This is a genomic window from Stutzerimonas nitrititolerans, assembly GCF_003696285.1.
Classification (GTDB): domain Bacteria; phylum Pseudomonadota; class Gammaproteobacteria; order Pseudomonadales; family Pseudomonadaceae; genus Stutzerimonas; species Stutzerimonas nitrititolerans.
The window spans coordinates 1-56702 of sequence record NZ_RFFL01000013.1; the positions used below are offsets into that span (position 1 = coordinate 1).

53 protein-coding genes and 3 tRNA genes (1 of these 56 running past the window's edge) are annotated in these 56702 nt (G+C 63.1%); 28 read left to right on the forward strand and 28 right to left on the reverse strand.

The features are described 5' to 3' along the window. Positions 1–162: 162 nt before the first annotated feature. The 4 genes from ahpC to secA all read right to left on the reverse strand — a co-directional run bounded on the left by ahpC (position 163) and on the right by secA (position 6182). Positions 163–726, reverse strand: a complete 564-nt coding sequence (gene ahpC, locus EA795_RS15875; RefSeq protein ID WP_014853783.1) for an alkyl hydroperoxide reductase subunit C — start codon at positions 724–726, stop codon at positions 163–165. Between the two features lie 174 nt (positions 727–900). Continuing rightward, positions 901–1851, reverse strand: a complete 951-nt coding sequence (locus tag EA795_RS15880) for a Nudix family hydrolase (RefSeq protein WP_122078330.1) — start codon at positions 1849–1851, stop codon at positions 901–903. Between the two features lie 60 nt (positions 1852–1911). After that, positions 1912–3129: a bifunctional glutamate N-acetyltransferase/amino-acid acetyltransferase ArgJ gene (gene argJ, locus EA795_RS15885; protein ID WP_122078332.1), complete on the reverse strand. Its 1218-nt coding sequence runs from the start codon at positions 3127–3129 to the stop codon at positions 1912–1914. A gap of 314 nt (positions 3130–3443) precedes the next feature. Next, positions 3444–6182 carry a preprotein translocase subunit SecA gene (secA, locus tag EA795_RS15890; protein ID WP_122078334.1) on the reverse strand — a complete coding sequence of 913 codons (2739 nt, stop codon included), beginning with the start codon at positions 6180–6182 and terminating at the stop codon, positions 3444–3446. A gap of 276 nt (positions 6183–6458) precedes the next feature. Here secA and EA795_RS15895 point away from each other — a divergent pair, with 276 nt between their 5' ends. The 4 genes from EA795_RS15895 (at position 6459) to EA795_RS15910 (ending at position 8186) form a co-directional block, all read left to right on the forward strand. Further along, entirely contained in the window at positions 6459–6923 is a 465-nt protein-coding gene (locus EA795_RS15895) for a DUF721 domain-containing protein (RefSeq protein ID WP_058074223.1), read from the forward strand. A gap of 77 nt (positions 6924–7000) precedes the next feature. After that, on the forward strand, positions 7001–7465 hold the full coding sequence (locus tag EA795_RS15900) for a multidrug transporter (protein ID WP_122078336.1): 465 nt from the start codon (positions 7001–7003) through the stop codon (positions 7463–7465). Between the two features lie 101 nt (positions 7466–7566). After that, the gene (locus EA795_RS15905; protein WP_014853789.1) at positions 7567–7833 is read left to right on the forward strand and encodes a YebG family protein; all 267 of its coding nucleotides are present in this window, start codon (positions 7567–7569) and stop codon (positions 7831–7833) included. An 86-nt stretch (positions 7834–7919) separates the two neighbouring features. Continuing rightward, positions 7920–8186: a DUF3509 domain-containing protein gene (locus EA795_RS15910; protein ID WP_014853790.1), complete on the forward strand. Its 267-nt coding sequence runs from the start codon at positions 7920–7922 to the stop codon at positions 8184–8186. 131 nt (positions 8187–8317) lie between these two features. Here EA795_RS15910 and EA795_RS15915 read toward each other — a convergent pair whose 3' ends face one another. The 4 genes from EA795_RS15915 to EA795_RS15930 all read right to left on the reverse strand — a co-directional run bounded on the left by EA795_RS15915 (position 8318) and on the right by EA795_RS15930 (position 15664). Then, positions 8318–10939, reverse strand: coding sequence for a LuxR C-terminal-related transcriptional regulator (locus EA795_RS15915; protein ID WP_014853791.1), 2622 nt, complete (start codon positions 10937–10939; stop codon positions 8318–8320). A 309-nt stretch (positions 10940–11248) separates the two neighbouring features. Further along, positions 11249–12610 (reverse strand): DUF1329 domain-containing protein, encoded by a 1362-nt coding sequence (locus EA795_RS15920; RefSeq protein ID WP_014853792.1) that lies wholly within the window; start codon positions 12608–12610, stop codon positions 11249–11251. A 102-nt stretch (positions 12611–12712) separates the two neighbouring features. After that, positions 12713–14554, reverse strand: coding sequence for a DUF1302 domain-containing protein (locus EA795_RS15925; RefSeq protein WP_122078338.1), 1842 nt, complete (start codon positions 14552–14554; stop codon positions 12713–12715). Positions 14555–15106: 552 nt separating this feature from the next. Beyond that, complete coding sequence (locus EA795_RS15930) at positions 15107–15664, reverse strand: hypoxanthine-guanine phosphoribosyltransferase (protein ID WP_014853794.1); 558 nt, start codon at positions 15662–15664, stop codon at positions 15107–15109. A 181-nt stretch (positions 15665–15845) separates the two neighbouring features. Between EA795_RS15930 and upp the strand changes: the two genes are divergently transcribed. Beyond that, positions 15846–16484, forward strand: a complete 639-nt coding sequence (upp, locus tag EA795_RS15935; protein ID WP_014853795.1) for a uracil phosphoribosyltransferase — start codon at positions 15846–15848, stop codon at positions 16482–16484. A 2-nt stretch (positions 16485–16486) separates the two neighbouring features. Continuing rightward, entirely contained in the window at positions 16487–17749 is a 1263-nt protein-coding gene (locus EA795_RS15940) for a uracil-xanthine permease family protein (protein ID WP_014853796.1), read from the forward strand. A gap of 87 nt (positions 17750–17836) precedes the next feature. On the opposite strand, the gene EA795_RS15945 is transcribed toward EA795_RS15940, so the two are convergent. From EA795_RS15945 to hemA, 6 genes are all read right to left on the reverse strand, one after another. Then, positions 17837–18355: an acyloxyacyl hydrolase gene (locus EA795_RS15945; RefSeq protein ID WP_058074138.1), complete on the reverse strand. Its 519-nt coding sequence runs from the start codon at positions 18353–18355 to the stop codon at positions 17837–17839. An 84-nt stretch (positions 18356–18439) separates the two neighbouring features. Continuing rightward, a complete protein-coding gene (murI, locus tag EA795_RS15950) occupies positions 18440–19234 on the reverse strand; it encodes a glutamate racemase (RefSeq protein ID WP_014853798.1) in 795 nt (264 codons plus the stop codon). Next, the gene (locus tag EA795_RS15955) at positions 19227–19982 is read right to left on the reverse strand and encodes a molybdopterin-synthase adenylyltransferase MoeB (protein ID WP_122078340.1); all 756 of its coding nucleotides are present in this window, start codon (positions 19980–19982) and stop codon (positions 19227–19229) included. Before EA795_RS15955 ends, murI begins: the two co-directional genes overlap by 8 nt. Positions 19983–20009: 27 nt before the next feature. Beyond that, positions 20010–20837, reverse strand: coding sequence for a peptide chain release factor N(5)-glutamine methyltransferase (gene prmC / locus EA795_RS15960; protein WP_058077684.1), 828 nt, complete (start codon positions 20835–20837; stop codon positions 20010–20012). A gap of 149 nt (positions 20838–20986) precedes the next feature. Continuing rightward, positions 20987–22069, reverse strand: coding sequence for a peptide chain release factor 1 (prfA, locus tag EA795_RS15965; protein ID WP_122078342.1), 1083 nt, complete (start codon positions 22067–22069; stop codon positions 20987–20989). Further along, positions 22066–23334 carry a glutamyl-tRNA reductase gene (hemA, locus tag EA795_RS15970; RefSeq protein ID WP_014853802.1) on the reverse strand — a complete coding sequence of 423 codons (1269 nt, stop codon included), beginning with the start codon at positions 23332–23334 and terminating at the stop codon, positions 22066–22068. Before hemA ends, prfA begins: the two co-directional genes overlap by 4 nt. A gap of 171 nt (positions 23335–23505) precedes the next feature. Here hemA and EA795_RS15975 point away from each other — a divergent pair, with 171 nt between their 5' ends. The 10 genes from EA795_RS15975 to EA795_RS16020 all read left to right on the forward strand — a co-directional run bounded on the left by EA795_RS15975 (position 23506) and on the right by EA795_RS16020 (position 31311). Next, the gene (locus EA795_RS15975; protein WP_122078344.1) at positions 23506–25233 is read left to right on the forward strand and encodes a tetratricopeptide repeat protein; all 1728 of its coding nucleotides are present in this window, start codon (positions 23506–23508) and stop codon (positions 25231–25233) included. Positions 25234–25236: 3 nt separating this feature from the next. Further along, positions 25237–25854, forward strand: coding sequence for a lipoprotein insertase outer membrane protein LolB (gene lolB, locus EA795_RS15980; protein WP_122078346.1), 618 nt, complete (start codon positions 25237–25239; stop codon positions 25852–25854). Beyond that, positions 25854–26714: a 4-(cytidine 5'-diphospho)-2-C-methyl-D-erythritol kinase gene (gene ispE / locus EA795_RS15985; protein WP_122078453.1), complete on the forward strand. Its 861-nt coding sequence runs from the start codon at positions 25854–25856 to the stop codon at positions 26712–26714. The genes lolB and ispE overlap by 1 nt, the downstream gene beginning before the upstream one ends. Before the next feature lie 18 nt (positions 26715–26732). Further along, positions 26733–26807: transfer RNA gene (locus EA795_RS15990), tRNA-Gln, on the forward strand. A gap of 49 nt (positions 26808–26856) precedes the next feature. Continuing rightward, positions 26857–26931: transfer RNA gene (locus EA795_RS15995), tRNA-Gln, on the forward strand. Positions 26932–27013: 82 nt separating this feature from the next. Further along, positions 27014–27955 carry a ribose-phosphate pyrophosphokinase gene (locus tag EA795_RS16000; protein ID WP_122078348.1) on the forward strand — a complete coding sequence of 314 codons (942 nt, stop codon included), beginning with the start codon at positions 27014–27016 and terminating at the stop codon, positions 27953–27955. 122 nt (positions 27956–28077) lie between these two features. Continuing rightward, complete coding sequence (locus tag EA795_RS16005) at positions 28078–28695, forward strand: 50S ribosomal protein L25/general stress protein Ctc (protein WP_122078350.1); 618 nt, start codon at positions 28078–28080, stop codon at positions 28693–28695. A gap of 34 nt (positions 28696–28729) precedes the next feature. Then, on the forward strand, positions 28730–29314 hold the full coding sequence (gene pth / locus EA795_RS16010) for an aminoacyl-tRNA hydrolase (RefSeq protein WP_058074130.1): 585 nt from the start codon (positions 28730–28732) through the stop codon (positions 29312–29314). 39 nt (positions 29315–29353) lie between these two features. Then, complete coding sequence (ychF, locus tag EA795_RS16015) at positions 29354–30454, forward strand: redox-regulated ATPase YchF (protein WP_122078352.1); 1101 nt, start codon at positions 29354–29356, stop codon at positions 30452–30454. A 158-nt stretch (positions 30455–30612) separates the two neighbouring features. Next, on the forward strand, positions 30613–31311 hold the full coding sequence (locus EA795_RS16020) for a DNA-3-methyladenine glycosylase (RefSeq protein ID WP_122078354.1): 699 nt from the start codon (positions 30613–30615) through the stop codon (positions 31309–31311). On the opposite strand, the gene EA795_RS16025 is transcribed toward EA795_RS16020, so the two are convergent. The 3 genes from EA795_RS16025 to EA795_RS16035 all read right to left on the reverse strand — a co-directional run bounded on the left by EA795_RS16025 (position 31308) and on the right by EA795_RS16035 (position 33847). Further along, positions 31308–32435, reverse strand: coding sequence for a metallophosphoesterase (locus tag EA795_RS16025; protein ID WP_122078356.1), 1128 nt, complete (start codon positions 32433–32435; stop codon positions 31308–31310). The two genes, EA795_RS16020 and EA795_RS16025, sit on opposite strands and share 4 nt — an antisense overlap. A gap of 249 nt (positions 32436–32684) precedes the next feature. After that, positions 32685–32876 (reverse strand): hypothetical protein, encoded by a 192-nt coding sequence (locus tag EA795_RS16030; RefSeq protein ID WP_014853812.1) that lies wholly within the window; start codon positions 32874–32876, stop codon positions 32685–32687. 62 nt (positions 32877–32938) lie between these two features. Then, complete coding sequence (locus EA795_RS16035) at positions 32939–33847, reverse strand: LysR substrate-binding domain-containing protein (RefSeq protein ID WP_122078358.1); 909 nt, start codon at positions 33845–33847, stop codon at positions 32939–32941. Positions 33848–33948: 101 nt separating this feature from the next. Here EA795_RS16035 and EA795_RS16040 point away from each other — a divergent pair, with 101 nt between their 5' ends. The 4 genes from EA795_RS16040 to EA795_RS16055 all read left to right on the forward strand — a co-directional run bounded on the left by EA795_RS16040 (position 33949) and on the right by EA795_RS16055 (position 36471). Next, the gene (locus EA795_RS16040; RefSeq protein ID WP_122078360.1) at positions 33949–35169 is read left to right on the forward strand and encodes an MFS transporter; all 1221 of its coding nucleotides are present in this window, start codon (positions 33949–33951) and stop codon (positions 35167–35169) included. A gap of 22 nt (positions 35170–35191) precedes the next feature. After that, positions 35192–35992, forward strand: coding sequence for a 2,5-didehydrogluconate reductase DkgB (dkgB, locus tag EA795_RS16045; protein ID WP_122078362.1), 801 nt, complete (start codon positions 35192–35194; stop codon positions 35990–35992). 117 nt (positions 35993–36109) lie between these two features. Next, a tRNA-Met gene (locus EA795_RS16050) sits at positions 36110–36186 on the forward strand. 78 nt (positions 36187–36264) lie between these two features. After that, positions 36265–36471: a hypothetical protein gene (locus EA795_RS16055; protein ID WP_122078364.1), complete on the forward strand. Its 207-nt coding sequence runs from the start codon at positions 36265–36267 to the stop codon at positions 36469–36471. A 26-nt stretch (positions 36472–36497) separates the two neighbouring features. Here EA795_RS16055 and EA795_RS16060 read toward each other — a convergent pair whose 3' ends face one another. Then, positions 36498–36902, reverse strand: a complete 405-nt coding sequence (locus EA795_RS16060; RefSeq protein ID WP_014853833.1) for a VOC family protein — start codon at positions 36900–36902, stop codon at positions 36498–36500. Between the two features lie 56 nt (positions 36903–36958). Between EA795_RS16060 and EA795_RS16065 the strand changes: the two genes are divergently transcribed. From EA795_RS16065 to EA795_RS16075, 3 genes are all read left to right on the forward strand, one after another. Next, on the forward strand, positions 36959–37261 hold the full coding sequence (locus EA795_RS16065) for a putative quinol monooxygenase (protein WP_014853834.1): 303 nt from the start codon (positions 36959–36961) through the stop codon (positions 37259–37261). A gap of 158 nt (positions 37262–37419) precedes the next feature. After that, positions 37420–38661, forward strand: a complete 1242-nt coding sequence (locus EA795_RS16070) for an OprD family porin (RefSeq protein WP_058078782.1) — start codon at positions 37420–37422, stop codon at positions 38659–38661. A 62-nt stretch (positions 38662–38723) separates the two neighbouring features. Then, complete coding sequence (locus EA795_RS16075) at positions 38724–40319, forward strand: argininosuccinate lyase (protein WP_122078366.1); 1596 nt, start codon at positions 38724–38726, stop codon at positions 40317–40319. A gap of 3 nt (positions 40320–40322) precedes the next feature. Here the strand turns inward: EA795_RS16075 and EA795_RS16080 are convergent, their stop codons facing one another. Then, positions 40323–41573, reverse strand: coding sequence for a cation:dicarboxylate symporter family transporter (locus EA795_RS16080; RefSeq protein ID WP_122078367.1), 1251 nt, complete (start codon positions 41571–41573; stop codon positions 40323–40325). Positions 41574–41680: 107 nt separating this feature from the next. Between EA795_RS16080 and EA795_RS16085 the strand changes: the two genes are divergently transcribed. Next, a complete protein-coding gene (locus EA795_RS16085) occupies positions 41681–42613 on the forward strand; it encodes a LysR substrate-binding domain-containing protein (protein WP_122078369.1) in 933 nt (310 codons plus the stop codon). Between the two features lie 12 nt (positions 42614–42625). On the opposite strand, the gene EA795_RS16090 is transcribed toward EA795_RS16085, so the two are convergent. From EA795_RS16090 to otsB, 4 genes are all read right to left on the reverse strand, one after another. Then, a complete protein-coding gene (locus EA795_RS16090; RefSeq protein WP_122078371.1) occupies positions 42626–43531 on the reverse strand; it encodes a DMT family transporter in 906 nt (301 codons plus the stop codon). Beyond that, a complete protein-coding gene (gene can / locus EA795_RS16095) occupies positions 43532–44176 on the reverse strand; it encodes a carbonate dehydratase (protein WP_014853840.1) in 645 nt (214 codons plus the stop codon). A gap of 86 nt (positions 44177–44262) precedes the next feature. Then, complete coding sequence (gene otsA / locus EA795_RS16100; protein ID WP_122078373.1) at positions 44263–45669, reverse strand: alpha,alpha-trehalose-phosphate synthase (UDP-forming); 1407 nt, start codon at positions 45667–45669, stop codon at positions 44263–44265. A 12-nt stretch (positions 45670–45681) separates the two neighbouring features. Further along, on the reverse strand, positions 45682–46449 hold the full coding sequence (gene otsB, locus EA795_RS16105; RefSeq protein ID WP_122078376.1) for a trehalose-phosphatase: 768 nt from the start codon (positions 46447–46449) through the stop codon (positions 45682–45684). 136 nt (positions 46450–46585) lie between these two features. On the opposite strand from otsB, the gene EA795_RS16110 reads away from it, so the two are divergent. Further along, on the forward strand, positions 46586–47128 hold the full coding sequence (locus EA795_RS16110) for a hypothetical protein (RefSeq protein WP_058074115.1): 543 nt from the start codon (positions 46586–46588) through the stop codon (positions 47126–47128). A gap of 61 nt (positions 47129–47189) precedes the next feature. Here EA795_RS16110 and rimI read toward each other — a convergent pair whose 3' ends face one another. From rimI to EA795_RS16135, 5 genes are all read right to left on the reverse strand, one after another. Beyond that, entirely contained in the window at positions 47190–47642 is a 453-nt protein-coding gene (gene rimI, locus EA795_RS16115; RefSeq protein WP_014853844.1) for a ribosomal protein S18-alanine N-acetyltransferase, read from the reverse strand. Continuing rightward, on the reverse strand, positions 47639–48463 hold the full coding sequence (locus EA795_RS16120; RefSeq protein ID WP_122078378.1) for an energy transducer TonB: 825 nt from the start codon (positions 48461–48463) through the stop codon (positions 47639–47641). The genes rimI and EA795_RS16120 overlap by 4 nt, the downstream gene beginning before the upstream one ends. Next, positions 48460–50004 (reverse strand): 2-isopropylmalate synthase, encoded by a 1545-nt coding sequence (locus tag EA795_RS16125; RefSeq protein WP_122078380.1) that lies wholly within the window; start codon positions 50002–50004, stop codon positions 48460–48462. Before EA795_RS16125 ends, EA795_RS16120 begins: the two co-directional genes overlap by 4 nt. Positions 50005–50345: 341 nt before the next feature. Continuing rightward, entirely contained in the window at positions 50346–51584 is a 1239-nt protein-coding gene (locus EA795_RS16130; protein WP_122078382.1) for a saccharopine dehydrogenase family protein, read from the reverse strand. A gap of 33 nt (positions 51585–51617) precedes the next feature. After that, a complete protein-coding gene (locus EA795_RS16135) occupies positions 51618–52715 on the reverse strand; it encodes a carboxynorspermidine decarboxylase (protein WP_014853848.1) in 1098 nt (365 codons plus the stop codon). A gap of 342 nt (positions 52716–53057) precedes the next feature. Between EA795_RS16135 and mksB the strand changes: the two genes are divergently transcribed. The 3 genes from mksB to mksF form a co-directional block, all read left to right on the forward strand. Then, on the forward strand, positions 53058–54299 hold the full coding sequence (gene mksB, locus EA795_RS16140) for an Mks condensin complex protein MksB (RefSeq protein WP_122078384.1): 1242 nt from the start codon (positions 53058–53060) through the stop codon (positions 54297–54299). Between the two features lie 207 nt (positions 54300–54506). Next, positions 54507–55196, forward strand: coding sequence for an Mks condensin complex protein MksE (mksE, locus tag EA795_RS16145; protein ID WP_122078386.1), 690 nt, complete (start codon positions 54507–54509; stop codon positions 55194–55196). Continuing rightward, positions 55193–56702 carry the 5' portion of an Mks condensin complex protein MksF gene (gene mksF, locus EA795_RS16150; protein WP_122078388.1) on the forward strand. It continues 1334 nt past the right edge of the window, so only the first 1510 of its 2844 coding nucleotides appear in the window; the start codon lies at positions 55193–55195; its stop codon lies beyond the right edge, outside the window. Before mksE ends, mksF begins: the two co-directional genes overlap by 4 nt.

Genomic DNA, 56702 nt, shown 5'->3' on the forward strand with positions numbered 1-56702 from the left:
CAGGTAGGCCTTCAACTGGGTCTTGAGATTGCTATCCAACATGAGCGGCGGTACCTCACTTGCGAATTTCAGGTAATAAAACGCCCGGACGGTTCGCGTCCAGGCGTTAGGCTGGAGGGGCTGAAGCGCCCCCCAGCATGCAAGGCAAATGGGCGAAAGATCTTAGATCTTGCCGACCAGGTCCAGCGAAGGAGCCAGGGTCTTCTCGCCTTCTTTCCACTTGGCCGGGCAGACTTCGCCCGGGTGAGCGGCGGTGTACTGGGCAGCTTTCAGCTTGCGCAGGGTTTCGCCGACGTCACGCGCGATTTCGTTGGAGTGGATTTCCAGGGTCTTGATGACGCCTTCCGGGTTGATGATGAAGGTGCCACGCAGAGCCAGACCTTCCTCAGCAATGTGCACGCCGAACGCGTTGGTCAGCTGATGAGTCGGGTCGCCGATCAGCGGGAACTGCGCCTTGCCAACGGCAGGGGAAGTCTCGTGCCACACTTTGTGCGAGAAGTGGGTATCGGTGGTGACGATGTACACCTCAGTACCGGCCTTCTGGAATTCGGCATAGCTGTTGGCAGCGTCTTCGATCTCGGTCGGGCAGTTGAAGGTGAAGGCCGCCGGCATGAAGATCAGCACCGACCACTTGCCCTTCAGGGACTCTTCGGTGACTTCGATGAACTTGCCGTTGTGGAAAGCGTTGACTTTGAACGGTTGGACTTGGGTGTTGATCAGAGACATCTGCTAACTCCTTTAGGGGTTCAGAAATTTAACGAGGCCTACGATAGCGCAGTCAGCTGCATATCGTTAATTGATTAAGGGAATAACGAAGATAGACTTTATCTATCCATGCGGACCGCGATCCGTATGTGAGCAGAAATACTCGGCACCGGCAAATGATGACCTGCAATCCGCTCAGGGGTTCAGCGGCGGCCAGAATGCCCGAACGGCTGCAACGCCCTGACCGCCCGCACGCAGAGCTGGCGACAAATCATCTTCGCCGAGCCCGCCCAACAGATAGGCCGGCTGGTTGAAGCCTAGCAGCAACTCGCTCGCCTGCGACCAGCCCAGCGGCGATGCTTCGGGATGGGACGAAGTCGCCTGCACCGGCGACAAGGTAACGAAGTCCACCCCCAATCCATCCGCGAGCGCCAGCTCCTCGGCATCGTGACAAGAGGCTGCCAACCAGCGTTCCGGCGGCAACGGACGGGCCTTTCCGGCATATTCACGCAGTTGCCGAGCCGTCAGGTGCCAGCCGGCATCGGGAAATTCGCCGAGCAGCTCGGCCGGCCCCTTGAGCATCAGCTGCGCCTGTCCCGCTGCCAAGGCCAACGCATCGGCAGTAAGCGTGCGATAAGCCGTTAGCGGCATACCAGGCGCTCGCAGCTGAACGAGACGAACGCCACGCGCCAATGCCCGTTCGATTCCGCACAGCAATTGCGGCGTATCGAGCCCTTCTGGCGTGATCAGATAGCGATCCGGCAACTGCGCCGCGCTGATGATCGGGCGATTCGCTGCCGGAAACTCGAAACCATCCAGTTCGCTCGCCGTCACCCAGGCCAGCGGCTGGCCCTCGGCGCCATGGGCCTCACCCCGAAACGCCAGCACCTGCCAGACATCCAGCAGTACCTGTTTGTCCGGGTAATCGTGACGAACCTGGATCAGCGGCTGAGCTCGGGTCACCTCGATACCCAGCTCTTCGAGCAGCTCTCGCGCCAGGGCCGCCTGGACTGATTCCCCCGCCTCGACCTTGCCGCCTGGAAACTCCCAGAGCCCGCCCTGGTGTTTGTCCAGCGGACGCCTCGCAATCAGGATACGGCCGTCCGCGGAACGGATGACCGCGGCGGCGACGTGGATTCGTTTCATGTGCGTCCTAAGTGGAAAAACCGACGGAGCATCCGACCAAGACGCTCCAGATCGCTCGTCTCAGGTCCGGTATTCGGCGTTGATCTTCACGTATTCGTGCGAGAGATCGGTAGTCCAGATGGTCTCGCTGCAGCTGCCACGCCCCAGTTCGATGCGGATGGTGATTTCCTCACGGGCCATCACCGCCGCCCCCTGCTCCTCGGTGTAGCTGGGCGAACGGCCACCGCGGCTGGCGATGCAGACCTCGCCGAGGAAGACGTCGATCAGGCTCACATCCAGGTTCGGCACGCCGGCATAGCCGACGGCGGCAAGGATGCGTCCCCAGTTGGGATCGGAGGCGAACAGTGCGGTCTTGATCAATGGCGAATGGGCGACGGCGTAGCCGACGTCCAGGCATTCCTGGTGGTTGCCGCCGCCGTTGACCTGCACGGTAACGAACTTGGTTGCACCCTCGCCATCACGAACGATGGCCTGGGCCACTTCCATGAACACCTCGAACACCGCCTGCTTCAGCTTGGCGAACAGCTCGCCAGCGGCCTCGGTGATCTCAGGCAGGTTCACCTGGCCGGTGGCGATCAGCATGCAGCAGTCGTTGGTGGAGGTGTCGCCGTCGATGGTGATGCGGTTGAATGACTTGTTCGCCGCGTCGCGTACCAGGTCCTGCAATACGCTGCGCGTCACCTTGGCGTCGGTCGCGATGTAACCGAGCATGGTTGCCATGTTCGGCCGGATCATGCCGGCGCCCTTGGAGATGCCGGTCACGGTGACGGTCACGCCGTCGTGCTGGAACTGGCGGCTGGCGCCCTTGGGCAGGGTGTCGGTGGTCATGATGCCGGTGGCGGCTTCGGCCCAGTGGTTTTCGTCCAGATCGGCCAGTGCCGCCTGTAGCGCACCTTCGATCTTCTCGACCGGCAGCGGCTCACCGATCACACCGGTGGAAAACGGCAACACGGCCTGCTCTTCGGCGCCGGTCAACGCAGCCAGAGCGGCACAGGTGCGACGGGCATTAGCCAGGCCGTCGGCGCCGGTGCCGGCGTTGGCATTGCCGGTGTTGGTCAGCAGATAACGCACCTCGCCCTGCATCCGCTCGCGGGTGACGAGCACCGGTGCCGCGCAGAAGGCGTTGGTGGTGGTGACACCGGCCACGCGCGAGCCTTCGGCACAGCGCATCACCACGACATCCTTGCGGCCGGGTCGCTTGATACCCGCCGAAGCGATGCCGAGTTCGAAACCGGGAACCGGGTGCAGCACAGGTAAAGGACCAAGACCGACAGCCATGGATGCGCTCCTTAGAAGTTGACGGCCCATCGGCCGCGACGAAAACGGGAAGAAAAAACGCCGCGAGCGGCGGTATCGCTGTTCTGTTCGACAGGCAGTAGACATGCCAACGAGCGGTACGCACTTGCCCGGAGAGAACACGCGCAATGATCTGGCTGGCCTGATCACCCTCTCCCCTGGCCCCTCTCCCGTCAAGGGAGAGGGAAGTATGTGCCGGGATTCGATCACTTTGAGATCCAGGCAAGCGTTCCCCCTCTCCCCTCGCGGGAGAGGGTCGGGGAGAGGGGGCAGTTCAGACAGTTCTCAAAAACCGCTTACGGAACCTGCCCGTGGCAATGCTTGTACTTCTTGCCGGAACCGCAGGGGCATGGCTCGTTGCGGCCGATCTTCGGCTCGGTGCGTACCGGTGCCATCGCAGGCGCCGCGGCACCTTCGGCTTCCGGCTCGGCCTTGGGCTCGTCCAGCGCCGAAACCTCGGCGTGCTGGAACTGCATGCGCTGCGCCAGCTCCTCGGCCTCGCGGCGCAGGCGAGCCTCTTCCTCGACCGGGTCTTCGCGACGCACCTGGACGTGGGACAGCACACGAATGGCGTCGCGCTTGATGGATTCGAGCAGATCCTGAAAGAGGGCGAAGGACTCGCGCTTGTATTCCTGCTTGGGGTTCTTCTGGGCGTAGCCACGCAGATGGATGCCGTGACGCAGATGATCCATGGTCGACAGGTGGTCCTTCCACAGGTCGTCCAGCACCCGCAGTACGATCTGCTTCTCGAAGCTGCGCAGCGCCTCGGCGCCGGCCATCTCCTCCTTCTCCCTGTAGGCATCGGTCAGCATCTGCAGGATGCGTTCGCGCAGGGTTTCCTCATAGAGTTTGTCGTCTTCGTCGAGCCACTGCTGCACCGGCAACTTCGCTCCGAAATCGCTGTACAGCACGGCTTCGAGGCCCGCGATGTCCCACTGTTCCGGCAGCGACTGCGGCGGAATGTGCTGGTTGATCGCCTGCTCGAGCGCTTCGCGACGGAACTCGGCGATAGTCTCGCCAATCTCGTCGGCTGCCAGCAGGCTGTTGCGCATGTGGTAGATGACCTTGCGCTGCTCGTTGGCGACGTCGTCGTATTCGAGCAGTTGCTTGCGCATGTCGAAGTTTCGTCCTTCGACCTTGCGTTGGGCTTTCTCGATGGCGTTGGTGACCATGCGATGCTCGATGGCCTCGCCGGATTCCATGCCCAGCGCCTTCATGAAGTTCTTCACCCGATCGGAAGCGAAGATGCGCATGAGGCTGTCTTCCAGCGACAGGTAGAAGCGGCTGGAGCCGGCATCGCCCTGACGACCGGCACGGCCACGCAGCTGGTTGTCGATGCGGCGCGATTCATGACGCTCGGAAGCGATCACATGCAATCCGCCCGCCTCGAGAACCGCCTGATGGCGCTTCTGCCAATCAGCCTTGACCTGCGCGATCTGCTCCTCGGTGGGATTCTCCATCGCCGCGACTTCGACTTCCCAGTTGCCGCCCAGCAGGATGTCGGTACCACGGCCGGCCATGTTGGTGGCGATGGTGACGGCACCCGGGCGACCGGCCTGGGCGATGATCTCGGCTTCCTTGTCGTGGTGCTTGGCGTTGAGCACCTTGTGCTCGATGCCTTCCTTCTCCAGCAGGCGCGAGACGTATTCGGAGCTTTCGATGGTCGCCGTGCCCACCAGGACCGGGCGACCGTTGTTCTGACAATCCTTGATGTCGGCGATGATCGCCGCGTACTTCTCTTCCTGGGTCAGGTAGACCAGGTCGTTGTAGTCCTTGCGCGCCAGCGGCTTGTTGGTCGGGATGACCATCACCGGCAGGTTGTAGATCTGCATGAACTCGAAGGCTTCGGTGTCGGCGGTGCCGGTCATTCCCGAGAGCTTCTTGTACAGGCGGAAGTAGTTCTGGAAGGTGGTCGAGGCCAGCGTCTGGCTTTCGGGCTGGATCGGCAGCCCCTCCTTCGCCTCGATGGCCTGGTGCAGGCCTTCGGACAGGCGACGCCCGGGCATGGTGCGGCCGGTGTGCTCGTCGATCAGCAGCACCTGGTTGTTCTGCACGATGTATTCGACGTTGCGATGGAACAGCTTGTGCGCACGCAGGCTGGAGTAGACGTGGGTCAACAGCCCCAGATTATGCGCCGAATAGAGGGTTTCGCCTTCGGCGAGCAGGCCGGCCTGGGTCAGCATTTCCTCGACGAACTGGTGGCCCTGCTCGTTGAGCTCGACCTGACGGGTCTTCTCGTCGATGCTGAAATGCCCCTCCTGGGTGACGACGCCCTCTTCTTCCTCGATGTGCTGCTTGAGCGTCGGGATCAGCTGGTTGATCTGCTGATAGAGCTTGGAGCTGTCCTCGGCCTGGCCGGAGATGATCAGCGGGGTACGTGCCTCGTCGATGAGAATCGAGTCCACTTCATCGATCACGGCGAAATTCAGTTCGCGCTGGTTTTTGTCTTCGAGGCTGAACGCCATGTTGTCGCGCAGGTAGTCGAAGCCGAATTCGTTGTTGGTGCCGTAGGTGATGTCGGCGGCGTAGGCGGCGCGCTTTTCTTCCGGCGGCTGGAACGGCGTGACGATACCGACCGAGAGGCCGAGGAACTCGTACAGCGGGCGCATCCAGTTGGCGTCGCGGCGGGCCAGGTAGTCATTCACCGTGACCACGTGCACGCCCTTGCCGGCGAGTGCGTTGAGGTAAACCGCCAGGGTCGCCACCAGGGTCTTGCCCTCACCGGTGCGCATTTCGGCGATCTTGCCTTCGTGCAGCGTCATGCCGCCGATCAGCTGTACGTCGAAGTGACGCATACCCATCACGCGCTTGCCGGCTTCACGGCAGACCGCGAAAGCCTCTGGAAGAATCTGGTCGAGTGTTTCGCCTTTGGCGAGGCGGGCCTTGAACTCTTCGGTCTTGTTTCGCAATTGCTCATCGGACAGCGACAGCATCTGCTCTTCGAGTGCATTGACGGCCTGGACCGCCTTGAGCATGCGCTTGACCTCACGCTCATTCTTGCTTCCAAAGAGTTTCTTCATTAAAGGCGCAAACATATAGACAGAATCTTCCATGCTGGGGATGGAGGCAGCACTGCGAACCACCACGGTCGCGTGCAAAGAGGGGCATTCTACTCGGAAAAGCCCCCGAGGAAAGGTGCCTGCCACGCAGCCTTATCACGAAGGATTCGCAAATCGAAATGACCTGCTGGTCAGCACGGCGTCCAGGATTTCGGCTTTATTACGGAGGCGCAACGGTGATCGCTGACCGTCTCCGGGTTGCCATCGCCCTTCTGCTACCATGTCGGCTTCGACACCCAGGCAGGTTTTCTCATGTCCCTACGCCCGCTACCGGCCCGAGCGCCCGCCGCCCTGCTGCGCGAAGCCAAGCCGTTGCGAGCGCTGTTCGGCGAAGCCAGACGCCTCGACCGTCTTCAGCAAAAGGTCGAAAGCCAGCTGCAACCAGCCGCGCGCGAGCACTGCCACGTGGCGTCCTGGAAAGACGGGCACCTGCTGCTGATCGTGACGGATGGCCACTGGGCCACGCGCCTTCGCTATCAGGAACGCCGCCTGCTGCGCCAGCTACAGGCGATGGAGGAATTCACCGGCCTGACCAGAATCCTCCTGCGGGTTCAACCCCCAGCCCCGCCCAGGCACCAGGTCGGACCGGCGCCGGAGTTGTCGAGCCGCGCGGCCGACAACATCCAGGAAACGGCACGTGGCATCAACGATCCCAAGCTGCGGGCTGCGCTGGAGCGCCTGGCCAGCCATGCCAGGCCCGACGTCAGCGACAATTGAGCTCAATCGCGAGAGCGCATGTAGCATGCAGGACTCGTCCTACTGGAGAACCCAATGAACAACTCCGGCATTTATCCATGCTGATTGGCGCATTGCTGATCGCTACCTGGGTCATCCTTCTGGTCCGCTACCCACTGCGCGCCCTGCCCATTTCGCTCGGCGCGGTGCTGGGGCTGGGGCTGGTCGCGGGCTGGGTGCTCTGGCAGGAGCAACGCGAACGAAGCCTGCTCGCCCAGCTCGAATTGCGCCTCAGCCATGCCCCGGAGCACTGCCCGGCCTCCCAGCCGCTGCATGTGGTGCTGCGTAACCAGAGTCCGCAACCGTTGCAGAACCTGCAATGGGAGATCGCCGCCTACGCGCCGGGCGCTCAGGTCAACCTGGTGGAGGTTCGCCACGACTCGCCGCGCTATGAGGGCCCGGGCGACCTGCAGCCCGGCGCACAGTGGGAGGCCTGCATGCCGCTGCCTTCGCTTCGCCCGGGTTATCGCGCCAGCACCCTGAGGTTCAGCGCCGAGCGGCTGCAAGGTCGATTCGCCGACTGATTCACGCAGCGCTGACACGTCATGACTGTTCATCGGCGGCGCAACGGCATATGCTGTATAAAAAACCAGTAATCAATCTGCCAATTGAGCCGAGGTGGTAAATGGCCGTCGAAGTGGTATACCGCAGCAGCCGGGACCTGGAGCGTTTGTTCATGGATAAAGCCGAAGCCGATCGTCACGACAAAATGCTCGAGCTGGCCGAAGCGCTGGCCGCGACCCTGCAGAAGGTGTCGCCTGAACTGACCGAGCGCCAGGCGGACGATATCGGCATCTTCATGGCTCGCCATCGTGAGCTGTTCGCCAAGGCCTTCAAGAACAACCCGGAGGTGCTGGCCGAGCTGCCAGAGAGCATTGAAACCGGCACCTGATGCGGCTGTTTGCCGCTTTCTTGTCCTCGAAACTAGTTAACGTATCGACGGGTCAACTGGGGGCGGCCAATTCCAGAGGTGACGGCATGAAGAGCCCGTTCAAGAAAATCAGCGACGTGTTTCAACCAAACTACAGTGTGAATTTCAGTATCCAGAAGCCCGACGGCAGCATTCTCCTGACCTTGACGGATACCGCAGGGGTCGCGGTGAAGCGCTTCATCAGCAGCGCCCAGTGGCGCGATCAGCAGCAACTGGAACGCCTGATCACCAGCCTGCAACTCAGCCTGGCGATCGAACGCGGCGAACTCTCCGATGTTCGACAGCTGACGCAAATGCAGGCAATGCTGCGCTAACCGTTCTCAGGACAACCCCTCCCGCCCCCGCTCCAGCGTCATAACAACAATAACGCCATCGCCCACGATGCCCCGACAGGACTGGCAGCGCTTTCGGCTGCGTCTGCGAAGTCCGCCGGAGGAGCACGACCTCAGAACCAGCCGAGGGCCTTTGCCCGTGCCACCGCCTGTGTGCGTCGTGCCACGCCCAGTTTGGTATTGATGCGCCGCGCATGGGTCTTGACCGTATGCAGCGAGATGAACAGCTGTTCGGCGATCTCCTGATTCGAGCAACCCTGGGCAATCAGCCGCAGTACCGTCAACTCGCGATTGCTCAGCACGGCCTCGTCACTCGCGCTTGGCGAATCGTCCGAATCACGCTGGAATTGCAGCAGTCGCTCACCCAGGCTTTCGCCCTTGGAGATTGGAAGAATCTTCGCCAACCATTGAGGCTGACGCTGTTGCAGCTCGAGAAGTGGCTTGGTCAACTGCTGACGAGCCGCCTCGACGAGTGCCTTGCGCAACTCCTGTTCCGCTTCAGCATGTCGCCCGCACTGCTGCAAGGCTTCGGCCAGGGTGAAGCGGCATTCGCAGGCCAGGCCCAGCCGCTGCGTACGCAGGTTCTGCTCGATCAGCGCCTGCAACGCGCCAACCGCCTGGGCCGCCCGCCCCGCCAGCAGATCCACCACGGCGAGGTAGCGCTGCACGCGCGGAAGCAATTCGTAGAAACCGGAAGGCGCCAGGTACGCCTGGTCTTCATAGGATTCGAGCACATCGACCAACGCCGCACGCGCCTTCTTCAGCTTTCCCTGGTGCAGCCAGGTCAGCGCGGTGATCAGCGACAGAATGCCGCGGAACCGCGCCTCGGGCACATGTCGCCACTGGGTGAGCCGTTCCGCCTCCCGTAGCCAATGGTAGGCCGCGGGAAACTCCTGGTTGCGAGCGGCCAGCTCCGCCAGCCCCACATAACCGAAGAATACATAGGAATCGCCACAGGTTTCTGTCTCTATCCGGCCCTGTTGATAGGCTTCCCGGGCCGCCTCATCGAGCCCCTGATAAGCCAGCAGGTGTCCCTGCAGCAGTTTCAATCGCCCGATGATCGGGCTGTGCCGCACGCTGTCGCGCAGGGCTCGCAGGCTTTCCTCGAGCACGCCGATTGCGCGCTCGAACTCACCGGTGATCTCCAGCAACTGAACACGATCGACGCTGAGCATCGTCTCGTACAACAGGCTGCCTTTCAGGCGGGCCAACTTCATGCCTTCGGCGTTGTAATGCAGCGCCAGCTCCAGCTCGCTCTCGGCCATCGCCTGCTGTGACAGGACCTGATAACACAGCACCCGCTGCGCCCAGGCATGATCGGACAGCACCTCGAGTGCTTGCAGGCAGTGGTCACGCGCTTCCGGCTCGCCCCGCAAGCGCGCCACGAACCCGCGCAGCGCTTGCCATTGCGCCAACAGCTGCGCCTGGCGACGGGCATCGGGTTGCGGAAAGAACTTGGCGAGGTCGGCCAGGCATTCGTCCACCTCGTCCAGCCGGGCACAGATGACCAGTGCCCAACTGTGCAAGACAATCAGCCGCGTGGTACTGGCGAACAGGTCCTGGGGTAGCTCGCTACGCCACTTCAGGAAGAGCGACACGTTGTCGCCGATCAGCAGTTGTTCCTGACCGTAACGCTGCAGGTAATTGGCCGCCACTTCCGGCTGGCCCGCCCAGAGCGCATGCTCCACCGCCTCGCGCATTTCACCGCGGCTGGCGAACCATTGGCATGCGCGCAGATGCGTCTGGGTAGACGCCACGGCCCCGGGCATGCGCTGCAGCATCAGCGCCAGCGGTCGCCACAAGCGAAACCACTCGCCGCAGTTGTCGATCTGGCGCGCGAACAGCTGGAAGGTTTTCAGCGTCTCGAGGATTTCGCTACCGACGCCGTCCAGTATGTGATCGCACAGCTGCGCCGAGAAACGCGGCACCCGGGACAAGGCGAAGAGTGCATGACGGATCTCCTCGCTCTGCCCCTCGAGCACTTCGCGCTGCACGTAGTCGCGCAACAGCTGCGTGCCGGCAACGAGTCGCTCGCGCAATGCCTGCTCGTCAGCATTGAGCAACATCAGGCAGACCCCCGCCAGCCAGCCTTCGGTGCCAGCCAGCAATTGCTGGAAGCTGTCATCGGCGAGCTCCAGGCCATGCAGCTCGAGCAACTGCCGAAGCTCGTCGCCGGTCAAGGCCAGAGAGGTGGCCTCCAGCTCGAACAGGTCGCCCTGTAGCAACAGGCGAGGCAACTTCCAGGCCGGTTGGCGCCGACTGCTCACCCACCACCCGAGCGACTCGGGGCTCAGCTCCAGCAGCATATCGAGGCAGGCGTCCAACTCGGGAGTGACCTCACGCGGATAGTCATCCAGCATGATCCATAGCGGCTGTTCGCAGGCCTTCAACAGCGCGATCAGATGTTCGTGAATATCTCCACCAGCCGAGGGCACGACCGCTAGCGAAGCGCACAGCCTGGTATAGAGCTCCTCCGGTGAGCAGGCGCGCCCGCCCAGATCCAGCCAGACCAGGCGCGTGCCATCCGGCAGCTGTCGCGCGCACTCATTCATCAACACGCTCTTGCCGAAACCGGCTGGCGCGCAGATCAGACGCAGTCGGCAATCGGCTTCGAGCAAGGCATCGGTCAGGCGCGGTCGAAGAACATGCACCGGCGGCAGACGTGGAAGGGTCGTTACCGAGAGCCGGGTGGGCGCTTCTGCGCTGATTGCCTCAGGGTTGAAGCGTACGGACATGGTGACGTTTCTCTTGTTCGTATCAGTCCATTGAGCACAGTAAGCGAATCAACGGCGCTCGGCCCTGACCCTCGCCGCCAAGCCCGCCATGCTGGATACGCTGCACTGCGGGTACAACGCTGCCTGATCAGCGCCGCTTTGTCGACACCTTGACTCTCTCAGGCCGAGATGACGAGTGGCTAATTGCTACCCCGCCATATCAACAGACGCCGTCCTGCGTACCCCTCTCCCCTTGAATTCGGGCTTTCTGCAAGCCAATAAAAAAGGCGGCCAACCGGCCGCCTCATTCACAAGCTGAAGGTCAAGCGATCAACGAACCCCGGCGTTACGCAGCGCGGCTGGCGTGAAATCACGTGCCGATGCCTTGTAACCAAATTCGTGGGGTTTCTCCTCGTTGCTCATGCCATTGACGATGTAACGCCCGGAGATGACATCGTAGAGGGCTTCGAAGGCGTAGCTGGGAACCTGGTGCTGGTAGTACTGCACCATGTGCGCCTCGCCGACGCGCCAGAGTTGGCCACGACCGTCGTACAGCTCGGACTCGACGATGCTCCAGCTGTCTTCATCGACATAGAAGCGACGCTTGCCATAAATGTTGCGCTCACCGGATTTGAGGTTGGCCTCGATTTCCCAGACCCGATGCAGCTCGTAGCGAGCCAGGTCCTGATTCACGTGGCCCGCCTTGATGACGTCGCTGTACTTGATGTCGCTGGAGCTGATCTCGTAGCTGTTGTAGGGAATGTACAGCTCTTTCTTGCCCACAAGGGTCCAGTCGTAACGATCCGGGGCGCCACTGAACATGTCGAAGTTGTCGGTGGTGCGCATGCCGTCGGACGCGGTGCCCGGGCCATCGTAGGCCACCTGCGGTGCGCGGCGTACGCGACGCTGACCGGCGTTATAGATCCACGCCTGGCGCGGCTCCTTGACCTGGTCGAGCGAGTCGTGCACCAGCAGCACGTTGCCGGCCAGGCGGGATGGCGCGGTTACGCGTTGCTTGAAGAACAGCAGGATGTTCTTGGCGCGTTCGGGATCGAGGTCAGGCATGAAACTGGGATAGGCGGCCTCATCCTCGAAATGCACCAGGTTGTAGCTGCCATCGGTTTGCGGAGTAGCCTGGACGATATTTCGGCGGCTGTTCTGGCCCCGATAGCGGGTGATGTGGTTCCAGATCACTTCCAGCCCATTCTGGGGAATCGGGAAGGCGTAGTAACGACTGTCGGTGAAATTGGCCAGGCCGTTGCCACCAGCCACGAGTTCGGTTTTCTGCGCGCTGGTCTTGGCCGCCTGGTACATCTGGTCAGGCAAGGCCGAGGTGCGATGGGTCGGGAAAACCCGGATCTTGTAGGTTTCCGGATAGCGCTTGAACATCGCCAGCTGCCCAGCGGTCAGCTTGTCCTTGTACTCTTCCGCATTCTGCGCGGTGATGATGAACTTGGGCTGCTCATCCTTGAAGGGATTGGTGAGGTGACCGTTCTTCAACGGCGCCGCATCGGTCGCGAGCCCACCGGTCCACGCGGGGATGGTGCCGTCGGCGTTGCCGGCCTTTTCCGCGCCCAGCGGCGTCAGCGAAGTGCCGAGCTTGGCCGCTTCTTCAGGCGATACAGCGGCCATCACACTGCTTGCCAGCAGGGAGAGGGCCAAGACACTGAATAGTTTTCTTGTTGTTTTCATACGATTCCAGTTCCTCTTGATCTTGTTTGGCCGGAGGCCTTGCGTATCCCTTTCGCCTGCCAAGGCCCATGCAGGCCTCGGCAGGAACATCCACAGGCCTCCTTAGAAGTTCACGCCGACGCTGAAGGCGAGGAAGTCACGGTCGGTCAGCATGTTGTAGTCGCCACCGAAGAAGTCGGTGTAGGAGAGGCTGGCGGTATAGGTGTTCTGGTACACCGCATCCACACCGATGCTCACGGCCTTGGAACCCTCGTTGAACAGACCATTGGGGCCATAGCCATCGACGTCGTGGGAGAAGGAGACGTTCGGCGTCAGGTTCACGCCTGCGAAAACGTTGCTGTAGTCAGCCAAAGCACGCAGACGGTAGCCCCAGGAGTTAGCGGTTACGAAGCCGTGGTTACCATATTCCGGTGTATCCAGACCAAAGATGGAGTCGCGGCCATAGCGGAGCTCACTCTTGCTCTCAAGTCCACCCACATGGGCGTAGCCGATTTCACCAACCAGAGTTACGCGACCGGCACCCAGCACCTGGTCGATAAAGTGCGTAAAAGTAGTTTGGACTTGAGTAATTTCTTTACGGTTGTATCCGCGGTGCTCCTGACCAGCAAATGCCGGATTAACAAGCCTCGATACCAGGTCGGTGGCATTGATTTGCACCGGAGCGTTGGGTCGATAGCTGATTTCTCCGGACCACGCAGTACCGGTTGGCAGAGTGGTTGAGAAGCTCGCTCCGTAAAGGCGAATATCTTCTGGATACTCTAGAAAATACTGTCCATTCCCAAGGAGAACCCCCGCGCCTTGTGCCTGCAGCAAACCAGCAAACTCCGCCTGGGAAATTGCCCCACTTTGAAGGAGAGGGAGCAATTGCGCAGCCGTCGCCCCAACGATTCCTGATCCAGTCCCAGTAGCCGGATCAAAGCCACCCACCGCTCCATAAGTAGCCAAGCCAGGGTTCCGAGTACTGAGAGCAGGAGTTCGGCTGTGATAATTCATGAAGTAAAGGCCATACTCCGTGGTATCGCCAAGCCAACGAAGCGCCAAGCCAAACTGACCGGAGTCGCGAGCGTCCCGATCGCCACCGCGAGGAACTCGAATCCCTTCTTCTGTAACGGCATATCCAAGCCCCGCTCCAGCCGCGATTTGATCGAGGCCAGTCCCAGCAATGGCGTTCGTTGATACATCAAAATCAGTACAACCGTCTTGGACCACATCCATACCCGAAAAGAATGTGCCGCAGTTATCTGCAATAGTCTGGTCCCACTCCAACTGATAAAACGCCTCCATGCTCAGGCGATCGCTGAGACTCTGCGAAACATAGAGCATATTGACCGGAATGAGACCTTCCTTGATTTCCGCGCCAGGACGGCGGAAAGCAGCAGCATCGAGTGGGTTGATGGAGTTGATAGAGTTACCGATAAAGGTGCTTTCGCCCCAACTCACCACCTGGCGACCGATCCGTACAGTGCCCGGCAAATCACCTACGTAGTAGTTGTGGTAAAGGAAGGCGTCGAGAATTTCCGCGCCGGAGGATTGAGCAGCCTCCTTGCGGTTGCTGTCACTGATGTCCTTGTGCAGACGGCTTTCGTCCTTCAGTTCGAAGTCGTACCAGTATTTACCGCGAACGAAAGCGCCACTGTCGCGGTAGCGCAATTCGAGGTCATGCACGCCCTTGAAGATCTTGGAGAAGGTTTCACCCTTCTTGAAATTCAAACGTCCATCGTCACCAGTTTGCGTGTAGCCCGTGCCGCCATTGGCCGACCCCACCAGATCCATATCTGGACTATCCATCGCCCAGCTGGCCCCGACAGACATGGACGAGTCGAACTGACCTTCTATTTCCCCGATGTTGAAACTGACGGCATAAGCCGGTGCAGCAGTGCCCAGCGCAACGGCGAGGGCCAGTGTCTTGGGCTGGAAGAATCCTTGCCTTGTTGTTTTTGTCATGAGGCGCTCCTGGTTGGTTCGAAGTACGCTCCACCCTAACCAGACGGTGGCAATGGGTTAAGCGCACTAAGGTTTGATTTATTTTGTAATCCTTAAGTATGAACAGGCCTTTCGCCTGCGGGCTGTGCCTACGTCTCGGGGCGTAGCAACCTATGCACCGACGGCCAAACCTTCCGAGAGCTTAGCCGTCGGCAAAATTGGCGCAAGCCCCGATCTAGAGCAGTTGCGACCCGGTAGGCGGAAAAGAGGAGGGAATAGCACCTTGCCAGCCCAGCCGGGGCGACAAGGTGCAGCGCAAGCGCCTGATGGCTCGGGCAGGCGTGACATAGGAAAACGGCAATCGACGCTTCAGAACGTTACCGATGCGCAGCGGTTGAGGCGAAACGAAACACAAGGACAGATGAGTGGCGCCAACCGGCGATGAAGCCGACCATTCGCGGCTGATGCTTCTCCCGGATTACCGGCAGGTCATGGAGCGGCCTGGCCGCAGGCTTTTCGCGGCCAGGCAGGACATTGAATGCACGCCAGCAAGCTGGCTACAGAAGCGCCATGTTATAGCCCCTTCACGGCGTAGATACCCGGCGCATTGCGCCAGTAACCCTTGTAATCCATGCCATAACCGAAGACGTACCGATCGACACAAGTCAGCCCGACGTAATCGGCCTTGAAGTCCGGCCGCGCCTTGCGCTGATGGTCCTTGTCGATCAGCACCGCGGTATGTACGGCTGCGGCGCCGGCATGCCGACAGAAGTCGATGATGGCGCCGAGGGTGTGCCCCTCGTCGAGGATGTCATCGATGATCAGCACGTCGCGGTCGATGAAGGAAATTTCCGGCTTGGCCTTCCAGAACAACTCGCCGCCGCTGGTTTGATTGCAATAGCGCGTCGCGTGCAGATAGGACAGCTCCAGCGGAAAGTTGAGCTTGGGCGCCAACTTGCCCGCGAAGATCAGGCCACCGTTCATCACGCAGAACACCACGGGATTACGCTCGGCCAGTTGCGCGTTGATCTGGCTGGCCACGGCATCGATGGCGGCTTCCACCTCGGCTTCGGGATGCAGGCAGTCGGCTTCGGCCATGACTTGGCGGATGTGAGCGAGATCGACGGACATAGGCGATTTTCCACTGAAGTAATGAGAGAGAGCGCCAGCTCCGTTTTGGCTGCACGCAAAGCAAGGGCGCGACGATACCGATGTGGTTCCCAGGCTCGCAAGTGCAGAATTGACTCATCAATAGCCGCTGGTCCAGCGATGCATTAATCTACGCCGGTTTATATGCCCGCCGGAGCCATCCATGCCCATTCGAGAGATCCGCCACCCGCTGATCCGACACAAACTCGGCCTGATGCGCCGAGCCGATATCAGCACCAAGAACTTTCGCGAACTGGCTCAGGAAGTGGGATCGATCCTGACCTATGAAGCCACCCGCGACCTGCCGCTGGAGAACTACAGCATCGAGGGCTGGTGCGGACCGGTCCAGGTCGAGAAGATTTCCGGCAAGAAGATCACCGTGGTTCCTATCCTGCGGGCTGGTATCGGCATGCTCGACGGCGTGCTCAACCTGGTTCCCGGAGCGAAAGTCAGCGCGGTCGGCATCGCCCGCAACGAAGAAACCCTGCAGGCCCATACCTACCTGGAGCGCCTGGTGGACAATCTCGACCAGCGTCTGGCGATGATCATCGACCCCATGCTGGCAACCGGCGGCTCCATGGTCGCCACCATCGACATGCTGAAGAAGGCCGGCTGCAAGGAAATTCGCGCGCTGGTACTGGTGGCGGCTCCCGAAGGGATCGCGGCGGTTGAGAAGGCGCATCCGGAGGTCATCATCTATACGGCCTCCATCGATGAACGCCTCGACGAGCACGGTTACATAGTGCCGGGCCTGGGCGATGCGGGAGACAAGATCTTCGGCACCAAGCAGAAGGACGTCTGAGCATGTCGCAAGCCATGGATGAGCCGCTCGGGCGCCAGGCGCTGGCCGGCGCGCAGATGTTGTTCGTGGCCTTCGGCGCCCTGGTGCTGATGCCACTGATTACCGGGATGGATCCCAACGTGGCGCTGTTCACCGCGGGAATCGGCACGCTGCTGTTCCAATTGGTGACCAAGCGCCAGGTGCCGGTATTCCTGGCGTCGAGCTTTGCCTTCATCGCGCCGATCATCGCAGCCAAGGGTGAGTTCGGCCTGCCGGCGGTACTCGGTGGCGTGGTGGCGGCCGGCCTGGTTTATATATTGCTCGGTTTTGCGGTGCGCCTGAAGGGCCCGGCATTCATCGACCGGCTGCTGCCTCCGGTGGTAATCGCCCCGGTCATCATCTCCATCGGTCTGGCGCTGTCGCCAGTGGCCGTCAATATGGCGATGGGCAAGGCCGGTGACGGCAGCGCCCAACTGGTGCCGTATGAAACGGCCATGCTGATCTCCATGCCGGCACTGCTGACCACCCTGCTGGTCGCCGTGCTGGGCAAGGGCCTGTTCCGTCTGGTGCCGATCCTCGCCGGCGTGACCGTGGGTTATGGGTTGTCGCTCGCCTTCGGCGTGGTCGATACCGCCGGTATCGCAGCCGCGCCCTGGCTCGCGATGCCCAACTTCGTCGCCCCGGAATTTCACCTGGGCGCAATCCTGTTCATGGTTCCGGTGGCCCTCGCCCCGGCCATCGAGCACATTGGCGGCGTGGTCGCCATCGGTGGCGTGACGGGTAACAACTTCATCAAGAAACCGGGACTGCACCGCACGCTACTGGGCGATGGCCTGGCCACTTCGGCGGCCGGCCTGTTCGGCGGCCCACCCAACACCACCTATGCCGAGGTAACCGGTGCGGTGATGCTGACCAAGAACTACAACCCGAAGATCATGACCTGGGCGGCCGTATTCGCTATCGTCCTGGCCTTCATCGGCAAATTCGGCGCGGCACTGCTGAGCATCCCGGTGCCGGTAATGGGCGGCATTCTCTGCCTGTTGTTCGGTTCCATCGCCGTGGTCGGCCTGAGTACGCTGATCCGCCATCAGGTAGACCTATCCGAAGCCCGCAACCTCATCATCGTGTCGGTGACCCTGGTATTCGGCATCGGCGGCATGATGATCGGCTATGGCGAATTCAGTCTTTCCGGTATCTCGCTGTGCGCCATCATCGCGCTGGTGCTCAACCTCGTGCTGCCGGGCGGCGAAGGCTGGAAGAACAAGCAGATCGAAGAGAACGGTTAAGGCCACTACGACTGGGAGCTCCCCTCTCCAAAAGGGAGAGGGAGGGCTCGCTCCTACGAGCTCGCGGCAGCGGCCAGCCGCCCTTCTTTAAAACGCCATCCGGTAATGCACCGCATAGCTCTCGATGCCGTCGTTGGGGTTCTTCAGGCCGGCGTTCGAGTAGTGAATGGCACGAATACCCACCTCATGCCCGCCTGCGAAGCGCAGGCCCGCGCCCAGCCGGTCTTCGAACTGGAAGGAAGAGCCCAGTTTTTTCCCCTCGATCTCGGTGCTCTCGAACGCCGCGACGCCGATACCCGCTTCGAGATAGGGCTTGACCGAATCGCCCGCGAATTCGTACACGAATACAGGCGTCAGCGAGAGGCTGTGATTGGCGGAGGTTTCGTCACCTTCCCAGTAGGTGTAACCCGCATCCCAATAACCGGTCAGCCGCCCGACACTGGACTGGAACCAGCTGCTGCCGAAATCGAATTGCACACCGAGCCGATAAGTCATGGTCGACTCGCCTGTCTGGCCGACTGCAGCCGTGACGTTCGCCGCCTGAACGGCCGCTGCTTGCCCAAGAGAGACCGCCGCAACCACAGCAAGGGGGATCAGCTTTTTCATGGGAACTTCCTTTCCAGAATGGTCGTTAGTTTTATTCATTAGAGCGTTCGCTCTACTTCGGAAAGCTACCGAAGCGGGGAGTTCCTAACCTGCGTGGAACCGTACCGGCGCCGCCTCTCCCCACAGAGTAGACAGGATATTGCTCAACCGCGCCGGATCACCCGTACTCCAGAAACTCACACCCGCACCCGCATCGGCCAGCAGCCCGCGGGCGGCCAGCACGTCTTCCAGATGGCGCGCCACCGCTGCCCCGGTATCGATCAGCGTGATCTCCTCGGGCAGCATGTCGGCAAGCAGCGGTTTCAGAAACGGATAGTGGGTACAACCCAGAATCACGGTATCGCAACCTTGCGCCAACAGGGCCTGCACATAACCGGCCAGCAACTCGCGCGTGGCGGCACTGGCCAGCTCGCCGGCCTCGACGCACTCGACCAGGCCCGGACAGGGCTGGGTAACCACCCGCACGTCGCTGGCGAAACGATCGAGCAACGCGGCGAACTTCGCGCTCTTCAAGGTACCGGTAGTCGCCAGGACGCCGACGACGCCACTGCGTGTCGCTCGGGCGGCAGGCTTTACCGCTGGCTCCATGCCGATCAGCGGCACCTGAGGATAGCGCTCGCGCAACTCGGCGATCCCGACGGCGGTCGCGGTGTTGCAGGCCAGCACCAGCGCCTTGGCTCCCTGATCCAGCAGAAACGAGGCGATCGAACGGCAACGCTCGCGAATGAAGTCGGGGCTCTTCTCGCCGTAGGGCACATTGCCACTATCAGCCAGGTACAACAATCCCTCTCGGGGCAGGCGCGCGCGAATCTCACGCAACACCGACAGCCCACCCACGCCGGAGTCGAACACGCCAACGGGGGCGTTCGCTCTATCCATTGCGCGTTCCGCAGACCGCGCAGGCCGGGTCGCGCTTGACCTTCAACTCGCGGAAGCGACTGGTCAAAGCGTCGATCAGCAGCAACCGCCCCACCAGTGGCTCACCGAAGCCGGCAAGCAGCTTCAACGCTTCGAGCGCCTGCAGGCTGCCCACGAGCCCCACCAGCGGCCCCGCCACCCCGGCCTCGCTGCAGGTCAGCTCGGCTTCGCTGCCGTGCCCGTAGAGGCAGTGATAGCAGGGACTGCTCGCAACGCGGGGATCGAACACCGACAGTTGGCCTTCCAGGCGAATCGCCGCACCACTGACCAGCGGTTTCCCGGCCGCCACGCAGGCGCCATTGACCGCCTCGCGAATCGCGAAGTTGTCGGTACAGTCCAGCACCAGGTCCACCGCAGCGACGGCCGGGCCCAGCGAGTCGGCATCCAGCGCCGTGCGCAGAGGCACAACTTTGACCAGCGGATTGAGCGCCTCGATCCGCTCAATGGCCGAATCCACCTTGGTCCGCCCCACCGACGTCGTGTCGTGAAGAATCTGACGATGCAGGTTGGTCGCGTCCACGGTGTCGAAATCCGCCAGGTGCAGCTCGCCGACGCCCGCTGCGGCCAGGTACAGCGCCACCGGCGACCCCAATCCGCCCAGCCCGACGATCAGCACGCGGCTCTGCTTGAGCTTCAGCTGGCCATCGATATCGATCTGTTTCAGCAGTATCTGCCGGCTATAACGCAGCAGTTCGTCATCGCTCAGCATGCAATCAGTTCTCCCGAAAGTGTTGCTTCATGACAGGCGCCCCAGGCTGATGCGCTCGTGTCCGCCGTAATCACGACGGCTTTCGACATCGACGAAACCACCGTCGATCAATAGCGCTCGCACCTGCGCGGCCTGGTCGTAGCCGTGCTCCAACAGCAGCCAGCCTGCCGCCCGCAGATATCCTGGCGCCCGGGCAACGATCTGGCGAATGTCGTCAAGCCCGTCTTCGCCGGCTATCAACGCGCTACCCGGCTCGAAACGCACGTCGCCCTGTCGCAGATGCGGATCGCTCGCCGGAATGTAGGGCGGATTGCTGACGATCAACTGGTAACGCCTGCCCTCGAGCGCGGAAAACCAGTGGCTTTCTTCAAAGCGGGCATTATCCAGCTGTAACCGCCGTGCATTGCGCGTTGCCAGGGCAACGGCTTCAGGGACACGATCCACGCCGGTCACCTGCCAGGCCGGCCGCTCGCTGGCCAGCGCCAGCGCAATCGCACCGGTGCCAGTCCCCAGATCCAGCACCTGCGCAGGCGCTGCCGGCAGCAGCTGCAAAGCGGTCTCGACCAACAGTTCGGTGTCCGGACGGGGAATCAGAGTGTGCGGCGCCACTTCCAGCTCAAGGCTCCAGAAACCCTGGCGCCCCAGAATATAGGCCACCGGCTCGCCGCGGCGGCGGCGCTCCAGATCGGCAAGGTAGCGTGCTTCGCAACCGGCCGGAACCTCGCGCTCGGGCCAGGTACGCAGGTAGCTAGGCGCCTTGTCCAGCGCGGCGGCCAGCAGCCACTCGGCATCGAGCCTGGCGCTCGGTGAGTCGGGTAGATCGGCGATGTCGAGCAGGGATTGGATGGTGGCCATGGCATTCGGGTCGAGTGGCGTTTGGTTGAGAGAGTTGGCCTCGCCCCCTCTCCCTAACCTCTCCCGCGTGGGGAGAGGGAACTGGTGCGTGCGGGCTCCTTACCTAGGGCTTACGGCTAAACGAATGCCGCTCAGGCTTGCGCCCCCTTTCAATCTCCCAGCGCGGCCAGCTGGTCGGCCTGGTATTCCTGCAGCAATGGTTCGATAACCTGCTCCACGGCGCCGCCGATGACTTCGTTGAGCGAATACAGGGTCAGGTTGATGCGGTGATCGGTCACCCGCCCCTGGGGGAAATTGTAGGTACGGATGCGTTCGGAGCGGTCGCCGGAGCCGACCAGCAGCTTACGCGTATCGGAAATTTCCTTGTGCGCGGCGCTGTCCTGCACGTCCTGCAACTTGGCCGCCAGCCAGGCCATCGCCCGTGCGCGGTTCTTGTGCTGCGAGCGCTCTTCCTGGCACTCGACCACGATGCCGCTGGGCAGGTGGGTGATGCGTACGGCCGAGTCGGTCTTGTTGATGTGCTGGCCGCCGGCCCCGGAGGCGCGGTAGGTATCGATTCGCAGATCGGCCGGGTTGATCTCGATGGCGACCTGCTCGTCCGGCTCCGGCAGCACCGCCACCGTACAGGCCGAGGTGTGGATGCGGCCCTGGGATTCGGTTTCCGGCACGCGCTGGACGCGGTGAGCACCGGACTCGAACTTCAACTTGGCAAACACGTTGTCGCCTTCGACGCGGGAGATCACTTCCTTGTAGCCGCCATGCTCGCCGGGGTTCTCGGACAGGATCTCGACCCGCCAGCCCTGCCGTTCGGCATAGCGCGAATACATACGGAACAGGTCGCCGGAAAAGATCGCCGCCTCGTCGCCACCGGTGCCGGCACGGATTTCCAGGAAGACGTTGCGGCCGTCCTTGGGGTCCCTGGGCAGCAGCATGCGCTGCAGGCGCGCCTCGATTTCTTCCAGCTGGCCGCGGGCCTGCTCGACCTCCTCCTCGGCCATCTCGCGCACATCCGGATCGCTGTCCTTGAGCAGCGCCTGGGCGCCTTCGAGGTCGGATTGCAGCTTGAGGAAATCGCAGTAGGCAACGATGACCGGCTCGACCTCGGCATATTCGCGCGAATAGGCGCGGAAGCGGGTCTGGTCGCTGATCACCTCGGCATCGCCAAGCAGCGCCGTCAGCTCTTCGAAGCGGTCCTGCAAGATGTCGAGTTTGTTGAGCAACGACGCTTTCATGATTTGTCCGTGTGGCCTGGCAAGGCGAAAATTTCCTGAACGATGCTCAACGCTTCCACCCGGCCCTCGGCGGAAAGCTTCTTCAATTGCACGCTGGGCGCATGCAGCAGCTTGTTGGTCAGGCCCCGGGCCAACTGGGCCAGTACCTCCTCCGCATTGCCGCCGTTGGCGAGCAGCCGCTGGGCCCTGGCCAGCTCATCGTCGCGAATGCCTTCGGCCTGCTGCCGGTAGGCCCTGAGGACATCCACGGCGGCCAGTTCGCGCAGGCGGGCCATGAAGTCCTCGGTGCCGGCGGCCACCAGCTCCTCGGCGGCCATCGCCGCACCCTGCCGGCTCTTGAGGTTTTCCGCGACCACCTCATGGAGATCGTCGACGGTATAGAGGTAGACGTCGTCCAGTTCGCCGACCTGCGCTTCTATGTCGCGGGGCACGGCGATATCGACCATGAACATCGGCTTGTGCTTGCGCTTCTTCAGCGCCTGCTCGACCGCACCCTTGCCGAGAATGGGCAACTGGCTGGCGGTTGAGCTGATGACGATGTCGCAGTTGTGCAGCTCCTGCGGGATATCCGCCAGCAGGATCGCTTGGGCGCCGAACTGCTCGGCCAGCGCACTGGCCCGCTCGAGGGTGCGGTTGGCGACCACGATGCGCTTGACGCCCTGCTCGTGCAGATGACGGGCCACCAGCGTGATGGTCTCGCCGGCGCCGATCAGCAGGGCCTGACTGCGGTCGAGATTGGCGAATATCTGCCGGGCCAGGCTGACCGCGGCGAAAGCGACCGATACCGGGTTCTCGCCGATGGCGGTGTCGGTGCGCACGGTCTTGGCGGTGCTGAACGTGGCCTGGAACAGGCGGCCCAGCAGAGGTCCGAGGCTGCCGGCCTCACGTGCCACGGCATAGGCGGACTTCATCTGGCCGAGGATCTGCGGCTCGCCGAGCACCAGCGAATCCAGCCCCGAGGCGACCCGCATCATGTGGCGCACCGCCTGATCGTCGGTATGCACGTAGGCGCAGGCCTTGAGTTCTTCCAGGCTCAATCGGTGATAGCTGGCCAGCCAGGCCAGTACCGCCTCGGCTTCGACCTGATCCTGCTGCAGATACAGCTCGCTGCGGTTGCAGGTCGACAGGATCGCCGCCTCGCGGGTGGGCGTGACCCGGCACAGCTGCTGCAACGCCTCGACCATCTGCTCGGGCGTGAACGCCACTCGCTCGCGCACGTCCACCGATGCGGTCTTGTGATTGATGCCAAGCGCGATGAAAGCCATGCAGGGTCGCTGATTCGAAAACGGAGCGCGGGATTCTCCTACTTCGGCTGCTTCAGAACAACCATCGGTCGTCATTGTCTGAATGCATCGATACGGCCGACAGGCCCGCCCATGGGCTTGCCGGATGGCTTGTGTCATCATGCCGAGACCGCACACCCGCCGTAGATTCCCATGAACAAACTCGTCGCCTTCACCGCCCTGCTGTTTCTCGGTGGCTGCCAAAGCCTCATGCAGAGTGCGCCCCACAGCAGCCCGCCGGTCGAGGACAGCACCCCCGAGCCTCAGGCCGAAGCACCGCGGGAATATGGCTCGTTCAGTCGCGAGACACTCTATGCGCTGCTGGTGGCGGAACTTGCCGGGCAGCGCAACCGTTTCGACATCGCGCTGGGCAACTACGTCCAGCAGGCCAATGCGACGCAGGACCCGGCCGTGGCCGAGCGTGGCTTTCGCATCGCCGACTACCTCGGCGCCGAACAGGCCGCGCTGGATACGGCGCTGATCTGGGCCCGTAACGCACCGGAAAACCTCGACGCCCAGCGCGCCGCAGCGGTGCAGCTGGCTCGCGCCGGGCGCTATGACGAATCGCTGACCTTCATGGAGAAGGTCCTGCAGGGCCAGGGCGACACCCATTTCGACTTTCTCGCGCTGTCGGCGGCGCAGACCGATCCTGATACCCGCGCCGGCCTGCTGCAGAGCTTCGACCGCCTGCTCGACAAGCATCCCGACAATCCGCAGCTGATCTTCGGCAAGGCGCTGCTGCTGCAGCAGGACGATCGCCCGCAGGAAGCCCTGGACCTGCTCGAGGCCCAGCCGGACCAGCCGCAGCAGATCCCCTCGGTGCTGCTCCAGGCGCGCCTGCTGCAAGGACTGGAGCGCGGCGACGAGGCGTTGCCGCTGCTGGAGAAGAATCTGCGACGCAACCCCGACGACAAGCGCCTGCGCCTCACCTATGCGCGCCTGCTGGTGGAAAACGACCGCCTGGAAGAAGCCATGGGCGAGTTCGCCACCCTGGTGCAGCAGCACCCAGGCGACGATGACCTGCGCTTCTCCATGGCGCTGGTGTGCCTGGAGGCAGAAGCCTGGCGCGAAGCCATCGTTTACCTCGAGGAGCTGATCGAGCGCGGCAGCCACCTCGATGCCGCGCACTTCAACCTCGGTCGCGCCTATCGCGCACTGGGCGAACCCGAGCGAGCTCTGGCGGCGTTCGAGCAGGTAGGCAGCGGCAACGAATACCTGCCCGCCAAGCTGATGCAGAGCGAAGTGCTGTTCGAGCTGGGCCGTCACGAGGAAGCCTCACGCCTGCTGGCGCAGGCCCGCGACGAGCAGCCCGACTACGCCATCCAGCTGTACCTGATGGAAATCGAGGCACTGTCCGCGCAGCAGCAGCTCGAACCGGCCTGGCAACTGACCGAACAGGCGCTGCAGCAGTTTCCCGACGACCTCAACCTGCTCTACACCCGAGCGATACTGGCCGAGAAGCGTGGCGACCTGGCACAGCTGGAGCATGACCTGCGCTTCATCATCGAACGCGAGCCGGACAACGCCATGGCGCTCAACGCCCTCGGATACACCCTGGCCGACCGCACCGACCGTCACGCCGAGGCCCTCGCGCTCATCGAGCAGGCCTACCAGCTCAACCCCGACGACCCGGCGATTCTCGACAGCCTCGGCTGGGCCCACTATCGCCTCGGCAACCTGCAGGAAGCCGAGGCCCAGCTGCGCAAGGCCCATGCACGCTTCCCCGATCACGAAGTCGCGGCCCACCTGGGCGAAGTGCTCTGGGTCTCCGGCCAACGCAAGGAAGCCCGCACCGTCTGGGCCGACGCGTTGAAGACCGAACCCGACAGCAAGATCCTGCGCGATACCCTGCAACGCCTCACCGGCTCGGAGAAACCCTGACCCATGCTGCTGCGAAACCTGCTCGTCCCCTGTCTGATACTGCTACTCGCCGGTTGCGCCGGCTTCGGTCCACGCGAGTCGGTCGAAGGCTCCGGCAATTCACAGGACTGGGCGACGCACAAGGAGCAAGTCAGCGAGATCGACGGCTGGCAGATCAGCGGCAAGATCGGCATTCGCGCCCCGCAGGAATCCGGCAGCGGCACGCTGTTCTGGCTGCAGCGCCAGGAGTACTTTGACATTCGCCTTTCCGGCCCGCTGGGCCGCGGCGCCACCCGCCTGACCGGCCGCCCGGATGCGGTCGCGCTGGAGGTCGCCGGCCAGGGCCGCTTCGAAGCCGACTCGCCCGAAGCCCTGGTGCAGAGCCAGCTCGGCTGGCAGTTGCCGGTCTCCAATCTGCTCTGGTGGGTGCGCGGCCTGCCCGCACCGGACAGCCGCAGCCGCCTCTCGCTGGACGGCCAGAGCCGCCTGGCCATGCTGCAGCAGGATGGCTGGGACGTGGAATACCTGGGCTACAGCGAAGAAAACGGCTTCGCCCTGCCCGCACGAATCAAGCTGAGCGGGCGCGACCTGCAGATCACCCTGGTCATCAAGGACTGGCAACCCCGCCAGCTCGGTCAATGATGCGCAGCCTGACGCTACCCGCCCCGGCCAAGCTCAACCTCATGCTGCACATCCTCGGCCGGCGCGCCGATGGCTATCACGAGCTGCAGACGCTGTTTCAGTTTCTCGATCATGGCGACGAACTGACCTTCACCCCGCGCAGCGACGGACAGATACGCCTGCACACCGAGCTGCCGGGCGTCGACCACGACAGCAACCTGATCGTCCGTGCCGCTCGACAGCTGCAGGCAGCAAGCGGCACGGCGCTGGGCGCCGATATCCAGCTGCTCAAGCGCCTGCCCATGGGCGGTGGAATCGGCGGTGGCAGCTCCGATGCCGCCACCACTCTCGTCGGCCTCAATCACCTCTGGCAAACCCGGCTCGGCGAAGACCGCCTGGCACAGATCGGGCTGAGCCTGGGCGCCGACGTACCGGTGTTCGTTCACGGTCACGCGGCCTTCGCCGAGGGCGTCGGCGAACGGCTGCAAAGGGTGCAATTGAGCGAGCCCTGGTTCCTCGTCATCGCCCCGCAAGTCTCTGTTAGTACAGCGGAAATATTTTCCGACCCGGAGTTGACACGCAATACCCCGGCCATTACAGTTCGCAGCCTTCTTGCAGGGGGTGGTCGTAACGACTGCCAGCCGGTGGTCGAGAAGCGTTATCCAGAAGTACGTAACGCTTTGAGCTTGTTGAATAAATTCGTTCCAGCAAGAATGACCGGCACTGGAGCTTGTGTGTTTGGGAGCTTTCCAAACAAGGGCGAGGCTGATAAAGTCTGCCGCCAACTTCCAGACCATATGCCAGGATTCGTGGCCCAGGGGCGCAACGTTTCGATGTTGCACCGCAAGCTCGCGAAAATGGCGCAGGAAGTGAATGCCTAGCATTCGGTTGTACGATACAGGGGCGTCGCCAAGCGGTAAGGCACCAGGTTTTGATCCTGGCATGCGTTGGTTCGAATCCAGCCGCCCCTGCCATAACCTTTCAAGGCTCGTACGATCGCAGGCACATTCAGTTTGAATCTACAGGGGCGTCGCCAAGCGGTAAGGCACCAGGTTTTGATCCTGGCATGCGTTGGTTCGAATCCAGCCGCCCCTGCCATACACTTGAGAGCTGTTCAAAAAGCCCGGCCTTTTGAACAGCTTTTTATTTCATCGGATCCACCCTCAGGCAGGTACTGCGCGTGTCCAAGATGATGGTCTTCACGGGGAACGCCAACCCCGATCTGGCCCGGCGTGTCGTACGTCAGCTGCACATCCCCCTCGGTGATGCCTACGTCGGAAAGTTTTCCGATGGCGAAATCAGTGTCGAAATCAATGAAAATGTTCGCGGCAAGGACGTCTTCCTGATCCAACCGACCTGCGCACCCACCAACGACAACCTGATGGAACTGGTGGTAATGGCAGACGCCTTCCGCCGGTCCTCGGCCACTCGCATCACGGCCGTCATCCCCTACTTTGGCTATGCCCGCCAGGATCGCCGTCCGCGCTCGGCGCGCGTGCCGATCAGCGCCAAGGTCGTGGCCGACATGCTCGATGTGGTGGGCGTCAACCGCGTCCTCACCGTCGACCTGCACGCCGATCAGATCCAGGGCTTCTTCGACATGCCCGTGGATAACATCTACGGCTCGCCGGTCCTGGTTGATGACATCCAGGCGCAGCGCTTCGAGAATCTGATGATCGTTTCCCCCGACATCGGCGGCGTGGTCCGCGCCCGTGCGGTGGCCAAGTCGCTCGGCGTGGATCTGGCGATCATCGACAAGCGTCGGCCGAAGGCCAACCAGTCGGAGGTGATGCACATCATCGGTGATATCGATGGTCGTACCTGCATCCTGGTCGACGACATGGTCGATACCGCCGGCACCCTGTGCCACGCCGCCGCTGCGCTGAAAGAGCACGGTGCGGAAAAGGTCTATGCCTATTGCACCCACCCGATCCTGTCCGGTCGCGCCATCGAGAACATCGAAGGCTCGATCCTCGACGAGCTGGTGGTGACCAATACCATTCCGCTGTCGGCCGCGGCCCAGTCCTGTACCCGTATTCGCCAATTGGACATCGCGCCAATGGTGGCTGAGGCGGTTCGCCGCATCAGCAATGCTGAATCGATCAGCGCGATGTTCCGCTAGGCCACAAGCCTGGTCCTTCGCGCCGAACGAAAATGTGCCTCGCCCCGTGCGAGGCTTTTGTCCAACCGCCCGATAGTGCTGGTCGCAAGCACATCGGGCGCGTTGCTACCTGGAGAAACACAATGACTGACTTCAAACTGGATGCCCAAGAGCGTTCCGACCTGGGGAAAGGTGCGAGCCGCCGCCTGCGTCGTAACGCCAGCCTCGTACCGGCCGTGATCTACGGTGGTGAAGCTGCGCCGCAATCGATCAGCATTCTGGCCAAAGACCTGGCCAAGATGCTGGAAAACGAAATCGCCTTCAGCAACATCATCAAGCTGAGCGTCGATGGCAAGAGCCAGGACGTGGTGATCAAGGCGCTGCAGCGTCATCCGGCCAAGGGCTTCGTTCTGCACGCTGACTTCCAGCGCGTCGTCGCCGGCCAGAAGCTGACCGCCACCGTTCCGGTGCACCTGATCAACCAGGAAACCTCCATTGGCGTCAAGCAGCAGGGTGGCGAGATCTACCTGAACCTGCCCGATGCCGAAGTGACCTGCCTGCCGCAAGACCTGCCGGACTTCATCGAAGTCGACATCGCCAAGATGGAAGTCGGCCAGGTTCTGCACATGAGCGACCTGAAGCTGCCGAAAGGCGTTGCTTTCGTCGCCCTGCAGCACGGCAGCGACCTGCCGGTCGTCAACATTCACGCCCCGCGCGTGAGCAAGGAAGACGCACCGAAAGAAGAAGGCGCTGCCGAGTAACCACTCGCAGCCAGCTGAAGGAAGGGCCTCTGACGTGACCGCCGTACAACTGATCGTCGGCCTGGGAAATCCAGGCCCCGAATACGACCAGACCCGGCATAACGCAGGGGCCCTTTTCGTTGAGCGCCTGGCGGCTGCAAAAGGCGCCAACCTCAGCGTCGATCGCAAGTACTTCGGCCTGGTCGGCAAGTTTCGCCATCAGGACGAAGATGTCCGCCTGTTGATCCCCACCACCTACATGAACCGCAGCGGTCAGGCGGTGGCGGCACTGGCCGGGTTTTTCCGAATTCCCCCCGAGGCCATCCTGGTTGCCCACGATGAGCTCGACATGCCTCCCGGCGTCGCCAAACTCAAGCAAGGCGGCGGACACGGCGGGCACAACGGCCTGCGCGACATCATCGCCAGGCTCGCCAACCAGAACAACTTCTACCGCCTGCGTCTCGGCATTGGCCACCCCGGCCACAGCAGCCAGGTGACCGGTTACGTGCTCGGCCGCGCGCCGCAGGCCGAACGGGAGAAGCTGGACGCCAGCATTGATTTCGCCCTCGATGCCCTGCCGGAAATCCTGGCCGGCGATTGGACCAAGGCGATGCAAAAGCTGCACAGCCAGAAGGCCTGACAGCCCCTTTTTCGATTCATCTGCGAGGGTTTATCACTCATGGGATTCAATTGCGGCATCGTTGGCCTGCCCAACGTCGGCAAGTCCACCCTGTTCAACGCTCTGACCAAATCCGGTATCGCAGCGGAAAACTTCCCCTTCTGCACCATCGAGCCGAACAGCGGCATCGTGCCGATGCCCGATGCCCGCCTGGCGGCGCTGGCCGAGATCGTCAAGCCCGAGCGCGTCCTGCCCACTACCATGGAATTCGTCGACATCGCCGGTCTGGTCGCCGGCGCCTCCAAGGGTGAAGGCCTGGGCAACAAGTTCCTCGCCAACATCCGCGAGACCGACGCCATCGCCCACGTGGTGCGCTGCTTCCGGGACGACAACGTCATCCACGTCGCCAACTCGGTCGATCCCAAGCGCGACATCGAGATCATCGACCTGGAACTGATCTTCGCCGACCTCGACAGCTGCGAGAAGCAGCTGCAGAAAGTCACCCGCAACGCCAAGGGCGGCGACAAGGAAGCCCTGGCGCAGAAGGCCCTGCTGGAAAAACTGATTCCGCACCTCACCGAAGGCAAGCCGGCGCGTACCCTGCTGCGCGACATGAGCGCCGAGGAGAAGCAGACCGTCCGCGGCTTCCATCTGCTGACCAGCAAGCCGGTGATGTACATCGCCAACGTCGCCGAAGACGGTTTCGAGGACAACCCGCTGCTGGACATCGTGCGTGCCATCGCCGAAGAAGAAGGCGCCATCGTGGTGCCGGTGTGCAACAAGATCGAAGCGGAAATCGCCGAACTGGAAGACGGCGAGGAGAAGGACATGTTCCTCGAAGCCCTCGGCCTCGAAGAGCCGGGCCTGAACCGCGTGATCCGTGCCGGCTACGAACTGCTCAACCTGCAGACCTACTTCACCGCCGGCGTGAAGGAAGTCCGCGCCTGGACCGTCAAGGTCGGCGCCACCGCCCCGCAAGCTGCCGCCGTGATCCACACCGACTTCGAGAAAGGCTTCATCCGCGCCGAAGTCATCGCCTACAACGACTTCATCCAGTACAAGGGCGAAGCCGGCGCCAAGGAAGCCGGCAAGTGGCGCCTGGAAGGCAAGGAATACATCGTCAAGGACGGCGATGTGATGCACTTCCGCTTCAACGTCTGACCAACGCGCAAGACGTACTGGAACGCCCCGCAATGCGGGGCGTTCTACATTCTGGCCACCGCATCCCATCAGCCGCACTGACGACTGGCGCTCCAGACACGGACATTCGTCCCGCTTGTGCGGTCGGAACAGGCAGACTTGCCGAAGCTGGAGCGCAGATGAACAGCCTTACCGAATCGCCATCACAGTTTCTCGACGACGCTTTTTTCGACCGGGACGCGCAACTGGTCGCCCAGGAATTGCTGGGAACCGTGATTCGCCATTGCGTCGACGGGCTGTGGTTGTCGGCTCGCATCATCGAGACCGAGGCCTACTACATAGACGAGAAGGCCAGCCACTCCTCGCTCGGCTACAGCCCTTCGCGACGTGCCATGTTCATGCCCGCCGGCCACCTGTACCTCTATTACTCCCGCGGCGGCGACTCGCTGAACTTCAGCGTGCAGGGCGACGGCAACGCCGTTTGCATCAAGGCCGGCTATCCCTGGGTCGACACGCTTTCCTGCGAGGCGTCCATCGAGCGCATGCGCAGCAACAGCCCCGCCGCTGCCGGCGGCGCCCGCCCGCTCACCCGACTCTGTTCCGGCCAGACGCTGTTGTGCAAGGCGCTGGGCCTCACCGTGAAGGAATGGAATGCGCAACGCATGCACCCCACACGGCTGCGCATCGACGATATCGGCGCCCGGCCAGACATCATCCAGACCACCCGGCTCGGGATACCGCCCGGCCGCGACGAGCACCTGCCCTATCGCTTCGTCGATGCCGGTTTCGCCCCGCATTGCACCCGCAATCCGTTGCGCCGTGGCCAGCGGGAAGGCGAGGATTACCTCCTGCTGCGTCGCGAGCTGTTGGCAAGCTAGGGCGCCAAGTCGTCCGCTTTCTTCAGGCGGATACGGGTGATCTCCGACGGGGCGCCGAAGCGCAGCGGCGGGCCCCAGTAACCGGTGCCACGGCTGATGTAGACCTGCATCTCGCCGACACGCTGCAATCCCGCGACCCAAGGTTGCTGCCACTGCACGAAATGCATCCACGGCCAGAACTGGCCGCCGTGAGTATGGCCGGACAGCTGCAGATGGCACCCAGCCTCCACCACCGCCTTCGCTGAACGGGGCTGGTGCGCCAGCAGAACGCGAGGCACATCGTCCGGCGCTCCGGCTAATGCCGCGTGCGGATCGCTCCTATGGCCGGGATTGAACAGCTCGGCGGAATAGTCGCTGATACCCGCCAGCACCAGACGAGCCCCCTCGTGCGCCAACAGCACATGTCGGTTGAGGAGTACCTTCATGTTCAACCGCTCGAACGCGGCGATCCAGCTGTCCGCACCGGAGTAGTACTCGTGATTGCCGGTCACCACATAAACGCCGTGCCGTGAGCTTAGCTGTGCCAGCGGCGCGATGTCGTCGCGCAGGTCGGCAACGCTGCCATCCACCAGGTCGCCGGTGATGACGATGAGATCGGGCGAGAGCCCGTTGGCTCGCTTGACGATCGCATCGATATAGCCGCGCTTGATGGTCGGGCCGACATGGATGTCGCTGAGCTGCACGATGCTGAACCCTTCCAGCGCGGCTGGCAGGTTGCGCAACGCGATGTCGCGCTCGACCACCCGAGCCGTTCGCCGCGCATTGAGCAACCCGAACAGCGTCACCGCGACGACCGCAACGATCACGGCATACGCCGAGCCCTGCTCGAGGCGCGCCGACTCCCACCCTGCCAGCGACGCAACCGCCAGCACGAACGCGCGCAGCAGGGAAAATATCGACAGGCTGGAAAAGATGCCCATCGCCAGCAACCCGGACCACGCCAGCACAGCATTGCCCTTGCCGCGTACCAGCACGCCGTAGCGCATCAGCACTGCCGAAAGCGCGAGATAGGCCCACGCCAGAACACTGCCGAAAGGCCCGAGCGCAAGATCCGGGATCAGGGTGACGCCGACGAATGCATGCAGGCCGATCAGCAATACGCCCACCAACAATCGCCTGGTCATGCGTTTCGTCTCTTGAGAAAAGGGAAAACCGTTTGGGATGCGCGGCCTGTCTGGGCTGGCTGCGTTTCGGTATTCGAAGTGGTGTGCCCGCGCAGGGACATGGGCACGTCCGAAAACATTCATCAGGAATGGGCGCTACGCCACCGGGCCAAACGCATCGGGTGTTATGTAGGGCCGAATTTATTCGGCCGCACCAGATCGATGCCCAAACCTCCTTGCGCTCCGGGCGATCGTCAGAGACAACCGCAGCTACATCACCCCAGGGTCAGGTATCGGGTCCGGCAACGGCGGTTCTTTCTCCAGCTGTTCGAGCACTTCGTCGGGCAAGGTGTCGCCGTCGTCCAGCTCGGTATCGCTCTCGGCGTCATCGAGATCGTTCAGGGGCGATTCGTCCGCCATCCTGGGCAGTGGCGGATCACTTGGAAAGGCTGTGCTGAGCATGGAAGTCTCCTCACATAGGTGTGCAATGTTAGGCAGGCGCGCCCTCGCATCGTTCGGACCGATCATCCGCGCTGTGTCCACGCCTCGCCGGCCAGACATTCGCTGAGATAGTCGAGAAAACAGGTAATACGCGCCGCCAGCGCAGTGTTGCGGTAGTACACCGCGTGGATCGGTTGCAGCACCTCGACGGTCGATTCGGCGAGTACGTCCACCAGCGCACCGTCAGCGCGGTCCCGTGCCGTCATGAAGCTCGACAGGCAGGCGATGCCTTCGCCGGCGAGGGCCAGTTGCCGTATCGTCTCGCCGCTGGAGGCCCAAAGGCTCGGCACGATGGAAAAGCTTTCGCCGAGCGGATGACGCAGCGGCCACTGATTCAGGCTTTCCGGCTGGGTGAAGCCGATCAGGCTATGATCGGCCAGCTCTTCCACGCGCTGCGGTGTCCCGCTTCGCGCCAGGTAATCCGGGCTGGCCACCACGCGAATCCGGCTGCGCCCTAGCGGTCGGGCATGCAGGGTGGAATCACGCAACGGCCCATGGCGCAGCGCCAGATCGGTGCGGTGCTCGAGCAGATCGATGATCTGGTCGCTGCTGTGCAATTCCAGCTCGATATCGGGGTAGCGCTGGCGAAACCCGCCGATCAGCGGCACCAGCACATGCAGCATGAACGGCGCCGAGGCATTGACCCGCAATCGCCCGGCCGGATGCTGCAATCGGCGCGACATCTGCTCCTCGGCCTCCTCCACCGCTTCGAGAATCCGCCGCGCCTGGCTCAGGAACGCCGCGCCCTCCTCCGTCAGCTCCAGACGGCGGGTGGTGCGGCGCAGCAGCGTGGTCGCGAGCTTGGCTTCGAGCCGGCTCAGCGCACGACTAACGCCCGAAGCGGTCTGCCCGAGCTGTACAGCGGCACTGGAGATGGAGCCGGTGTCGATCACCGCAGTGAAGGCTTGCAGCTCGTCGAGCGTCGTTTTCATTAGTGACTCGCAGTCAATTATGTTTGGCCTGAGACCCGGTTTTTCCGCATGAGTCTGCGGTAGACACTGCGCGCCATGCAATCCACCCGGAGTTTCATTCCATGCCCATCGCCTTGCTCGCGCTGACCCTCAGCGCATTCGCCATCGGCACGACGGAGTTCGTCATCGTCGGCCTGATTCCCACCATCGCCAGTGATCTCGCCGTCAGCCTGCCTTCGGCCGGGCTGCTGGTCAGCCTCTATGCCCTTGGCGTCGCGGTCGGCGCGCCACTGCTCACAGCCCTGACCGGCAAGGTGCCGCGCAAGTTGTTGCTGCTGTCGCTGATGGTGCTGTTCACCGCCGGCAACCTGCTGGCCTGGCAGGCACCGGGATACGAGTCGCTGATACTGGCGCGCATCGTCACCGGCCTCGCCCACGGCGTGTTCTTTTCCATCGGCTCGACCATCGCCACCAGCCTGGTCTCGAAGGAAAAGGCTGCCAGCGCCATTGCCATCATGTTCACCGGGCTTACCGTCGCGCTGGTCACGGGCGTGCCACTGGGCACCTTCATCGGCCAGCAGCTCGGCTGGCGCGAGACCTTTCTCGCGGTATCCCTGCTCGGCGTGATCGCCTTCATTGGCAGCCTGCTCTTCGTGCCGCGCGACATCCAGCACAGCAAGCCCGCGTCCATCGTCCAGCAGCTGGCCGTGCTCAAGCAGCCGCGCCTGCTACTGGTCTATGCGATGACGGCCGTCGGCTACGGCGGCACCTTCATCGCCTTCACCTTTCTTGCGCCCATCCTGCAGGAGATCAGCGGTTTCGGCGAAGGCGCGGTAAGCCTGGTGCTGCTGGTGTATGGCGTGTCAGTGGCGGTGGGCAACATCTGGGGCGGCAAGCTGGCCGACCGGCGCGGGCCGATCAGTGCGCTCAAGCTGATCTTCACGCTGCTGGCCGCGGTGCTCCTCGCGCTGACCTTCACCGCGGCCAACCCCTGGCTGGCACTGGCGACCGTGCTGCTCTGGGGCGCGGTGGCATTCGGCAACGTGCCCGGCCTGCAGGTCTACGTGGTACGCCAGGCCGAGCACTACACACCAAACGCGGTCGACGTCGCCTCGGGCCTGAACATCGCCGCCTTCAACCTCGGCATCGCCGGTGGCGCATGGCTCGGCGGACATATCGTCGCCTCCCTGGGTCTGATCCATACCGCCTGGATCGGCTCGCTGGTGGTGCTGGGCGCCCTGGCGCTGACATTCTGGAGCGGCCGCCTGGACCGCACCGATACATCGTCCGAACACCACCAGAACAACGCCATCCAGGAGCCGGCAACCGCCGCCTCGTATTGATCAACCCACAGGAGCATTCTCAATGACCATCCCCGCCTTCGGCCTCGGCACCTTCCGCCTCAAGGATCAGCAAGTCATCGACTCAGTGAAGATGGGCCTCGAACTCGGCTATCGCCACATCGACACTGCGCAGATCTACGAGAACGAAGCGCAAGTCGGCCAGGCCATCGCCGAGAGCGGCGTCCCGCGCGAAGAGCTGTTCGTGACCACCAAGGTCTGGACCGCCAACCTCGGCGCCGACCGCCTGCTCCCCAGCCTGGAGGAAAGCCTGGGCAAGCTGCGCATGGAGCAGGTGGACCTCACCCTGGTGCACTGGCCATCGCCCAACGACGAGCTGGCCGTCGCCGACTACCTGGCGCGGATGATGGAAGCCAAGGCCCGCGGCCTGACCCGCGCCATTGGCATTTCCAACTTCACTGTCGCTCACATGCAGCAGGCCATCGACGCCATCGGTGCCGAGAACATCGCCACCAACCAGATCGAGGTGCACCCCTTCCTGCAGAGCCGCAAGGTGATCGACTTCGCCCGCAGCCAGGGCATCCACATCACCGCCTACATGCCGCTCGCCTACGGCAAGGTAATGCAGGACGAAGTGCTGCAACGCATCGGCGAAAGCCACAACGCCAGCCCGGCACAGGTCGCCCTCGCCTGGCTGCTGCAACAGGGCTTCGCCGTGATCCCCTCCTCCACCAAGCGTGAAAATCTCGCCGCCAACCTCGCGGCCCGGGAGCTGCGCCTGACCGAAGAAGAGATGCAACAGATCGCCACGCTGGATCGCAACGAACGCCTGGCCAACCCCGGCTTTGCGCCAAAGTGGGACTGATCGGCAGCACCCCGCCAACCACGGGACCGGCGGCATAAGCATTTGAAAAAGCAGGCAGAAAAAGCGCACCAGGAGGGTTGACACACAACCGCGCGACGCGAATAATGCGCGCCACTTGGCTACGTAGCTCAGTTGGTTAGAGCATAGCATTCATAATGCTGGGGTCCGGGGTTCAAGTCCCTGCGTAGCCACCATATTCAAGAAAGGGTTCAGCGAAAGCTGAACCCTTTTTTTGTGCCTGCCGTTTAGCCAAACAGCATCGAGTACCCGCCATGAGAGATGACTTCGACAACATCCGCGCCGAACGCGAAACGCCCTACCGCACCACCGCTACCTCGTCCAACAAGTACGCCGGGCTCTGGAAACAGATCGCCATAGGGATCGTCGTTGGCCATCTGTCGTTGGGGTTGATAGGTGCGGTGGTCTGGATGGTTGCGGCGCAGTTCTTACCCAACGGCCTGTCGTTCACAGCGCCTTAACAGCAGGCGCACCGCGCCCAACTGTCTCAGCTAAACCGCTGCCCCGATATCGCCGGATGGTAAAGCGGCTGCACGGTATTCCCCGCAGGATCGAGCACATGAAAGCTGTGGGCGCCGTCGCGGTGGGCGAAGGGGCGGTCGAGCATGGTGACGCCCTGGGCCTTCAGGTATTCGTACCAGGCGTGGAGTTCTTCAAGGCTGTCGACGATGAAGCCGTAGTGATCCATCGCCTGGACGCCGCTGCTCTTTTCCGAAGCGCGACCGAGGGAGAGGTTGTCGTTGCCGCATGTCAGGTAGACGAGATCCTTGCTGGCGCGGTTGAGCACTTCCATGCCCAGCACATCGACGTAGAAACGTTCGCATTCTTCGAGGTTCGGCGCGGTGAGCGCCAGATGACGCAGGCCGTTAAGGCGACCGGGACGCTGTGGCATCTTGTTATTCCTTGTATACAATCGAGCGACCCACATTAAAACAAAATGGAGTGCTCATGTACTGCCTCATTCTGAAAACCCAACTCGCGCCGGGCTCGTTCGACAAGTTCATGGAGGCCATGCGCGTCAACGCCGCCGCCTCGGTGCAGCACGAGCCGGATTGCCTGGTGTTCGATGTGGTGCAAGATTTGAACGATCCTGACCTCGTCTATCTCTACGAGCTGTACCGCGACGAGGCGGCTTTCGCGCACCACAAGACCACCGAGCACTACCTGCAGAGTCGCCCGCTGGTGGGTGAATTCATCGTCAAGCAGGAGGCCATGAAAGGCCACATGGTATGCGGTAACAGCAAGCGTTGAAGAACTAGACAGCCGCACAGATAGATACGGAAAAGATATCAACATCAGATTATTTATATATTTTTAATCCTCCCCACTGCTGATTAGCATCGCTGCAGATGCCGCCTGGCTTCGCGCCGGCTGCGTCTACCTCCAATAAGAACAACCAGGAGACAGTGATGCTCAAGTCACCGAAGCCGCTTGCTGCGGCCATTGCGGTTGCCGCGCTGGGTGCGGGTATGCCCGGCGTGGTCATGGCGGAGTTTCTTGCGGACAGCAAGGCAGCGCTGGAGCTGCGTAATTTTTACCTCAATTCCGATTACCGGCAGGACGGCGCCAACCAGTCGAAACGCGACGAGTGGGCGCAGGGTTTCCTGCTCAATTTCGAGTCCGGGTTTACCGAGGGGCCAGTAGGCTTCGGCGTCGATGCGATCGGCCTGCTCGGGGTAAAGCTCGATTCGGGGCCTGACCGACAGAACACCGGGCTGTTGCCGGTAGGCGACAACAAGGCGCCAGACGAATACAGCCAACTCGGCGCGACGGCCAAGGCGCGTTACTCGAAGACCACGCTGCGTGTCGGCACGCTGTTGCCGAAGCTGCCAACAGTGCTGCCCAACGATTCGCGCCTGCTGCCGCAAACCTTCCGCGGCGGCATGCTGACCTCGAAGGAAATCGACGGGCTGACCCTGCACGCTGGCCGCCTTACCCAGAACAGCCTGCGCAATACCTCCGCCAATGAAGACATGCTGGTGGCCGGCAAGGGCATCAGCGGCGGCCAGGCCAGCGACAAGTTCGATTTCGCCAGCGCCAGCTATCGCTGGAGCGACAACCTGACCACCGCCTACAACTACGGCCATCTGGACCAGAACTACCGCCAGCACATCTTCAACCTGTCCCATGTGCTGCCGCTGGGGGACAAGCAGGCATTCAAGAGCGACCTGCGCTTCGCCCGCTCCACCGAGGCCGGCAACACCAACGTCGACAACGATGCCTTCGGCGCCAAGTTCACCTACGAGCTAGGCGGCCATGGGTTCGGCGTCGCGTACCAGGCGATGAATGGCGAAACCGGCTTCCCGCACCTCAACGGCACCAATTCCTACCTGGTGAACTACGTGATGATCTCAGCCGACTTCGCCAGCCCCGGCGAGAAGTCCTGGCAGTTGCGTTACGACTATGATTTTGCCGCCAAGGGTATCCCCGGCCTGACCTTCATGACGCGCTATCTGCGCGGCGATGATTTCGACGGCCCCGGCGGGCGCAGCGGCCATGAATGGGAGCGCAATACCGATATCGGCTACGTGTTCCAGAAAGGCGCGCTGAAGAACTTCGGCATGAAGCTGCGCAACGGCACTTACCGCAGCACAGGCAACGACATCGACCAGACCCGTTTCATTCTCAGCTACACGCTACCGCTGCTGTAACGGCCATCGCCATGCACATCCGTCATCCGAGCGGTGGCGGTGTCGCTGAACAGGAGATTCCCATGTATATGCAGAAAACCCTGCTTTCCCTTGCCGTGGCGTTCGCCCTGGCCACCTGTCACTTGAGCCTGCAAGCGGCGGATACCGCCGACCTGCCCTGCCGTACCACCGCCGAATGCGCAGCCGAGGCGGCAAAGATCGGCGCCACGGTCGAACGCTCCGGCGCCAGGCAAGGCAAGCACGACGACCAGTTCACCTGGGTCAACCGGATCAACAAGGCCTCCATCATCATGCTGACCGAAGAGAAAATCGTCAGCCGCCAGCAAGGCCGCGAGATCGCCCGTGGCGTCCAGCACGTCATCGACCAAGCCGGCAAGCCGAACGGCAAGAAGCCCAGCGACGTGCTGCAGATCGAGCGCATCATGATCGACAAGATCGGCCCACAGGCTTCGCTGATCCACTCTGGCCGCAGCCGTCAGGATATGTACGCGACCTATCGTCTCGCCACCCTGCGCAGCCAGTTGCTGGACTACACCGACGCGATGAACGACACCCGCGCGCAGTTGCTGGAGCTGGCGAAACAGCATGTCGATACGCTGATCCCCGCCTACACCAACGGCGTGCAGGCGCAGCCGATCACCTATGCGCACTACCTGTTGGCCTACGAGGCGGCCTTCGAGCGCGACGCTCAGCGCATTCGCGAGCTGTACGAGCGGCTGAACCGCAGCCCCATGGGCACGGCGGTGCTGGCGAATTCCGGCTGGCCACTCAATCGCGAGCGGCTGTCCGAATTGCTGGGTTTTGATGAGGTACGCGACAACTCACTGGATGCGGGGCAGGTGTCCACCTATGACATTCCCATCGAGGCGGCAGGCATCGCCTCGTCATCGGCGATCCGCATCGGCGCGATGCTGGGCGACATCCATACGCAATATCACCAGATTCGCCCTTGGCTGCTGCTCGAGGAAGGCTCCACCTATACCAGCAGCGCCATGCCGCAGAAGCGCAATCCGGGCCTGATCATGCGGGCGCGGGAATCGGCCTCGGATGTGGTTGGCCTCGCCCATACCGTCACCCTGCGCGCGCACAACGTCACCACCGGCATGACGGACTACAAGTTCGCCTTCGATAGTCTCGGCTTATTCGACAGCGCCCATCAGATGTTCGTCCGCACGGGCAAGGTGATGGACGCACTGGTGATCAACCCGGAACGCGCACTGGAAGAACTGGAAGCGGAATGGACCACCTCGATGGAGCTCGCCGACACCCTGGAGCGCGAGCACAAGGTGCCCTTCCGCATCGGTCACAGCTTCGCCTCGGCCGTGGTCGGCCATGCGCGCAAGGAAGGCTTCGTGCCGGCCAACTTCCCCTACGCCGAAGCGCAGCGCCTGTTCACCAAGGCGGCGGAAAAGTACGACTGGAAGACCCGCAGCCTGCCGCTGAGCGAATCGGCATTCCGCGCCACGCTGTCGCCGCAGAACATGGTCAAGACCCGTGTCGGCACTGGCGGCCCGCAGCCGGCGGAGGTTCAGCGCATGCTCAAGCAGGCGAACCAGGCGCTGGCCGGCGACCAGCACTGGACGAATGCACGCCGGGATCGACTGGCCAAGGCCGAGGCTGCGCTGGACAAGGCCTTCAACGCTCTGGTGAAAAACTAAGCCTCAGCGTTTCCCGGCCACAGTGTCGGGAAACGCCGTCTGTAGACGAGGCGCCAGCGCCTCGCGCAGCGCCGCCCGATCCAGTACGCCGCTCCAGGCAGAAATCACCACGCAGGCCAGGGTGTTGCCGATCACATTGGTCAGCGACCGACACTTCATCAACCGTTCGACGCCGATCAACAGACCTAGCGCTTCCAGCGGCACCAAGTTCAGACCGGCCATCGTTGCGGTCAGCGTCAGGAAAGCGGAACCCGCCGCACTGGTCGAGCCCAGCGAAGTCAGCAGCGCAATCGACAGTAGGACCAACAACTGCGAGCCATCCAGCGCGACGCCGGCGAGCTGCACAAGAAATACCGCAGCGCAGGTGACATAGATATTCGAGCCGGCGAGGTTGAAGGTGTAGCCGGTACTGAGCACCAGGCGCACCACCCGGGGGGCGCAACCGGCACGTTCGAGCTTTTCGATCAGCCCCGGCAACGCCGCCACCGAAGCCCCGGTAAAGGCCACCAGACACAGCTCGGCCTTGATATAGGCGATGAGCCGAAACACCCCGAAACCGGCCAGCCGGGCCGCAACCCCCAGCACCACGACGATAAACAGTGCACAGGCGAAATAGACCGTGCCAACGAACTTGAGCAGCGGCCACGCGGATGCTGGGCCGTACCGCCCGACGGTGTAGGCCATCGCACCGAACGCGGCCAGCGGGGCGAACTTGAGTACAAGCCGCAGCGCTTTCAGCAACCAGCCCACGGCACTATCGAGCCCGCGTCGCAGCGGCGCGCCCGTCTCGCCTGCGCAGCCAAGACCCAGGCCGAACAGAAAGGCTGCGAGCAATACGGGGAGAATCACCGTGTGACCGATGACGTGCGCCAGACTGGTCAATGCCGCGGTCGGCAGATCGCTTATGGGCCGTATCGTCGAGGTCGGAAGCGACAGGGTATCGGCTCCGGGCGTCAGCAGCATGCCGACGCCCGCACCGGTGATCAGCGACAGCGCGGTCATCAGCAGAAAGTAGGTCATCACGCGCCCGGCGCAGCGCGTCTTCTGCCCGCGCTCGCCAAACGCTGCCACCGCCGAGGCGACCAGCACGAACATCACTGGCGGCACCGCATGGCCGATCACGCCGAGAAACGCATTGCTGAGCGGTTTCATCTGAACGGCCAGTTCCGGCCGCAGGATACCGAGCGTCAGGCCCAGGGCAATCGCGATCAGGATAAGTACGGTGTCGTTGCGGTACAGCTTGGCTAGAATCATGGGCCGCCGAGCGATGTCGTTGTTGTTGTCGCTTCAGTGCGCCCTATCCTACCCCATCGGCATCTCCGCTCGGCCGTACGCCGAGTGAACGCCCTGCAGGACATCGCATGGAACTTCGCCACCTCCGCTATTTCGTCATGGTCGCCGAGGAAAGGCACTTCACCCGCGCCGCCGTGCGCCTGAACATGCAGCAGCCGCCGCTGAGCCAGCAAATCCGCGCGCTGGAGGCCGAGCTTGGGTTCGAGCTATTCAAGCGCCACCCCAAGGGCGTGGACCTGACCACCGGCGGCACGGTGTTCCTCGAAGAGGCCAAGGTCATCCTCGCCCGCGTGCAGCAGGCTTCGCGCCGGGCCGCACGCGTCGCCGAAGGCATCGAGGGCACGCTGAGCATCGGCTTCACCTCGTCCGCCGCAGCGCACCCGCTGATCCCGCGCGTCATCCGCGCTTACCGCGAACGCTACCCCGCCGTTTCCCTCACGCTCGAGGAAGGCAACGCCGGTCACCTGACCGAACGTACCGCCGCCGGCCAGTTGGAAGTCGGCATTCTCCGGGCACCGGTGAGCCACCCCGTCGGCATCGAATTCCATCGCCTGCTGGTGGAAGAGTTGCTGTTGGTATTGCCGGCTGGCCATCCAGCCCTGGCCAGCCATCCCGAGGCCGTCGAACTGCAGGCGGTGCGTGACGAGCCCTTCATCCTGGTGCGCCGCCCTGGTGCGCCGGGGATGTACGCCAAGCTGCTGCAAGCCTGCGAAGCGGCCGGTTTCCAGCCGCGAATCGCCTTCGAAGTGGGACGGATGCTGACCAACGTCAGCTTGGTCGCTGCCGGTGAGGGTATTTCGGTGGTGCCAGCCTCAATGCGCGGTATTCATCGGGAAAGCGTCGTCTATCGCCGCATTCTCGGTGCCCGTCCGCGCCTGGTCGCACCGCTGACCCTGACCTGCCGCAAGTTCAACCAGTCGCCGGCGCTACAGAACTTCATCGCCCTGGCACGGCAACTGGCCAAGGAGTACCGAGCCCAGGCGCTGCGGGAAGGAACCTGAAGCGTGCCCCTTCTAGCGCGCCTGCACGCCAGGCCGTGTTGCCAACAACAGCCCGGCGAAGATCAGCCCGCCGCCCACCCAGTGGAAGCCGCGTAGCCCCTCCCCCAGCACCAGCCAGCCGAGGATCGCGGTGAACACCGGCATCAGGTAGGTCACCATCGCGGCCTTGGCGGCGCCGACGGTCTTCACCCCGTGGTTCCAGCCGAGGTAGGCGACCAGGGAAGCGAAGATGGCGGTATAGGCGATGGCCCCCAGGTTGGCCGGGGTGGCCGAGAAACCGCCGACGCGGCTGAGTTCGAGCAGGTAGAACGGCGTGATCAGCGGCAGGCCGATCAGCATCAGCACGCAGAGCAGCGTCAGCGGCGGCACCTGCAGGAAGCGCGACCAGCGCCGCAGCAGCAGGGTGTAGAGCGCCCAGGCCAGCACCGCGACCAGCATGATCAGGTCGCCGGTCTGGAACGACAGGCTGCTGAACACCGCCCAGCTGCCACGGCTGATGAGATAGAGCAGGCCTCCCGCGGCGATGGCCATGCCGAACCAGGCGCGCCGGGCCGGCCACTCGCCGAGCAGCAGGCCACCGCCGATGAAGGTGAACAGCGGCAGGCAGGTGTTGAGCAACGTGAGGTTGATGGCTTCAGTGCTTTGCGCGGCGGTGTACAGCAGCGAGTTATAGCTGGCGATACCGAACCCCGCGACCACCGGCAAGCGCCAGCCGGCGGCGCGCAGCGTCTGCCGGTGCGCCCAGATGGAGGGCGCGACGAAGGGCACCAGCAGGCAGGTCGCCAACGACCAGCGCCAGAACGACAGGCTCAGCGGCGGAATTTCGGCGTAGAAGGCTCTGGCGATCAGCGCATTACCGGCCCAGCAGAGCACGGCGAGCAGCAGGCCGGCAAACGCCCATCCTTGGCGGGAAACCACTCAGATGGACCGGCGCGGACGCAGGCGATATTGCGCGGGTACCTGCTCGGGACCGCTGATGGTGACGTTGAGGTCCTTCCAGATGCCGTCCTTGATGCCGTAGATGCAGCCATGAATCTCCAGCGGCTGGCCACGGTGCCAGGCGTTCTGGACGATACTGGTGTGGCTGACGTTGGCGACCTGCTGGATGACGTTCAGCTCGCACATGCGGTCGACCTGCGCTTCCTCGGTGGGAAAGGTCGAGATGTGTTCACGGTGCTCGTAATACAGGTCGCGGATGGTGCGCAGCCAACCGTCGATCAACCCCAGCTGGTCGTCGCGCATGGAGGCCCGAACGCCACCACAGCCGTAGTGGCCGGTGACCAGGATGTGCTTGACCTTGAGTACGTCCACCGCGAACTGGATGACCGAAAGACAGTTGAGGTCCGTGTGCAGCACGACGTTGGCGACGTTGCGGTGGACGAACAGATCGCCCGGCAACAGGCCGACAATCTCGTTGGCCGGCACTCGTGCATCGGAGCAACCGATCCACAGATACTCCGGTGCCTGTTGCTTGGCCAGTTTTGCGAAGAACGTCGGGTCTTCTTTATTGATCGCCTCAGCCCAACGCGCGTTGTTCTCGAATAGCTGTTCCAGGTCGTTCATCTATCTGCTTGCCTTCTCAATCCCGACACGCACCTTACGAACGGGTTCGGGTTTTTGACAATGCTTATTTTCCCGCGGTCACAGCTTCATGACACCACGGGAGGTTTTTTGGCGGCGGGTCTGGGCCGGGAAGAGAATGTCCGCAGGTCTCTCAGGAAGATGTCGCGCCAGGCATCCAGGTCCGCCGCGCGAATCGCGCGCATCATGTGCTCGTAGCGATCCTTGCGCTCGGCCAAGGGCATGCGCAACGCTCGGTCCAGTGCTTCGGCCATGCCGATGCAGTCGTAGGGGTTGACGATCAGCGCCGAGGTCAGCTCCTTCGCCGCGCCGGCGAAACGCGACAGCACCAGCACGCCGGGGTCCTCGGGGTTCTGCGAGGCAACGTATTCCTTGGCGACCAGGTTCATGCCGTCGCGCAGCGGGGTGACGAAGCCGACGGCGGCATAGCGGAACAACCCCATCAGTGTGCGTCGGTCGTGGCTCTTGTTGAGGTAGTGCAGCGGCGTCCAGTCCAGGTCGGACAGGCGACCGTTGATATGCCCCGCCTCGCTTTCCAGTTGCTGGCGAATGGTCTGGTAGGTTTTCACGTCCGAGCGGGAGGTCGGTGCAATCTGGATGAACTCGACCAGGCGCCGGTGCTCGGGAAAGCGGTCGAGAAAGGCCTCGTAGGCCTTGAAACGTTCCACCAGGCCCTTGGAATAATCCAGCCGGTCGACGCTGATGATGTTCTTGCGCAGCACGTCGGTATTGCGCCGCATGGGCCGGCGGCGGCCCTTGTAGGACTCGGCCAGCTCGCGAATCTCCTCGGGCACCACGCCGATGGGATAGACCCCGGCGCGGAAGTTCTGCCCGTAGGCCGTCAGACTGCCGTCCGCCTCGATCACGCCACGCACTTCTCGGGTCATGTAGTCCTGGAAGGCGAGCCTGTCGGTATCGGTCTGGAAACCGATCAGATCGTAGTAGCAAAGCGTGCGCAGCAGCTCGTTGTGTGGCGGGATGACGGTGAGGATTTCCGGTGGCGGAAAGGGAATGTGCAGGAAGAAGCCGATGCGATTGCGAATGCTCAGCCGGCGGCATTCTTCGGCGAAAGGTATCAGGTGGTAGTCGTGGATCCAGATGATGTCGTCAGGCTTGAGCAGCGGCTTCAGCTTCTCGGCGAGCATCGCATTGACGCGCCGGTAACCCTCGTATTCTTCGCGGTTGTAACGTGCCAGGTCGATGCGGTAATGGAAGATCGGCCAGAGGGTGGCGTTGGAGAAGCCGCGGTAATACTGGTCGTAGTCGCGCTTGTTCAACGCCAGGGTGGCATAGGTGATGTTGCCCACCGTCTCGCAGCCGATATCGGGATTGGCGCTCACCTCGCCACTCCAGCCGAACCAGATGCCACCGGACTGGCGCAGCGCATCGTGGATCCCGACGGCCAGCCCGCCCGCGGCGACCTTGCCGGCCTTTATCGGCGCCACCCGGTTGGAAACCACTACAAGTCGGCTCATGGAAGTTCTCGCTCAGTCGAGTTGTTGAATGGATTCGCCCTGCCTCTTCGACAGCCCTTCGAGCCAATGCCCGACGGCAGCCACCGATGCCAGTCGCCGGGACGCCAGCGTCTGCCCCGGCCCCACCTTGATCGACAACCCTTGCAAGGCGTTGACCGCCTCGAAGCCGGCTTCGTCGGTCAGGTCATCGCCGATGAACACCGGGTACCGGCCATGAAAGGGAGGCTCCTGCATGAAGGCACGAATGACCTCGCCTTTGCTCGCGCCGCGCGGTTTGAGTTCGAACACGCACTTGCCCGGTTGCAGAACGAGCACATCGGCATGGCGCGCGGCGAAGTCCTCGGCCAGCGCGCGTGCACTGGCCTCCAGCTCGGGTGCAAGGCGGAAATGCAGGGCGAAGGCGACCTGCTTGTTCTCCAGGTGCAGGCCCGGCAGCTCGGCGCAGGCGGTGGCGAGCTCTCGCTCGATGGCATTCAGCCTTGCGTCATCGAGCGCCAGGCGTACCGTCTCACCATCGGCCCCGCGGCGCTCGGTGCCATGCACGCCGGCTGCCGGCAAACGCAAGGGAGCCGCCAACTGGTCTATCTGCGTCAGTGGACGCCCTGAAATCAGCGCCACGGGTACGCCTTCGGCCTGCAGACGTTCGAGCGCCTGCAGCGTATCGGACGGGATGAATACCTGTTCCGGACGGGGCTGGATCTCGGCCAGCGTGCCGTCCACATCGAAAAACAAGGCGCAACGATCAGCGATCAGCGCCGGTAGCTCGGATTGATCGTTCATGACGTTAGGACTGCGCCGCCCTGCTTGTGGTTCGCGCGATTTGCGCCACGCCAGCCGGGGCCGTGCCAACGCCTGAATCTTCCCTTCCCGGCCGGGTCACAACCTGCAGACCCGCCGTTCAAGCAGGAGGTTTGTCATGAGTGACAAGAGGCCCACGACACCAGCCGAGATCGACGATACCGAAGATCGCATGGGCTCGATGGAACCATTGGATTTCAGCGCCCGCAAGGATGAGCGCAAGGGGCGCATCGGCGATGCGGTGCCAGCCGAGGAGGCCCTCGACGAATTCCCGCCCGAGCGCGTGGCCGAAGCCGGCATGACCACCGGCGAGGTGCCCGATGGCGATACCACCATGGACGACCTGGCCCCCGAGACGCTGATCCCCGACGACGGCTCGCGCTCGCCTTCCGAACGTGGCCATGGCGAACCGGCCGACCAGGACCTGAGCGTGGTATCCGAGCACAGCATAGGCGCCGGGGTGGACCTGGATGAAGCCGAAGAAGCGCGCTACGACCCGCTCGATGGCAAGCCCTGGGATGGTCCGGCGGACGGCGACGAGGACACCGGGCTCAGCGGCGGCGACGCGGTGCTGCACGAGAATGACGATGTGATGGACGACAACGAGCTGGAAGGCGAAGCGCCGCTGGATTCCGGCCGGGACAAGCAGCCGGGCCAGTGAACCGGCACGCCGAAGGCGCCTTGGCGGACCTCGGCGTGCCTCCTGTGGGCGGCCAGGCGCATCAGTCGATCAGCGTGCAGGCCATCACCAGCGCATCTTCGCGCCCGTCCGGGGACGGATAGTAGCCGCGCCGGCGCCCCACTTCGTTGAAGCCATAGCGCTCGTACAGCCGGTATGCCGAGGTGTTGCTAGCGCGCACCTCAAGGAAGCATTCCTGTCCGCCGCGCTCGTGTGCCCGCTGCATCAGGTGTTCGAGCAGCCGCAGGCCGAGTCCACGGCCCTGGCTCTGCGGCTTAACCGTGATGTTGAGCAGGTGCGCTTCATCGAGGATCACGTTGATCACGCCGTGGCCGACCTGCTGCTCGCCCTCGAACATCACCCAGCATTCGTAGGCGCTCAGCGCGTCGGTGAAGATGCCGCGGGTCCAGGGGTGGCTGAAGGCGGCATACTCGATCTTCAACACGGTTTCGATATCCGCCGCGGTCATCGGGCGGAAGCTGACAGCATCGCTCATCGGTCATTCATGTCCGTATTCAAACCCACGACCCAGCGCGGCATGCTGCGCCGCATGGCCTGCCACAACCGGGCCTTGCTGCCGGGCTGCTCCATCAGGTGCTCCAACCCCGGCATCGCCAGCGCCGGCCCGATGCCTTCGATATTCAGCTCGCGATAGCAGGCCTCGGCCTCGACCTCACCGGCGAAACGCAGCGCCGGCAGGCCGATCAGCCAGAGGCAGGCGCAGCCCATCTGTTCCAGCTCGCCGGCGAGCACGCCCTGCACGTAGTCGCGCGCCGCATCGCCGCTCTGGTCGAGGCTGCCGCGATGCAGCAGCGGCCAGCGGATCGGCTCGCCGTCGCCGACCTGCTGCGGCTTGTCCGGCAGGCGCGCGGCGCGCAGCAAGTCCTTGAGCAGGATGTAGGCCGGATCGCGGCTCTGGAAGGATTCGCCCGTGGGCAACTCCACCAGCAACAGCACGTTGCCGGCCCGCAGCAATTGCAGGGCGAAGCGCGGCGGCGGCTCGACTGGCTTCTGCTGCTCCGCCGGAACCTCCGGGGCCACGACCGGCTCGGGCTTCTTCGGCTCGGGCATGACGACGCGCAGCTGCGGTTTTTCCGGGCGAACAGCCGGCGCGGTTGACGCAGGCGCCTGCTCCGCCGGTCCTTCAGCGACCGTTGCCGCGGCAGTTATCGGCTGCGCCGGCTCGGGCTCGGGATCGATGAGCGGCTGCAGCAGCTCCGGCCGCGACGGTGCGGCAAAGGGCAGTTCGGTACGCGGCAGCCAGCTGGCCACCTGCATGGCATCGAGGTAGGCCCGACGCCGGGTTTCGCTGATCAAACGCCTTCCACCTGTGGATGTGCCTTGGCGCCGACCTGCATCAGGTTCAGCGCGTTGAGATAGGCCTTGGCCGAAGCGACGACGATATCGGTGTCGGCGCCATTGCCGTTGACGATGCGCCCTCCCTTCTCCAGCCGCACGGTCACCTCACCCTGGGAGTCGGTGCCCTGGGTGATGGCATTGACCGAATACAGCTGCAGGGTGGCGCCCGAATCGGCGATGGTCTCGATAGCCTTGAACGTGGCGTCCACCGGGCCGGAGCCTTGGGCGATCGCGCTACGTTCGGCGCCATCGATGCTCAGCACCAGCTGCGCTTGCGGCACCACGCCGGTCTTGCTCGCCACGTCCAGGCTGGCCAGCTTGTAGTGCTCCGGCGCCTCGTCGGCCAGGGTATCGGAGACCAGCGCCTGCAGGTCTTCGTCGAAGATTTCGTGCTTCTTGTCGGCCAGCTCCTTGAAGCGGCCGAAGGCGGCGTTCAGCTCGTCGCCTTCCAGCACGATGCCCAGCTCTTCCAGGCGCGAACGAAACGCGGCGCGGCCGGAGTGCTTGCCCATGACCATCTTGTTGGCGTTCCAGCCGACCGACTGCGCGGACATGATCTCGTAGGTCTCGCGGTGCTTGAGCACACCGTCCTGGTGGATGCCCGACTCGTGGGCGAAGGCGTTGGCGCCGACGATGGCCTTGTTCGGCTGCACCGGGAAGCCGGTGATGCCCGAGACCAGGCGCGAGGCGGCGAGGATGTGTTCGGTCTCGATGCGCGTGTGCACACCAAGCAGGTCCTGGCGGGTCTTGATCGCCATGACGATCTCTTCCAGCGCGGCGTTGCCGGCCCGCTCGCCGAGGCCGTTGATGGTGCATTCCACTTGCCGCGCACCGGCGACCACCGCCGCCAGCGAGTTGGCCACCGCCAGGCCCAGATCGTTGTGGCAGTGCACCGAGAACACCGCCTTGTCGGCGTTGGGGATGCGTTCGAGCAACTGGCGGATGGTGTCGGCGTACTGGTGCGGGATCGCATAGCCGACGGTATCGGGGATATTGATGGTGCGTGCGCCGGCGTCGATGGCCGCCTCGATGATGCGGCAGAGGAAGTCGATCTCGGAGCGGCCGGCGTCCTCGCAGGAGAACTCCACGTCGGCGCACAGGCTGCGCGCCTTGGTCACCGCGCGCACGGCCTGCTCGACCACCTGCTCCGGCTGCATGCGCAGCTTGTACTGCATGTGGATCGGGCTGGTGGCGATGAAGGTGTGGATACGCCCGGAATTGGCCCCGGCCAGCGCTTCGGCGGCGCGCTCGATGTCGGCGTCCACCGCGCGCGCCAGGCTGCACACGGTACTGTCCTTGATGTTGTCGGCCACCAGCTTCACCGCGGCGAAGTCGCCCGGGCTGGCGATGGCGAAGCCGGCCTCGATCACGTCTACCTTCAGCCGCTCCAGGGCGCGGGCGATGCGCAGCTTCTCCTCGCCGGTCATGGACGCGCCGGGGCTCTGCTCGCCGTCGCGCAGGGTGGTGTCGAAGATGATGACGCGATCGTTGCTGCTCATAGGGGGTTCCTCACAGCTGCCAGATGGACGCCCTTCGTGGGGGCGGCGCTTATGCGGACGATTGTCGCGTGAAATGAGCAAGGCGGAAAGGTACAGCTGCAGCGTAGGGTGGAAAACGCCGAAGGCTTTTCCACCAATGGGAACGCTGGTGGAAAACATTTCGCGGTTTTCCACCCTACGTCTGTAGGAGCGAGCTTGCTCGCGAATCAGGCCACGCCAAAGCTTCGCGAGCAAGCTCGCTCCTACAAACCCGCAGAAGCTGTGGCTTGGGTGTACAAAAACAAAAAGCCCCGCTGCCGAAGCAGAGGGGCTTTCCTGTTCACCTGCAGCGTGTGGCTGCCTTACTGGTTCCAGGGACGGTCGCCGTGCTCATCCTTGATCCGAGTGGGCAGGCCCATCGCATCGAGCAGCGTCAGGAACGGCTCGGGCGACAGCTCTTCGACGTTGACCATGCGCTTGGCATCCCATTCGCCACGGGCCACCAGCAGGGCGGCGGCGACCGGCGGTACGCCGGCGGTGTAGGAAATGCCCTGGCTGTCGGTCTCGGCGTAGGCGTCTTCGTGGTCGGCCACGTTATAGATGAACAGCTCGCGCGGCTGGCCATCCTTGCTGCCCTTGACCAAATCGCCGATGCAGGTCTTGCCGGTGTAGCCCGGCGCCAGCGAGGCCGGGTCGGGCAGCACGGCCTTGACCACCTTGAGCGGCACCACTTCCAGGCCTTCGGCGGTCTTGACCGGCTGCTCGGAGAGCAGGCCGAGGTTGTTCAACACGGTGAAGACGTTGATGTAGTGTTCGCCGAAGCTCATCCAGAAGCGGATGTTCGGCACGTCGAGGTGCTTGGACAGAGAATGCACCTCATCATGGCCGGTCAGGTAGAGGCTCTGCTCGCCAACCACGGGCAGGTCGTCGGTGCGTTTGACCTCGAACATCCTGTTGGTCGTCCACTGGCTGTTCTGCCAGCTGTAGACCTGACCGGTGAATTCGCGGAAGTTGATTTCCGGGTCGAAATTGGTGGCGAAGTACTTGCCATGGGAACCGGCGTTGACGTCGAGGATGTCGATCGACTCGATCTTGTCGAAGTACTTCTGCTGCGCCAGCGCGGCATACGCATTGACCACACCCGGATCGAAGCCGACACCGAGGATGGCGGTCACGCCCTTCTCCTCGCACTCGGCCAGGTGTCTCCATTCGTAGTTGCCATACCACGGCGGGGTTTCGCAGATCTTGCCCGGCTCTTCGTGGATGGCGGTATCCAGATACGCGGCGCCGGTATCCATGCAGGCACGCAGCACCGACATGTTGAGGAAGGCGGAGCCGACGTTGATGACGATCTGCGATTCGGTCTCGCGGATCAGTGCCTTGGTCGCTTCCACGTCCAGGGCGTCCAGGGCATAGGCCCTGATTTCGGCGGGCTGTTTGAGGCTGCCCCTGGCCTGCACGCTATCAATGATGGCCTGGCATTTGGAGATGTTGCGCGACGCGATAGCAATACGACCGAGTTCGTCGTTGTGCTGCGCGCACTTATGGGCCACCACCTTGGCGACACCTCCTGCACCAATGATAAGAACGTTCTTCTTCAATTTGCGTATCTCTCCTTACACCGCCAGCTTTCGTCAGGACAGGCTGGACAGGTAATCGTCAAAAGTGAACTCGCGAACCACCTCGACGCTGCCGTCGAGCTGCTTCACCACGATGGACGGCATTTTCAGGCCGTTGAACCAGTTTTTCTTGACCATGGTGTAACCCGCTGCGTCGATGAACGACAGACGATCGCCGATGGCCAGCGGACGATCGAATTGGTACTCGCCGAAGATGTCGCCGGCCAGACAGGATTTGCCGCACACCATCCAGGTGTGCTCGCCGTCGTTGGGCGCCATCTTGGCGTTGAGGCGGTAGATCAGCAGATCGAGCATGTGCGCTTCGATGGAGCTGTCGACCACCGCCAGGTTCTTGCCGTTGTAGAGGGTGTCGAGCACCGTCACCTCCAGCGAGGCGCTCAGGGTGATCGCCGCCTCGCCGGGCTCCAGGTAGACCTGCACGCCGTACTTCTCGGAGAAAGCCTTGAGCCGCGCGCAGAAGGCATCGATCGGGTAGCCCTCGCCTGTGAAGTGGATGCCGCCACCCAGGCTGACCCACTCGACCTGCGCGATCAGATGGCCGAAGCGTTCCTCGATGCGGGTCAGCATTTCGTCGAACAGATCGAAGCGACCGTTCTCACAGTTGTTGTGGAACATGAAACCGCTGATCTTGCCGATCACCTGCTCGATCTTCGCCGGGTCGTGCTCGCCCAGGCGGCTGAACGGACGCGCCGGATCGGCCAGCAGATAGTCGGAGCTGCTCACCTGCGGGTTGACGCGCAGACCACGGATGGTGCCCTCGGTCTGCGCCTCGAAGCGCTGCAGCTGGCCGATGGAGTTGAAGATGATCTTGTCGCAGTTGGCGACCATCTCTTCGATCTCGTCGTCGGCCCAGGCCACACTGTAGGCGTGGGTCTCGCCGGCGAACTTCTGCCGGCCGAGCTTGAGCTCGTAGAGCGACGACGAAGTGGTGCCGTCCATGTACTGCTGCATCAGGTCGAACACCGACCAGGTGGCGAAACACTTGAGCGCCAGCAGCGCCTTGGCACCGGAGTTTTCGCGCACGTAGGCGATCTTTTCCAGGTTGCCCAGCAGCTTCTGTTTGTCGATGAGATAATACGGCGTCTTGATCATTTATAGGTGCCCATGCGAGTCGCCCGACGGGAAGCCGGCGGCTCCCCGTTTGCAAAAGGGCGGATTCTGCCGACAATCGCCACATATCGAAAGGCCATCGGGGCATTTCGTCCGACAGAATGTCCTGCCGCGATTCTGTAGGGCCGAATTCATTCGGCCATCGCTTCCGCAAAAGCCGAACAAGTTCGGCCCTACGAGCACGTGGCGGACGCTACCCCAAGGCTGATGACAATTCGGTTACCGAGCCCTTGGGCGAACGACAACCGCTCATCCGATCGCAAATACCGGCGCGCCGATGCAGTACAATTCGCCCCTTTTTCACTGGCTGGAACCAGCGCCTCGATGATCGAACCCAAGCGCGTACTGCGTGCCCTCGCCGAACACTGGACCCTGCTCGAACCGCTGTGCGAGCGCTTCGATGCCGGCACCCTGAGCCTGGTCGAGCTGCGCCACCAGCTCGCGGCGCAACTGCCCGAAGGCACGCCCACCGATATTACCGCCCTGCTCGACCAGTGGATTCGCCTGGACATCCTGGTGCCGGTGGCCAAGAGCCCCAACCGCTTCGAGCTGAACGCGCAGATCCACGACTTCCTCGCCTACCTGCGTCGCGAGCACCGGCTCGGCCTGTGCCTGGAGATCGAAGCCTACCTGCGCCATCTGGAACGCCTGGCCGGGCACATTCTCGATGCCTTCGAGATCCGCGACGGCAACGACCTGGCCCGCCAACTGCGCCTGCTCGACATGCGCGTGCGCGACGTGCTGAAGAAACTCGACAACGACGAACAGGCGCTGGTCGCCGTGGCCGACCGGGCCAAGACCAGCGACCGGCAGATCCCGCTGCGCCAGCGCTACGCCGAGGTGCTCGCCACCTGGGACGAATACGTCGAGCCGATGATCCAGCTGGTCTCCGCCGATGGCGCCTTCGAGCAGGGCGTGCACCGCGTCGAGCAGGTGCTGATGAAGCTGCTCGGCGAGCAGCAGCGCCTCGGCCAACTGGTGGACGATGACCTGCTGCTGCGCACCCACGCACGCATCCTGGAGATGCAGACCACCGCCCAGCTGACCCTGCGCAAGGCCCGCGAGCTGCTGCTGCCGCTGCGCGAGGAAGCGCGCCGGCACAACGCCGTGACCCGCGGCGCCGCGCTGGCGCTGTCGGCGATCCGCAAGAAAGGCCTGGACGCCGTGCCGCAGGCCTCGCTGCCGCTGTTCACCCGCCCGCAGAGCACCTTCCTCGGCACCGCCAGCCAGGTCGAGGCCTATGTCTATGCGCTGGCCCGCTTCGAGCCGAAGCCGGCGCAGTTCCCCCGCGCCGGCAGCAAGCGCAAGGGCGACCAGCCGCGCGCGCCACGCACCGCCCGCGAGATGATCGAGCGCTGCCAGCAGGCGCTGCCGCTGCCGGACCTGATGGCCTGGCTGCTGGAACAGGAACCCGAGGGCGCCACCGACGAGCTGCTCTACTGGTTCTCGCGCCTGTCGCGCGACGGCCGCTTCCAGCGCGACCGCCTGGAACGCCGCGAGTACCTGACCCGTGAACACCGCGTCAGCCTCAGCTCCTTCGCGCTGGTGGCCAATGCGAATGGTTGAGCCAAGCGTATGGCCTACGGGGGCCGGTGGAAAATGCTTCGCAGTTTTCCACGGGGCGGCCTACCGCACTACGGCCACCCCCACCTTGGCGGCCAAGCCTGACGTAGGGTGGACAACGCGAAGCTTGTCCACCTTTGCCATCGCCGAACTTTTCGGTGGAAAAGGCTTCGCCGTTTTCCACCCTACGATTGTCTGTGAGCCATATTGATGAACATCGATCTCAAGGAAATGACCCAGCTGGCGCCGATCTTCCGCGAGCTGTTCAAGGGCTACCACCTGTCGCGCAGCGAGCCTGAGCCCTACGCCCAACTGTCCAACCTGCAGGATCAGTACCGCGCGCTGTTCAAGGCGCTCGGTTTCGAGCTGGTCTGCGACCCGCGCGGCTTCTACTACTTCGTCCCCGAGCAGATGGGCGCGCAGGTCAACAAGACCGCCCAACGCCTGGCGCTGTTCACCTTTATCCTCGTTGAGCATTTAGCGGATCAGGGCCGCGACCCGCTCGCCGTGCTCGACGGCGGCAGCCTCGGCCGCGACGAGTTGCCGGCACTGTTGGACAAGTACCGCGACCTGTTCCTGCAGGCCGAAGTCACCACACAGGACGAGCTGGAAGAGAAGGTCATCCGCCGCCTGACGCAGCTGGGCTTCGCCGAGGACAGCAACGGCGTCTATCGCTTCCTACCGCCGATGCACCGCTTCCTCGACGTCTGCCTGTCGGTGCAGCAGGACCGCGATCTGGCCGCCAGCCTGCACAGCAGCGACCTGCCGCTGCCGGCACCGGAACTGATTGCCGAGGACGACGGCGAAGACGACATCATCCTTATCGAAGAGCAGCAGGAAGAATCCGAAGAAGACGCCATAGCCCGCGCCATCGCCGCCGAAAAGGAGCTTGAAGCATGAGCCAGGAACGCTACGGCATTCGCCGCTTCGCCCTGCTGAACACCGCCGGCTACAGCCTCGGCATTTTCCCGCTGGAAAACCCGCTGTCGGTCTACGGCGCCAATAACCTGGGCAAGTCCGCCTCGATCAACGCGCTGCAGTTCCCGATCCTGGCGCGCATGTCGGACATGAGCTTCGGCAAGTACAGCCTCGAGCAATCACGCAAGTTCTACTTCGCCTCGGACACCAGCTACATCCTGGTCGAGGTGATGCTGCCACATGGCCCACACGTGATCGGCGTGGCCGGGCGCGGCCCGGGCGGCGGCTTCGGCCACCAGTTCTTCGTTTACCAGGGCTCGCTGGACCTGGACCACTACCAGCAGAACGGCACCTGCCTGCGCCAGCGCGAGCTGTTCGCCAACCTCGAACGCGCCGGCATCAAGGCCTACGAGGCCAAGCCGGACGAACTGCGCCGGCTACTGGTGGGCGGGCATACCTCGATCCCGCTGGACATGACCCTGATCCCGCTGCGCTCGACCAGCGAGCAGAGCCTGAAGACTTTCCGCGCGCTGTTTATCAACCTGCTGCATATGCGCGAAATCACTGCCGCAAAATTGAAGCAGCTGTTCCTCGACGCCTTCGAGCACAGCCTGCGCTCGGGCAGCGTCGACTACATCGCCGCGACCGAGGAAGCCTTCCGCGATGTACGCCGCATGGAGCAGGACTACCAGGCGCTGGTGGCCGCCGGGCCGCTGGTCGAGGCGCTGGCCGCCGGCGTGGCCCAGCGCGAGCTGCTGCGCGGCAAGCTGCATCGCCTCTCGCCGCTGCTCGATAACCTGCTCGGCACCTGGCACGACTACGCCGATGCTCGCAAGGAAGAGCTGGTGATCCAGGCCGAACACTACCGCCGCGAGCAGGACGGCCTGCAGCACGAGCAGCGCGGCAGCACGTCCGAGCTGATGCGCCTGGAACGCGAGATCAGCGAAGCCCAGCGCTGGCTCGGCGAGCTGGCGGTGTTGAAGAACCGCTTTGCCCTGGTCGAGGACGCCCGCGTGCTGGAGCAGCAGCTGCTCGCGGCCAAGGACGCCCATGACGAGCTGGCCGGTGCGCTGGCGCAGTCCCGCCAGTTCTCCAGCGAAGACCTCGACGAGCGCCTGCGCGACCTGGAAAAACGCCTGAAATCGGTCAAGCAGCAGCTCGATCACGCCGACAACAACAGCTACTCGCGGCTGCGCGAGGAATTCTCCCAGGCCGACGTCGACCGCCTGATGCGCCTGTTCAACGGCCAGCTGTTCAGCCTGCCCCTGGTCAACAACAGCAGCGAAAAAGGTATCACTGCCGACGGCGAAGACTGGGTCAAGGCCGTGGAAGCAGTGCTGGACCGCTTCAAGGGCGACACTTTCTCGGTGCCGGGCCTGTCCATCGACCTTTCGCATATCGAGCCACCCGCCCTGCAGGCACTGGCAGACCGCGCCGCCCTGCGTGACCAGAAGGACCGCCTCGAACGCGAACTCAAGCAGCTCAAGA

Bases quoted from the DNA above. Each gene is read 5' to 3' on its own strand.
- ahpC (WP_014853783.1), bottom strand. From the start codon at position 726: ATGTCTCTGATCAACACCCAAGTCCAACCGTTCAAAGTCAACGCTTTC.
- EA795_RS15880 (WP_122078330.1), bottom strand. From the start codon at position 1,851: ATGAAACGAATCCACGTCGCCGCCGCGGTCATCCGTTCCGCGGACGGC.
- argJ (WP_122078332.1), bottom strand. From the start codon at position 3,129: ATGGCTGTCGGTCTTGGTCCTTTACCTGTGCTGCACCCGGTTCCCGGT.
- secA (WP_122078334.1), bottom strand. From the start codon at position 6,182: ATGTTTGCGCCTTTAATGAAGAAACTCTTTGGAAGCAAGAATGAGCGT.
- EA795_RS15895 (WP_058074223.1), top strand. From the start codon at position 6,459: ATGTCCCTACGCCCGCTACCGGCCCGAGCGCCCGCCGCCCTGCTGCGC.
- EA795_RS15900 (WP_122078336.1), top strand. From the start codon at position 7,001: ATGCTGATTGGCGCATTGCTGATCGCTACCTGGGTCATCCTTCTGGTC.
- EA795_RS15905 (WP_014853789.1), top strand. From the start codon at position 7,567: ATGGCCGTCGAAGTGGTATACCGCAGCAGCCGGGACCTGGAGCGTTTG.
- EA795_RS15910 (WP_014853790.1), top strand. From the start codon at position 7,920: ATGAAGAGCCCGTTCAAGAAAATCAGCGACGTGTTTCAACCAAACTAC.
- EA795_RS15915 (WP_014853791.1), bottom strand. From the start codon at position 10,939: ATGTCCGTACGCTTCAACCCTGAGGCAATCAGCGCAGAAGCGCCCACC.
- EA795_RS15920 (WP_014853792.1), bottom strand. From the start codon at position 12,610: ATGAAAACAACAAGAAAACTATTCAGTGTCTTGGCCCTCTCCCTGCTG.
- EA795_RS15925 (WP_122078338.1), bottom strand. From the start codon at position 14,554: ATGACAAAAACAACAAGGCAAGGATTCTTCCAGCCCAAGACACTGGCC.
- EA795_RS15930 (WP_014853794.1), bottom strand. From the start codon at position 15,664: ATGTCCGTCGATCTCGCTCACATCCGCCAAGTCATGGCCGAAGCCGAC.
- upp (WP_014853795.1), top strand. From the start codon at position 15,846: ATGCCCATTCGAGAGATCCGCCACCCGCTGATCCGACACAAACTCGGC.
- EA795_RS15940 (WP_014853796.1), top strand. From the start codon at position 16,487: ATGTCGCAAGCCATGGATGAGCCGCTCGGGCGCCAGGCGCTGGCCGGC.
- EA795_RS15945 (WP_058074138.1), bottom strand. From the start codon at position 18,355: ATGAAAAAGCTGATCCCCCTTGCTGTGGTTGCGGCGGTCTCTCTTGGG.
- murI (WP_014853798.1), bottom strand. From the start codon at position 19,234: ATGGATAGAGCGAACGCCCCCGTTGGCGTGTTCGACTCCGGCGTGGGT.
- EA795_RS15955 (WP_122078340.1), bottom strand. From the start codon at position 19,982: ATGCTGAGCGATGACGAACTGCTGCGTTATAGCCGGCAGATACTGCTG.
- prmC (WP_058077684.1), bottom strand. From the start codon at position 20,837: ATGGCCACCATCCAATCCCTGCTCGACATCGCCGATCTACCCGACTCA.
- prfA (WP_122078342.1), bottom strand. From the start codon at position 22,069: ATGAAAGCGTCGTTGCTCAACAAACTCGACATCTTGCAGGACCGCTTC.
- hemA (WP_014853802.1), bottom strand. From the start codon at position 23,334: ATGGCTTTCATCGCGCTTGGCATCAATCACAAGACCGCATCGGTGGAC.
- EA795_RS15975 (WP_122078344.1), top strand. From the start codon at position 23,506: ATGAACAAACTCGTCGCCTTCACCGCCCTGCTGTTTCTCGGTGGCTGC.
- lolB (WP_122078346.1), top strand. From the start codon at position 25,237: ATGCTGCTGCGAAACCTGCTCGTCCCCTGTCTGATACTGCTACTCGCC.
- ispE (WP_122078453.1), top strand. From the start codon at position 25,854: ATGCGCAGCCTGACGCTACCCGCCCCGGCCAAGCTCAACCTCATGCTG.
- EA795_RS16005 (WP_122078350.1), top strand. From the start codon at position 28,078: ATGACTGACTTCAAACTGGATGCCCAAGAGCGTTCCGACCTGGGGAAA.
- ychF (WP_122078352.1), top strand. From the start codon at position 29,354: ATGGGATTCAATTGCGGCATCGTTGGCCTGCCCAACGTCGGCAAGTCC.
- EA795_RS16020 (WP_122078354.1), top strand. From the start codon at position 30,613: ATGAACAGCCTTACCGAATCGCCATCACAGTTTCTCGACGACGCTTTT.
- EA795_RS16025 (WP_122078356.1), bottom strand. From the start codon at position 32,435: ATGACCAGGCGATTGTTGGTGGGCGTATTGCTGATCGGCCTGCATGCA.
- EA795_RS16030 (WP_014853812.1), bottom strand. From the start codon at position 32,876: ATGCTCAGCACAGCCTTTCCAAGTGATCCGCCACTGCCCAGGATGGCG.
- EA795_RS16035 (WP_122078358.1), bottom strand. From the start codon at position 33,847: ATGAAAACGACGCTCGACGAGCTGCAAGCCTTCACTGCGGTGATCGAC.
- EA795_RS16040 (WP_122078360.1), top strand. From the start codon at position 33,949: ATGCCCATCGCCTTGCTCGCGCTGACCCTCAGCGCATTCGCCATCGGC.
- dkgB (WP_122078362.1), top strand. From the start codon at position 35,192: ATGACCATCCCCGCCTTCGGCCTCGGCACCTTCCGCCTCAAGGATCAG.
- EA795_RS16055 (WP_122078364.1), top strand. From the start codon at position 36,265: ATGAGAGATGACTTCGACAACATCCGCGCCGAACGCGAAACGCCCTAC.
- EA795_RS16060 (WP_014853833.1), bottom strand. From the start codon at position 36,902: ATGCCACAGCGTCCCGGTCGCCTTAACGGCCTGCGTCATCTGGCGCTC.
- EA795_RS16065 (WP_014853834.1), top strand. From the start codon at position 36,959: ATGTACTGCCTCATTCTGAAAACCCAACTCGCGCCGGGCTCGTTCGAC.
- EA795_RS16070 (WP_058078782.1), top strand. From the start codon at position 37,420: ATGCTCAAGTCACCGAAGCCGCTTGCTGCGGCCATTGCGGTTGCCGCG.
- EA795_RS16075 (WP_122078366.1), top strand. From the start codon at position 38,724: ATGTATATGCAGAAAACCCTGCTTTCCCTTGCCGTGGCGTTCGCCCTG.
- EA795_RS16080 (WP_122078367.1), bottom strand. From the start codon at position 41,573: ATGATTCTAGCCAAGCTGTACCGCAACGACACCGTACTTATCCTGATC.
- EA795_RS16085 (WP_122078369.1), top strand. From the start codon at position 41,681: ATGGAACTTCGCCACCTCCGCTATTTCGTCATGGTCGCCGAGGAAAGG.
- can (WP_014853840.1), bottom strand. From the start codon at position 44,176: ATGAACGACCTGGAACAGCTATTCGAGAACAACGCGCGTTGGGCTGAG.
- otsA (WP_122078373.1), bottom strand. From the start codon at position 45,669: ATGAGCCGACTTGTAGTGGTTTCCAACCGGGTGGCGCCGATAAAGGCC.
- otsB (WP_122078376.1), bottom strand. From the start codon at position 46,449: ATGAACGATCAATCCGAGCTACCGGCGCTGATCGCTGATCGTTGCGCC.
- EA795_RS16110 (WP_058074115.1), top strand. From the start codon at position 46,586: ATGAGTGACAAGAGGCCCACGACACCAGCCGAGATCGACGATACCGAA.
- rimI (WP_014853844.1), bottom strand. From the start codon at position 47,642: ATGAGCGATGCTGTCAGCTTCCGCCCGATGACCGCGGCGGATATCGAA.
- EA795_RS16125 (WP_122078380.1), bottom strand. From the start codon at position 50,004: ATGAGCAGCAACGATCGCGTCATCATCTTCGACACCACCCTGCGCGAC.
- EA795_RS16135 (WP_014853848.1), bottom strand. From the start codon at position 52,715: ATGATCAAGACGCCGTATTATCTCATCGACAAACAGAAGCTGCTGGGC.
- mksB (WP_122078384.1), top strand. From the start codon at position 53,058: ATGATCGAACCCAAGCGCGTACTGCGTGCCCTCGCCGAACACTGGACC.
- mksE (WP_122078386.1), top strand. From the start codon at position 54,507: ATGAACATCGATCTCAAGGAAATGACCCAGCTGGCGCCGATCTTCCGC.